General features: G+C 35.1%; 34 protein-coding genes, 1 pseudogene and 2 riboswitches (1 of these 37 only partly in view). Of the genes and pseudogenes, 6 read left to right on the forward strand and 29 right to left on the reverse strand.

The genetic code is table 11. The features are described 5' to 3' along the window. The 10 genes from CWS01_RS14980 to CWS01_RS15025 form a co-directional block, all read right to left on the reverse strand. A protein-coding gene (locus tag CWS01_RS14980) for a hypothetical protein (RefSeq protein ID WP_101177993.1) crosses the window boundary here: on the reverse strand, positions 1–982 show its 5' portion. It extends 32 nt beyond the left edge of the window; the window shows 982 of its 1,014 coding nt (coding positions 1–982); the start codon lies at positions 980–982; its stop codon lies beyond the left edge, outside the window. Continuing rightward, entirely contained in the window at positions 969–1,316 is a 348-nt protein-coding gene (locus CWS01_RS14985) for a PadR family transcriptional regulator (RefSeq protein WP_101177994.1), read from the reverse strand. Before CWS01_RS14985 ends, CWS01_RS14980 begins: the two co-directional genes overlap by 14 nt. 196 nt (positions 1,317–1,512) lie before the next feature. After that, entirely contained in the window at positions 1,513–1,944 is a 432-nt protein-coding gene (locus CWS01_RS14990; protein ID WP_101177995.1) for a YfmQ family protein, read from the reverse strand. A gap of 372 nt (positions 1,945–2,316) precedes the next feature. Further along, complete coding sequence (locus tag CWS01_RS14995) at positions 2,317–3,045, reverse strand: HAD family hydrolase (protein WP_101177996.1); 729 nt, start codon at positions 3,043–3,045, stop codon at positions 2,317–2,319. 142 nt (positions 3,046–3,187) lie between these two features. Continuing rightward, positions 3,188–5,185 (reverse strand): transketolase, encoded by a 1,998-nt coding sequence (gene tkt / locus CWS01_RS15000; protein ID WP_101177997.1) that lies wholly within the window; start codon positions 5,183–5,185, stop codon positions 3,188–3,190. Positions 5,186–5,278: 93 nt separating this feature from the next. Beyond that, positions 5,279–6,568 (reverse strand): class II D-tagatose-bisphosphate aldolase non-catalytic subunit, encoded by a 1,290-nt coding sequence (locus CWS01_RS15005; protein WP_101177998.1) that lies wholly within the window; start codon positions 6,566–6,568, stop codon positions 5,279–5,281. 19 nt (positions 6,569–6,587) lie between these two features. Continuing rightward, a complete protein-coding gene (locus tag CWS01_RS15010) occupies positions 6,588–6,896 on the reverse strand; it encodes a PTS fructose-like transporter subunit IIB (RefSeq protein WP_101177999.1) in 309 nt (102 codons plus the stop codon). Positions 6,897–6,915: 19 nt separating this feature from the next. Further along, positions 6,916–7,980, reverse strand: a complete 1,065-nt coding sequence (locus tag CWS01_RS15015; RefSeq protein WP_101178000.1) for a PTS fructose transporter subunit EIIC — start codon at positions 7,978–7,980, stop codon at positions 6,916–6,918. Position 7,981: 1 nt separating this feature from the next. Beyond that, complete coding sequence (locus CWS01_RS15020) at positions 7,982–8,437, reverse strand: PTS sugar transporter subunit IIA (RefSeq protein WP_101178001.1); 456 nt, start codon at positions 8,435–8,437, stop codon at positions 7,982–7,984. Between the two features lie 778 nt (positions 8,438–9,215). Further along, the gene (locus CWS01_RS15025) at positions 9,216–11,246 is read right to left on the reverse strand and encodes a BglG family transcription antiterminator (RefSeq protein ID WP_101178002.1); all 2,031 of its coding nucleotides are present in this window, start codon (positions 11,244–11,246) and stop codon (positions 9,216–9,218) included. Positions 11,247–11,541: 295 nt separating this feature from the next. Here CWS01_RS15025 and CWS01_RS15030 point away from each other — a divergent pair, with 295 nt between their 5' ends. After that, positions 11,542–12,489, forward strand: coding sequence for an ATP-dependent 6-phosphofructokinase (locus CWS01_RS15030; RefSeq protein ID WP_101178003.1), 948 nt, complete (start codon positions 11,542–11,544; stop codon positions 12,487–12,489). A gap of 376 nt (positions 12,490–12,865) precedes the next feature. On the opposite strand, the gene pdxR is transcribed toward CWS01_RS15030, so the two are convergent. The 10 genes from pdxR to CWS01_RS15085 form a co-directional block, all read right to left on the reverse strand. Continuing rightward, positions 12,866–14,305 carry a MocR-like pyridoxine biosynthesis transcription factor PdxR gene (gene pdxR / locus CWS01_RS15035; RefSeq protein WP_101178004.1) on the reverse strand — a complete coding sequence of 480 codons (1,440 nt, stop codon included), beginning with the start codon at positions 14,303–14,305 and terminating at the stop codon, positions 12,866–12,868. A 384-nt stretch (positions 14,306–14,689) separates the two neighbouring features. Beyond that, complete coding sequence (locus CWS01_RS15040; RefSeq protein ID WP_101178005.1) at positions 14,690–15,517, reverse strand: carbohydrate ABC transporter permease; 828 nt, start codon at positions 15,515–15,517, stop codon at positions 14,690–14,692. A 16-nt stretch (positions 15,518–15,533) separates the two neighbouring features. Then, positions 15,534–16,829, reverse strand: a complete 1,296-nt coding sequence (locus tag CWS01_RS15045; protein WP_101178037.1) for a carbohydrate ABC transporter permease — start codon at positions 16,827–16,829, stop codon at positions 15,534–15,536. Positions 16,830–17,069: 240 nt separating this feature from the next. After that, positions 17,070–18,371, reverse strand: coding sequence for an ABC transporter substrate-binding protein (locus CWS01_RS15050; protein WP_101178006.1), 1,302 nt, complete (start codon positions 18,369–18,371; stop codon positions 17,070–17,072). 67 nt (positions 18,372–18,438) lie between these two features. Then, positions 18,439–19,440, reverse strand: a complete 1,002-nt coding sequence (locus CWS01_RS15055; protein ID WP_101178007.1) for a LacI family DNA-binding transcriptional regulator — start codon at positions 19,438–19,440, stop codon at positions 18,439–18,441. Positions 19,441–20,345: 905 nt separating this feature from the next. Then, positions 20,346–21,356 (reverse strand): DUF3231 family protein, encoded by a 1,011-nt coding sequence (locus tag CWS01_RS15065; RefSeq protein WP_101178009.1) that lies wholly within the window; start codon positions 21,354–21,356, stop codon positions 20,346–20,348. 656 nt (positions 21,357–22,012) lie between these two features. Beyond that, on the reverse strand, positions 22,013–23,512 hold the full coding sequence (locus tag CWS01_RS15070) for a DHA2 family efflux MFS transporter permease subunit (protein ID WP_101178010.1): 1,500 nt from the start codon (positions 23,510–23,512) through the stop codon (positions 22,013–22,015). A gap of 426 nt (positions 23,513–23,938) precedes the next feature. Then, complete coding sequence (pseC, locus tag CWS01_RS15075; protein ID WP_101178011.1) at positions 23,939–25,144, reverse strand: UDP-4-amino-4,6-dideoxy-N-acetyl-beta-L-altrosamine transaminase; 1,206 nt, start codon at positions 25,142–25,144, stop codon at positions 23,939–23,941. 141 nt (positions 25,145–25,285) lie between these two features. Continuing rightward, positions 25,286–26,701 carry a CDP-glycerol glycerophosphotransferase family protein gene (locus CWS01_RS15080; protein ID WP_157827667.1) on the reverse strand — a complete coding sequence of 472 codons (1,416 nt, stop codon included), beginning with the start codon at positions 26,699–26,701 and terminating at the stop codon, positions 25,286–25,288. A gap of 26 nt (positions 26,702–26,727) precedes the next feature. Next, on the reverse strand, positions 26,728–27,498 hold the full coding sequence (locus tag CWS01_RS15085; RefSeq protein WP_101178013.1) for a glycosyltransferase family 2 protein: 771 nt from the start codon (positions 27,496–27,498) through the stop codon (positions 26,728–26,730). 314 nt (positions 27,499–27,812) lie between these two features. Between CWS01_RS15085 and CWS01_RS15090 the strand changes: the two genes are divergently transcribed. The 3 genes from CWS01_RS15090 (at position 27,813) to CWS01_RS15100 (ending at position 29,905) form a co-directional block, all read left to right on the forward strand. After that, positions 27,813–28,013: a sporulation protein gene (locus CWS01_RS15090; protein WP_101178014.1), complete on the forward strand. Its 201-nt coding sequence runs from the start codon at positions 27,813–27,815 to the stop codon at positions 28,011–28,013. A 259-nt stretch (positions 28,014–28,272) separates the two neighbouring features. Further along, positions 28,273–29,187: a DMT family transporter gene (locus CWS01_RS15095; RefSeq protein WP_101178015.1), complete on the forward strand. Its 915-nt coding sequence runs from the start codon at positions 28,273–28,275 to the stop codon at positions 29,185–29,187. Between the two features lie 499 nt (positions 29,188–29,686). Further along, entirely contained in the window at positions 29,687–29,905 is a 219-nt protein-coding gene (locus CWS01_RS15100) for a hypothetical protein (protein WP_101178016.1), read from the forward strand. 80 nt (positions 29,906–29,985) lie between these two features. On the opposite strand, the gene CWS01_RS15105 is transcribed toward CWS01_RS15100, so the two are convergent. From CWS01_RS15105 to thiW, 5 genes are read right to left on the reverse strand one after another with little or no spacing between them, the layout of a single operon-like run. Then, positions 29,986–30,750, reverse strand: a complete 765-nt coding sequence (locus tag CWS01_RS15105) for a 3-oxoacyl-ACP reductase (protein WP_205161154.1) — start codon at positions 30,748–30,750, stop codon at positions 29,986–29,988. 17 nt (positions 30,751–30,767) lie between these two features. Continuing rightward, positions 30,768–32,228 (reverse strand): acyl-CoA reductase, encoded by a 1,461-nt coding sequence (locus CWS01_RS15110; protein ID WP_101178018.1) that lies wholly within the window; start codon positions 32,226–32,228, stop codon positions 30,768–30,770. Further along, positions 32,228–33,364 (reverse strand): LuxE/PaaK family acyltransferase, encoded by a 1,137-nt coding sequence (locus tag CWS01_RS15115; protein WP_101178019.1) that lies wholly within the window; start codon positions 33,362–33,364, stop codon positions 32,228–32,230. The genes CWS01_RS15110 and CWS01_RS15115 overlap by 1 nt, the downstream gene beginning before the upstream one ends. Continuing rightward, positions 33,361–34,689 carry a solute carrier family 23 protein gene (locus tag CWS01_RS15120; RefSeq protein ID WP_101178020.1) on the reverse strand — a complete coding sequence of 443 codons (1,329 nt, stop codon included), beginning with the start codon at positions 34,687–34,689 and terminating at the stop codon, positions 33,361–33,363. Before CWS01_RS15120 ends, CWS01_RS15115 begins: the two co-directional genes overlap by 4 nt. Before the next feature lie 24 nt (positions 34,690–34,713). Beyond that, a complete protein-coding gene (gene thiW, locus CWS01_RS15125; RefSeq protein ID WP_101178021.1) occupies positions 34,714–35,238 on the reverse strand; it encodes an energy coupling factor transporter S component ThiW in 525 nt (174 codons plus the stop codon). A gap of 84 nt (positions 35,239–35,322) precedes the next feature. Continuing rightward, positions 35,323–35,432: riboswitch (TPP riboswitch) on the reverse strand. Between the two features lie 213 nt (positions 35,433–35,645). Continuing rightward, positions 35,646–35,750: riboswitch (TPP riboswitch) on the reverse strand. 256 nt (positions 35,751–36,006) lie between these two features. Here thiW and CWS01_RS15130 point away from each other — a divergent pair. Further along, positions 36,007–36,201 carry a hypothetical protein gene (locus CWS01_RS15130; RefSeq protein WP_101178022.1) on the forward strand — a complete coding sequence of 65 codons (195 nt, stop codon included), beginning with the start codon at positions 36,007–36,009 and terminating at the stop codon, positions 36,199–36,201. A gap of 138 nt (positions 36,202–36,339) precedes the next feature. On the opposite strand, the gene CWS01_RS15135 is transcribed toward CWS01_RS15130, so the two are convergent. Beyond that, entirely contained in the window at positions 36,340–36,762 is a 423-nt protein-coding gene (locus CWS01_RS15135; protein ID WP_101178023.1) for a CBS domain-containing protein, read from the reverse strand. A 307-nt stretch (positions 36,763–37,069) separates the two neighbouring features. On the opposite strand from CWS01_RS15135, the gene CWS01_RS15140 reads away from it, so the two are divergent. After that, entirely contained in the window at positions 37,070–37,279 is a 210-nt protein-coding gene (locus tag CWS01_RS15140; RefSeq protein WP_101178024.1) for a hypothetical protein, read from the forward strand. A gap of 192 nt (positions 37,280–37,471) precedes the next feature. On the opposite strand, the gene CWS01_RS15145 is transcribed toward CWS01_RS15140, so the two are convergent. The 3 genes and pseudogenes from CWS01_RS15145 to CWS01_RS15155 form a co-directional block, all read right to left on the reverse strand. Continuing rightward, on the reverse strand, positions 37,472–37,810 hold the full coding sequence (locus tag CWS01_RS15145; RefSeq protein WP_235852082.1) for a CPBP family intramembrane glutamic endopeptidase: 339 nt from the start codon (positions 37,808–37,810) through the stop codon (positions 37,472–37,474). A gap of 196 nt (positions 37,811–38,006) precedes the next feature. Continuing rightward, entirely contained in the window at positions 38,007–39,452 is a 1,446-nt protein-coding gene (locus CWS01_RS15150; protein WP_101178025.1) for a DEAD/DEAH box helicase, read from the reverse strand. Positions 39,453–39,733: 281 nt separating this feature from the next. Next, positions 39,734–40,409: pseudogene (locus CWS01_RS15155) on the reverse strand (transposase). Positions 40,410–40,677 lie beyond the last annotated feature (268 nt).

The raw sequence follows: 40,677 nt of genomic DNA on the forward strand, positions 1-40,677 counted from the left end.
TTCTAAAGCCATCAAATATATGAATAACAGCAAATACAATACAAATTGAAATGATTCCACCGGTTATCCACACTTTTAGCTGCAGAGCTGTGATAGAAAATAAGTCGGTCATATAAAGGATAAATTCTTTATTTAACAAATCTGGATGGCTGAAAACAACAATAAACACAACGGTTGCTAAAATTTCGATAATGCTATTTATGATTGCCATATTTTTGGTCCATTGACCTTTTATTAATTGATAAAGGGCAAAGGTAATTTCCGCTCCAATTATAACTACAACGATTGGCCAATACTTTAGCAAAATATCCTGATTCATCGCTGATGTAATAAACTCAAGCCTATTTCCGCCCCCTTGATATACTCCAAGAAGATGATTGGCATAAAAATAAAGTGTTGCCCATATAGCTGTCCATAGGAGGCTTCCAAATACCTCACACTTTGTGATAGCCTTTTTCTTTGGGATATAAGAAATATTCTTTAAATCATCAGGTGTCCATAGCTGAAAACTTGTGGTTAAAGGTTTCGTGTCTTTGACTTTGTCTATTCGCTCTAAAATAGCAAAAGCGATAGTTAACCAGAAGAATACTTGGAGACTTGTTTCGAGAACTCTCCAAATTCCTATTCCGATCATGTCTAATACAAGATTCATGACTGCTTCTTCCCCGTTAAAACCAATGATATGCTCTGTAATCATGGAAAGTAGGGAAATAACAGCAGCAATAGGCAAAATCATTTTTAATAAAGATAGATATAGATCAAAGTAACGTGGTCCAATTAAATGCATGGGCTGATCCCGATAGCGGCTCGCTAAAGTAGCTGGATTGCCTAGTTTCTCAAGCGCTAATTTCATATCGTCTTCTGTATAATCATCTGGAAGCATATCCTTAATAGTGGATCTTAATTCCATTCCGATATCTTCACGGTTTTTTTCAGGCAGCCTTCGAATAACTTCTTCTATATAAATCTCAATCAGATCCATCGTCTTCCTCTCCTTTTAATAATCCATATAGTTCTTTTGAATTTTTTAACCATTCCTTTTTCAGCTGCAAAAAGATATCCATTCCATATTCGCTTAAAACATAATACTTGCGGGGCCTGCTTTCTGTAGTATCCCAAATGCTGGTCACTAGTTCTTGTTTTTCTAAACGACGTAACAATGGATATAACGTACTTTGATCAATCGCTATTCCTGAATTCTCCAGTAATTGAACCAAAAAATAGCCATATTGAGGTGTTTGCAATTGACTTAATACAGCTAATGTCAATGTTCCCCTTCTTAGTTCCGTCGTTAATGAATTTAATAATGTACCCATTCACCCACCTCGTTTATTAAATACTATATGTTATACACTATATGGTTTATCCTATGTAACATACACTATTGTTGTTACTCAAATAATTGAAATAAATGAATGTAAGTGAAAAGAATAATAATAAATAAGCCATTACTCACCGATTAAAAATCAGGAAGCAATGGCTAAATACTTTTTTAAACGAAATCTACTGTTTTTAACATAAAACGTTTTGAAGGTTATCGGATCGCAAGCTGTAAGCGACTATTTTCTTTTTATACTGCTTTACAACATCCACATGATCGTCATAACTGTAGACAGATATCTTAATATTTTTTCTGCCTTGCTTAGCATTAATGACTATTGGAGTACCACCGTTCTCTGGATGTAGATATAAATGCTCGTTATATCCCGAAAATATTTGATATTTTTCGAGAACAGTAGCTTCGTTAAAATAATGAATAAATTGGATTTTTTCTTCGCCTTTCATATTTTTTCCGTTGACGGTTATCGTAGCATTTTCATCATTTAGTTTTGAATGCATTTCATACTTTCTTATAAGCCAGTTCACCACACCGGTTGGAAGACAAGTCATTAATACTTTAATCATACATACTACAAGTGTCGTAATTATAACAGCCCATGTCATCTATCATCATCTCCGTTACTTTCTTTTTCAACATTTTGTTTTCATTCTATTATCATAATAAAAACTGGAGAAATTAAACCATCCAATTCCCTTGAAAAATAATCATCCACTTTAAAAAAGACCATTTCCACCTAGAAATAAACAATAAAAAATTCCTTTCCGTTAGTATCTCAGGAGAGGAATTTTTTATGAAGTATATGTATTGAAAAAGAAGTAATGGAAAAAAAATCCGTTATTCGTTTTTTATAGCGCAAGAAAAAGTTTAATAAAGGAAAATATAAAAAAACTTTTTCTCCTTTATTAAAGCAGAGCACTCTTAAATATCGTAAATAACTGATTAAAAAGTTATGAAGTTAGAAAACAATATTCTTATTATAACTTTATGCTATTTTTAATCAAAATTTTTTTCAGAATAGAAGTAGGACTGTTAAAAGCATCCATAATATAGTCTGGATTGTATTCCATTTCATTGGAGATTGGATGATTTCTTCTATTGACCCATATAGATTTCCAGCCTGCTTTCTTAGCTCCTACTACATCGTTCATATAAGAGTCTCCTATATAATAGGAGTTTTCTGGGATTATTCCCATTTTCTCTTGAACATAAGAAAATATTTTTTGACTAGGCTTTGAAATTCCTACTTTACCAGATATAAAGATATTTTCTTCTTTAATCCAGTTAGTGAGAAGTAGTTGTGCTATTTTGCTTTCTTGATGACTCGTTGGTCCATTTGTTATGACTCCCATATTGATTCCTAGGCATTTTGCAAAATGAAGCACTTCTTTCATTTCTGGATGGAGTACTATTTTCTTTTGGTTCGATTCATAAATGGATTGAAATAAAAAGGCATCTTCCCGCTTTATTTGGATTCCAAGTGATTCAAAAGCTTTGCTGATTCTGTATATATGCATATCTGTTTTGGTCATTTTCCCTGCATTCACCAGTTCAAATACTTCATCACTATAATATCTGCTTTTTACAAAAAGCAATTCTATGGAGCAATTATACTGATACTGATCAAATACTTCATGATAAGCATCTTTAAAGGGGATTAGTTGGTCGTATAATGTATCGTCCACATCAAATAATATGTTTATCATTAGCTCCTCCTTAACAATCCGATTATACTAGTTCTAGTTTTGAATATTTTATAGGAAAACTTGCATGTTTCATCTATTCCTTTTTAAAACTCTCCAAGAAGGAAAAGGTTTAAGACTTTTTGCCTTAAACCTTTTCCTTCTTCTAAATAGAATGATAGGTGTTTACGATATTTTCTACTGTAAATCCGAACTCTCTTAAAATTTTATCTGCAGGAGCACTTGCTCCAAAATGATCAATAGTGACTGTTTTCCCGTTTATGCCCACATAGCGGTCCCATCCGAAACTCGCTCCCATTTCAACTGCTACACGTTTCGTTATACATTTAGGAAGAACACTCTCCTTATATTTAGCATCTTGTTTTTCAAAAACTTCCATACAAGGCATCGAAACGACTGCTATATCTTCCCCTTGTTGCGCCAGCAATAATTTTTGTGCTTCCATAGCAAGGTAAACCTCGGATCCTGAAGCAATGATAATGCCATCTGGTGTATCTTTTTTTGAGGAAGATAAAACATATGCTCCTTTAGAAACCAGATGAGCTTTTTCTTTTGTTCCTTCTAATACAGGTAGATTTTGTCTCGTCAACGCTAATACAGTTGGCGTTTCTTTAGAAGTTATGGCTACTTTCCATGCTGCAACTACTTCGTTACCGTCAGCAGGTCTAAACGTTTGTACATTTGGAATAGACCGTAAGCTGGAAAGCTGCTCAATTGGTTCATGTGTTGGACCGTCTTCGCCTACAGCTATTGAATCATGTGTTAAAACTAATGTAATTGGGTTTTTCTGAATAGCAGCTAAACGTAAAGCAGCACGAAGATAATCGACGAATACAAAAAACGTTCCGCCATATACTTTTGTTCCTCCATGTAAAATAATGCCGTTTAAAGCACAGGTCATTGCAAACTCTCTGACACCAAACCAAATATTTTTTCCTTCATAATGGTTATATTCAAAATCTTTTTCTCCCATAACCATTGTATTATTCGATGCTGATAAATCAGCAGATCCTCCCCAAAAGTTAGGCAATGCTTTGGATAATGCATGGATTGTTTCTTTACTCGTCATACGACTCGCCGAACTTTGGCCAACTTCATATACGGGTAACTCATTGTCCCAACCTTTTGGCATTTCATCTGCAAAGGCAGACTCGAATTGAGAGGCTAATTCTGGATATTGTTTTTTGTAGGATGAAAAAAGATGGTTCCATTTATCTTCCTCTAACACACCTTTTGAGGTGATAGTTTCTATAAATCTTGCTCTAACATCCTCTGCTACTGTAAATGATTCATTTTTGTTAAATCCATAGAATTCTTTTACGTTTTTTGCTTCTTCTTCGCCTATTGGTGATCCATGTACTGCTGAGGTGCCTTGATTACTTGCACCATAACCAATAATAGTTTTTACCTCAATTAAAGTTGGTTTTTCTTTTTCCTTTTTCGCTTCTTCAATAGCGCTTGAGATGGATATTAGATCAGTTCCATCTTCCACTAAAATATATTGCCAACCATTTGCTTCATATCTTTGGCCAACATTTTCAGTAAAGGACTTGGATGTCGGACCATCTAAAGATATATCGTTAGAATCGTATAGTACAATCAGTTTGCCCAGTTTCATATGTCCTGCCATGGAGCTTGCCTCTTGTGAAACTCCTTCCATCAAATCGCCGTCTCCGCATAAAACATAAGTATAATGGTCAACAATAGGATAATTTGGTTTATTATAAATGGCGGCAAGATGAGCTTCAGACATGGCCATGCCAACTGCCATAGCAATTCCCTGTCCTAATGGACCAGTGGTTGCTTCCACTCCATCGACATGATGTACTTCAGGATGTCCTGGTGTATTACTATTCCATTGCCTAAATTGTTTTAGATCCTCTATGCTCACTTTATAGCCAGCCAAATGCAATAAACTATATAGCATAGCAGACCCATGACCTGCAGAAAGAATAAACCTGTCTCTATCCACCCAGTTTCTTGATGTTAATGGGTTTATTTTCAAATGTTTAGTCCATAGCACATAGGCCATGGGAGCAGCGCCCATCGGCAATCCAGGATGTCCAGAGTTTGCCTTATTTATCGCATCAATACTTAGTGTACGAATAGTATTGATGGCTTTACTATCTATAATATCAAACATTGTACTTTCTCCCTTACAACAGAATAGCTAATCTTCGTTTGATTAGCTATTCATTAAAGTGATAAATTATTGCCTAGAATAACGATGTATCAGTTAGTACAGTACAGTTTCTTTATTATTAATAATATTTTTAATTCTTGTAGTAACACCTTTTAAATTGTAGCATTCTGCATAATCCCTAATTGGACGTTTGATGTGATCAATTACATATCGCTTTCCATCTACGTTAAATTTGCGCAAGTTTGCATACATTTTTTCAATTTCATCTTTAACTGCGTCATCATTAAATGTATAATGGCCAGCTATATCAAGAATCTCTGCAGACAGCTGTGCATCTTGCATGATTTCATTGACAGTAAGATTTTTTTGTTCCCCAATCATCCATTTTCTCCAGCGTTCACTTAAGATAGCATGTTTTAATAGTACTTCTCTTGTATTAGATTTATCTGTAATTAAACCATTTTGAACTAATTTTTCTTCAAGCGCTGCAAGATTTAAATAAGCTCTTGTTTCTTCTGTACCATATTGAGGTGCTACATTAGTTGCAGTGATTTGTGAAGGAATATGTTCAAGTAAAGTAACATCATCCAAATAGTCTCCATTGTGCTCTTTAAGGCCAACACCATATTGTTTTGCCATCTGAGCTAAATCGTAAGCATTTTTGAAATTAAAAGTACCAACTTGTTCTGTTTTGCGAGTTAAAGTGCCGGTTTGGCCTACTATGAAAGTTGGCATTGGCAAATTACGTTTTCCTAGTTCCTCTTTTAAACGGTTAATAAATGTTTCATAGGTTTCTGTTGAAGTTAAACCACCATTTGTTTCTTCTGTACCTACTTCATAGCCAATCTCAGGAAAATTGCGGGCTTTTCTTTCATTCTCACAAAATTCAATTAGGTCAACCGTTCTTTCTAATACTGCATCAAGAGGCATAACCTTTCCTACTTCAAAAGGATCTTTCGTTGGATCAATCATTAATAAATCGAATCCTGATTCAATATCTGCTATATAGGATTGCTTACCTTTTTCCATTGCTTCTTCTAATGGCAAATGATCATTTCTTTCTTGATCACGCTGCCATGGACCTCCATGGTCACGGCAGATATAATATAATCCCTTGTAGTCAATTTTTTCAGCCACTTCTTTTACAGCCTCTACAAAAGTGAATTGATTCCATCCATTTACATATCCCCCTCCAAGTTCGTCTGCATCCACTTGGTTTCGGCTAGCAATAAACATGACAGGATAATCATCATCATGGGAAAGTTCTAAAGTTGCTTGCAGACAGTTTTTAGACATAGGCCCAATTCCTAAAATAGTGGCACTTTCTCCTGTTTTTTGCAATTCCAATAGTCCTTCTACAACTTTTTTAATTGGTAATTTCATTTTTTATTCCTCCTTATTATTATTGAAAAGTATCTTTTAATTTTTTGATTAAAGCATCTGATTTTTTTATCACGTCTGATACACTCATTTTCACCACTTTTTTCCCTTTGAATCTTTCAATCTCACGGATTTCTACATCATTTGTAAGAATGACACAGCTTGCATCTTTAATCTCATTCGCATTTAATTTATTTTCTATGCCTGAAGATCCTTGGGTTTCCACCTTAATGTTTACCCCAAATTTCTTAGCCGAAAGTTCTAAAGATTCTGCGCTCATATACGTATGAGCTACACCACTAGGACATGAAGTTACTGCAACTATTTTCATATTAATACTCCCTCTCTGTTTATAATTGATCAAATGTTATATCTAAATCTTCCAAGTCATCCTTTTTGTTTGTTTCTATCAATTCTTCTTTTGAAGCGTCCTTTTTTAATACTCTTAAAGCAACTGCTGTGACTACAGCACCTAATAAGACGGAGATGACATATCCAAACCTATTTTCAACTACTGGCAATACAATTAATCCTCCCCAAGGTGCATGATTTAATGTGCCAAATAGGAATGCTGAAATATTTCCTGCTATAGAACCTAACATGATCGATGGGATAACTTTTAAAGGATCTGCTGTTGCAAAAGGAATTGCTCCTTCTGTTATTCCTACTCCCCCCATTAATAGGGCAGCAATACCTGAGTCTTTCTCCTCTTTTGTAAACTTTTTAGGGAATAGTAGCGTTGCTAATCCGATTCCAATCGGTGGAACACAGATGGCTACCCCTACTCCCCCCATCAAATAAGGAAGTGTATCCACTTGAGTTTGAGCAAAAGTTGCCGCCACTTTATTAATAGGTCCTCCCATATCTGACGCAATCATAGCTCCTAAAATTCCACCCAGCGGAACCTTTGCCGCACCTGACAAACCATTAAGTGCTGCTGTCATCCAATCCATAAAAATGGCAATTGGCTCTCCTATTAAGAAGACCATTATTACACCAACGATAATGGTTCCCCCTAATGGGTAAAGAAAAATAGAGCCTAATGTTCTAAAGGTAGTCGATAATTTGATTTTCTTTAATTGCTGTACAACAATACCGGCTAAAAAACCAGCGACAATGCCACCAATAAACCCAGCCCCTATTTCACTAGCTAAATAGGCTCCGATCATTCCAGGTGCTAAACCTGGTTTATCTGCTATACTAAATGCAATATAACCGCCTAATATGGGAATAAATAATGCTAAACCGGCTGCACCAATTTGATTTAATTTCGCTAGCCATCCAGCTTCAGGAACAGCAGCTTGACCGCTTAACATAACAGAAAGAGCGAATAAAATACCACCAGCTACTACAAAAGGAATCATATAAGAGGTTGCTGTCATTAAATGTTTTTGTAAGTATTTTAATGTTTTCATGTTAAGCTCCCCTTAACTTTTGGTTTAGTATTTCCACTAGATTCTCTTCATCGATATTTCGAATTTCACTTCTAAAACTTTCATGCATCAATAATCTTGCTAGTTTAGAAAGAATTTTCAAATGTAAACTGTCTTCATTTTTCTTTGGAACCGATATAAGAAAAGTTGTATTTACTTCATCTCCTTCATCCGTCCACTTTACTGGCTGGGCCAAGCGTCCAACTGTAACGGTAGGTGTTTTTACGCCTTCACTCTGGCTATGAGGCAATCCAATTTCATGCCCTATATAGGTGGATAAAGTATTTTCCCTCTCTAGGACATCATTTAGAAAAACCGCTTTGCTGTACAAATAATTTTTTTCCTCTAAATTTGCAACTAATGCTTTAATTACTTCTTCTTTACTAGAAGCAGCAATATTAGAAACAACTAAAAAGTCTACTAAGCTATTGTTATCCATAGCATCTCCTCCTTCTTATTCTGCTTAGACTAATAAATAACATGACTCTATTAATCTGATGAAAATGAATATTATTTGTTTCAATGCTCATATACTCATATTTGTATATAATCCAAATATGCACCTAGACTTAGACTATTAAAAAAACTAGTTTGAGTACTCATCATTTCATGTCTCTGTCTATGTATTTAGAATAATGCAAAGAAAGCACTTTCACAATTTAAAGAATTTGTAATTTTTTTTTACAAAATATAATGATGTAAACATATTTAGCGTGTCGAAAAAGTTTTGAAGCAAAAATCCAGGCTGAACGAAAGCGTTTGATTATCGAGAAATCTCCCTTTGACTCCCCCTTTTTGAGAAGCGGATTTACCTTTTTTGGTAATGAGCACCGCAGAAAAGGAGAATGACGAAAAGAGCAAGCATTTTTCAGGCAGCCTGCATCTTATTCCTGTTTTTCTTGCATATATACAGTAAATGTTTATACAACGGGCTGGATTAAACTATTGTTTCACACACCTATACAAATAAAAAAAGCGCCTCAAAAAAGACGGACTTTTTTTGAAGCACTCTCTTATCGCAATTATTATAAACATATTTATTGTCTATTTGGTAAGAAAAAAATAGCATAATGGCAATTACTGTTACGGATATATGATGACTTGGCGTGATGAATAAGGAAGTATGCATTCCCTTGTTGATTCGTATATAGATTTTTTATTTGCTAATTCTCCATCATCTAAAATGTGTAAGACTATTTTCTTATTTCCATCCACACTTATTGAATTCTTTTTTCATACTCTCGTATAATTTGATCTGCTTCAAGAGGGCTTTCTGCTTTTTCTAATTGTGTAATAAAATCTGTGTGGTAAGTCATTTTTGTTAGTCCTATAACTGCAGGTATTTGTTCCTTTTTATCCTTGCTCGCTAACATAAAAATAATTTTCACGCCTTTTTCTCCAAAAGAAATGGTTTTTTTGCATATTAATAAACTTACACTACTTATCTTTACTAAATTACTATTATTGCCATGCAAGAGTGCAAATTCTTGATCTTTCACCGAATAAAACCCTAATTTTTCTTGAATAGCTATTATACTTTCTGTGTACTCTTTATCAATAGATCCAGTATCTGATAGTATTTTCCCACTTATGTTAACCGCTTCTTTCCAATCAATGGATGTATCTATTATTTTAATAGCATCAATGCCAATTAAATCACTTAAATTCAATTTTCTCTCCGGGATTCGAACTTCCAAATAACCAAGTTCTTCTTTAATAACATCCATAACCTTCTTTTTAGTATTCCCATCAAGAAAATCTAATCTTCTATTAATAGTTAGATAATTTGTCAGGATATTCTTTTTTTGCAGGCCTGCATTTTCTAATTTAAGGAAATCTGCTTCATCCATGACTGGATTAATTTGAACAATCGGTTTTTCTGTATTCATCTTTAGTTTCGCAGTTGTAATGATTAAATCCACATTATCCCAATTATTAAATTCTTTTACTATATAACGGGGAATCGTGTCTACGTAATTAATTTGATAAGTACTATTTAACTTGTCTTTGATCATGGCAATCGCTCCATAGCCTAAACCACAAACAAGTAAAACATTTTTGTACTGGACCGTGCTGTTTCGCTGCATACTTGCTAAAAAATAGATGGTTAATAACGTAATTTCATTTTCATTATCAATCTCTCTCAGCAGCTCAATCTCTTTTATAGACATTTCGAGCTCTTCTTTAAGATAACCATATTCTCTCGGAAGTATATTAAAACTATTATCGTATATTTGAACATTACTTCGAATTCTCTGAAGCAATGGTGCAACATGGTTCAATAAGCCTTTATATAATATAGAGTCTTGATTAAAAGGAACATTTAAACGTACAGCCATAGTGTCTATAAGCATATCTACCGTCTTTTCGGTAGTTAATAAATCGAGTTCTTCATTTAAGCTAGCATATTTACTTGTATAGAAGATAAAACTAATTAAAATATCTATTTCTTTCCTATTAAGCTTATAATCAATTATTTCTTCTAATTCAGCAATTATCTTTCTGTCAAATGTAGACATCATATAGTTTGCATCATGTAATGGACTATCTAAATTATTTTTAATATACCAAGTAAAAACTAAAATATTCGCTAAATACCAATGATAAGAATCATCGTTGAGTACCCATCCCATTTGATTCAGTAAATCTTTTGTCCACCTTTTAATCTTATGTACATTAATATCTTTTAACGATGTTTTTATTTCTTTTAAGATAAACTGGTGATAATTATCCACATTTTCTTCTTCGGAGTCCATATAATCGATATAGTCTCTAAAAAGGTTTACCCTTTCATTAAGCAAATTTTTCTCATTGCCAATAATAGAGAATCCACGTTTGTATTCTAAAACAAACTTTTTATCTTTTAAATCACATTCAATGATAGACAAATCATTCTTTAAGGTCGTTCGAGAGACCATAAAAATCTCGCTTAATTTTTCTAGGTTCAGGTTTTTTATGTTGAAAAAAATAAAAAAAGTAAGGATATTTATTCTTTCAGATGGAGTAAAAAAGTAATCCTCTTCTTCATTTAAATCTAAATAGGTTAATGCAGGGGGGACCAGCAATTTCCCTTTACTTTTTTTACTAATAACATCTAGATTTTTCCATTTTAAATGAGCATTTATGTTGTCAATATCATACCTTATTTTTCGCTCACTGATATCTAGTTCTTGACTTAATTCACGATAACTAGACTCCTCTTTCCCTTCCAAGTATTTCATTATCTGAATCATTCTTCCGCTAATCATTTACGATATCACTCCAACATTATAATAATGAGTACCTAATGCTTTTTGCAATCCTTAATATGGATTTCCAAACCTTATCATTCCAATCCCCCCTATTAGATGTATATCAACCCATTTTCTTTTGATAAGTATGATATGTGGAAGAATTTTTTACAAAATATTTACCCACAAGGTCTTAGAAAACGGTTGCATTTCATCTATTAGTATTTTATACTTTTAAACAATAAAATACATCAAAATATGTCATTTTAATAACTCTTATATTTAAACTATTAACAAGGAAGAAGAGAACATTATGCAAAAAATAGCTGTCTTAACAAGCGGCGGTGACTCACCAGGAATGAACGCTGCACTATATGGAATAATAAAAGAAGCGGAACAAAAAAACATTACAGTTGTAGGTTGTTTGGATGGATTTATTGGCATTATAAAAGAGAATTTTATCGAACTGAAAGAAAAAGAACTCTCGAAGTATATAAATATAGGTGGAACCCTGCTAGGTTCAAAGAGATTTCCAGACTTTTCTAAACTCGACATTCAAACTAAAGCCCATTCCATCTTAACACAACATGGTATTGAAGGATTAATTGTTATTGGAGGAGATGGAAGCTACCATGGTGCGTTGGCTCTAGCAAATTTACATTTTCCTGTCATTGCTATACCAGGAACAATTGATAATGACATTCCATTAACTGATTTAACACTTGGTTTTCATACCGCTATCGAAAATGCAGTAGATGCTATCGATAAAATTAGTACATCTGCTTATAGTCATGGCCATATATTTGGAGTAGAAGTGATGGGCCGAGAAGCAGGTGATATTGCTATCTGGTCCGGTTTCGCTACAAATGCTGATGCTATTATAGCGAAAAAAAGTGATTGGGACTTATTTAACGTTATTCAGAATATAGAAAACTCCTTTGAGGCAGGCAAAAGAACACAAATGTATATTTTGGCAGAAGGAGCTATTTCTGCAGAAGAATTTAAAAGACAAGTGGAAAAACACTCCAGTTTTAAAGTCCGGACTTTAATGTTAGGACATATTCAGCGTGGTGGTACGCCATCCGTTACAGACAGGATCTTAGGAATAAAATTTGGTCAACAAAGTGTAAGAAGTCTTATTAATGGGGCACAAGGAAAGTGTTTATCCGTGAATAATAATACTATAGAGGAATTAGATATATCTCAAGTGTTAAAAGCGGATAAAGGAAAGCCATTTATTCCATATGGACTGGATTATTAATCTATCTCTTTCCACATACTAGCAGTGGCAGCAAAAACCATGGACGTGGTTTATACTGCCACTGCTGTCTATTTGTTTACCAGATTTCACTTGCTACTAGTGAATGGTATATGTATAGGTTGCTTAACAGAAAGCCTCTGCACAGATGAATAGCGATAAAAAAAATATTTCCCTTACTGAAATTCCCGTTCTGATGAAATAAAATACTTGTTCAAGAGTATCCTCCAGCTAATTTCCTTCTAGGAGTTTTTATTCACAACCAATTTTTTCCAACTCATTCCTTCTACCTGCCATCTATAGAAAAAAGGATGACAACATTTGTTTAAGAGCTTTTTTCCTATTCGTATTCATCCTCTCGATAGACATTCCCATCAAATTACATATTGCTGCTTTTTCGTATTGCAGTCGCAAGTCGCTTGACTCCTGTACGGATTTGATTAGCATTCACTCGTCCATATGTCAGCCTCATATATCCTTTTTTCGTGCCAAGGGTTAAACCTGGTGCATAGATGACTCCTTCTTTAATCGCTTGTTCAAGCAGCTTAAAATCATCTATTTCTCTCTTTACATGACACCATAAATGAATGCCTCCTTTAGGAAGAGAATAGTCCACCTCTTCCCTTAAATATTCTCGAAAGCTATCGGCCATGACATCTCTTTGTTTTTTTAATTCCGACTTCAGCCTCTGTATATGTTCATCAAAATAACTCGAACGCAAAAATTCGTTGCCTAGCCACTGGGAAATAGTAGAATGTCCAAAATCAAACTGTTGTTTCGCATCCGCAAGTCTTTCAATAACAGGGGTAGGTCCTATAATCCACCCTATTCTAAATCCAGAAGCAGCAATCTTGGTTAACGAACTGACATACAAAACATTTCCATTATGATCTAAGGATTTTAAGGTAGATACATCATCTTCTGTAAACGAAAGGAGACTATATGGATCATCCTCTATAATTGGTATGCCAAATTCGGAAGAAATGTCTAATATCTTTTTCCGCTGATAGTGGGACAATAACGTTCCCGTTGGATTTTGAAAAATAGGATTAAGAAAAATCATTTTAATTTGGTGCTTTTTATGCAAATCAATAAGATCTTCTGGATTAATCCCGTTTTTGCCAACAGAAAGACGAAAAACCTGAATTCCTGCTGATTTAAATATAGGCAAACTATAGCTATAGGATGGATCTTCTATCACTACAGCATCACCTGGCTTAAGTAAGCATTCGATGATAAGGTGAATGGCTTGTTGTGCCCCTGAAGTAATTAAAATCGAATTAGGCTGAGACATAATCCCTTTATATTTTTTTACATGCTCCACAATTGTTGTACGTAGATCTATATTTCCTTGTGGGTGATCATATCCTAAGTTACCTGTAAATTCTCTTGTACTAATAACCTTCCGAATATATTCATCTGGCATTAATTCCTTAGAAAGCTCTCCGCTGGCAAAATTAATAAAGTGTTCTTCTTCCGATTCCTTTCGTATTCGCTGCACAACAGGCATATTCGGTTGGAAAGATCCTCTTTCAATGTATCGATTCCAGCTTGGAATTCTCTTTTTGGTAAGCCCCCAAATATCTTTGCTGATCGTCGTCCCGCTGCCTTTTTTTCTTTCTACTAACCCATTAGCCTCTAGTTCCCCGTAAGCCGCAACAATTGTACTGCGATTTAATCTATATTTCTCCGCCAGTTTTCTTTCAGAAGGCAGCGGTTTGTCAATGGGAAAAGTGCCATCTGCAATCCCTTGTTCTATATACTCTGCAATCTGTTTATAAACAGCTTTTTTGCTTTTTTTATCCGGCTTCCATTCCATGAACCAATTCCATCCTTTTTATGTATTCGTTTTACAGAACCTATAAACAGTTTTTTTATCTCACATTATTTATCGTTATATTAGTTGATATAATATACAACTAATATAACACTTAATTGACTGTTGAACATAAAGTGAAACTTCAATCAGGCTTTTATGGGCAGTTATCCCCCATCTAGATTTCTCGTTTTCTCTTACCATCCTTTAGATGGGGGTCAAAAGCCCGTTAATGCGTGATAAAAAGGGCCATCCAATAGCCGGAAAATCGACTTCTTGAACAGTCCCCTTGTTTTCATTCTTTATCCATACTTATAGCATTCTCTAATATAACACTTCTTTTAACAGACGATGGTTTCTTGAATTTTTTATGTCTTTAATGAAAATCTATTCTTTCACAGAACCGCTTGTTAAACCTGATACAATCCGTCGTTGGAAAGCAAGCACCAAAATAACAAGTGGAATGGTCACTACAATGGTCGCTGCAGCAATTTCTCCCCAAGGAATGGTAAATTGTCCTTGGAACATGGCAATTCCAACCGGAACTGTTTTAAACTTTTCTTCGGTATTAATCGTTAAGGCAAATAGGAATTCATTCCACGCGGAGATAAAAACAAGAATGGAGGTGGTAAAAATCCCTGGTGCTGCAAGTGGAAAAATGACTTTCCAATAAGTCTGTAGCATGGAAGCGCCATCTATATGTGCTGCTTCTTCTAGATCAAATGGAATCTTTCTAAAGAAAGTAACGAGAATCCAGATGGATAAAGGCAAGGTAATGGTTGTATAGGGAATGATTAAACCTAAATAAGAATTCGTTAAACCAAGATTTTTCAAAAAAATGTAGATGGGTGAAATCGTTGCGATTTGTGGAAACATGGAAACGGATAACACAAGGCCCAAAATAAAGGTTTTGCCTTTAAATTGCAGGCGTGCAATGGCATAAGCTGCAAAGGAAGCAATAAAGACCGTATAAATGGTAGTAATGGATGAAACGACAAAACTGTTCCAAAGATACCGAAGAAATGGATAATTCACAAACACGGATACAAAGTTTTGAAAGGTTGGGTGTTTCGTATATGGTGTAAAGGATTTATCTCCAAATAATTCGGTCATCGGCTTAATGGAGGTAATCAGCATCCACAAAAATGGAAACATCACCACAAAAACAAATAAAAATAAACCTACATAAAATAAGATTCCAGCCTTTTTGTGCATTCCTTTCTCCCCCCTTTTATTTTTTTGAATGATCCCCTAACAAATCTCTTCCTAGGAATTTAATATAAATCATGGAAATAATGGCAACACAGATAAACACAATAACAGAAAGAGCTGAGCCATCCCCAAAGTTTGTTTGATTAAACATGGATTTATAAGCCATGATGGAAATCGTTTCTGTCGAGTTTGCTGGTCCTCCTCCTGTTAAAACAAAAATTAAATCGAAAACACGGAAGGCATCAAGTGTCCGGAATAATAATGCCACAAGCAAACTCGATTTAATTAATGGCATGGTGATGGATGTGAATTGCTTCCATTTTGTTGCTCCATCGATGGAAGCAGCTTCGTACAAAGCACCCGGAATGGTTTGCAATCCAGCAAGCAAAAGCAACGACATATACGGCGTTGTTTTCCAAACATCCGCAAAAATAACCGAAAACATCGCACCACTTTGTGTTGTCAATAAATTAGACATACTGTCCACCAATCCGAATTTTTCAAAAAGCATGGCGACAATTCCGTTTTGTCCATCATATAGATATTTCCACATTAAAGCAGAAACCGCTGTTGGAATGGCCCATGGAATCAAAATCGTTGCCCGAATCAGTCCACGTCCAATAAACGCTTTGTTGATTAATAAGGCGATAGCTAGTCCGAGAACAAGCTCAAGGGATACGGAAATGATGGTAAAGGTCATCGTATTTCCTAGTGCGCGCCACATTCTTTTATCTGTGAGGTTTTCCTTGTAATGCTCTAAGCCGATAAAAGTTGGCTCAACAACCACTTGATTCATTGCAGAGGATAAGCCAACCACTTTTTTCTCTTGTGCAAGTTTTGTGTTCTTGCTGATTGCCTTGAGTTCCTCATGAATTTTTTTTGTCGATTTTTGGATATCTTTTGCTGTTTTTTTATCAATCTTTACAATAGCTTGTTCTGGATTGATTTCTTCCATATTCGTCAGCTTATCGTTTACTATGTCATAGTTTTTATGAATGCTTGATTTCTTTTGGAGTTTTGTGTCTAATGCTTGAAGCTTCGATTTTATTTCTGTGAGCTCGTCTGCTGCATTTCCATTCCTTATTTCATTATCAATCCCACCCACTAGAAATGGATAATTATCTAAGTATCGTTCTAAGTCAAAACTATAGGATAAATGGGTTTCTGATTTTGTTGGACTATTTAACTTTAAGTCAAACAAACTAAAATAAAATGATTGCAGCACTGGCCAAACAGAGATTACTAAGATTAAAAGGAGAGCTGGTGCAATTAACATATAGGCCATTTTTTTTTCTGATGCTTTCTTTTTTGCCATTCCATTTGTTAAATGATCATTGTGGGCTTTTTTCATTTTTTCACTCCCAATCTTAAAAAGCGTAAAGCGCCTGGTTTTTAACGTATAAATTTACTGAACTTTGACTTATCCGTGAGAGAAGGAATCCAATTCATTAATCGATAGGCGTTACATATACGAATATTTTCACCTCTTTTGTCCTTTAGAAAAATATGTATTAGCCTTCATAGGAAGACTAATACATACCCTGTTTCTTTATACTTATTTGACTAATTTTTCATTCATTTCTTTTTCCATGTTTTTCACCGCATCTTCCACTGTTTCTTCCCCAGCGATTGCTTTTGATACATGAATTTGAATAATTTCAGAGATTTCTTGATAGTTTGCTGCAACAGGACGTGGAACAGCTGCATTTAAACCTTCTTGGAAGTTTTTATCAGCAAAAGATGGGTTAGCATCAAGCACTTCTTGGTCTTCAAATAATTTTGTAAGAGTAGGTGCGTGACCACCATAGATAGCATCGATTTTTTGCCCTTCCGCACCAGCCATGAATTTTAAGAATTCCCATGCTTCTTTTGGATGCTTAGAGTATTTATTAATACCAGCCATCCAGCCGCCAAGTGCTGCTGCGCTTCCTGCATCCCCTTTTGGAAGTGGAGCGATTGCCACTTTCCCTACCACTTTGGACTTGTCTTTATCGTTAGCGCTCGCATATTCATATGGCCAGTTACGTAAGAATGGCGTTTGGCCTTCCACAAACGCTTGATCCGATTCTACCTCCGTAAAGGTTGTTACGTTTCCAGGTACAAAATCAGAAGTTGCTACTTCCACTAGCTTTTTCAGACCTTTGATTGCTTCTGGGCTGTTAATTACCACTTCATTTTTCTCATTAATAAATTTACCGCCATATGCAGCAACAAATTCAATAGCATTACATACTAACCCTTCATATTGCTTCGCTTGCATAACATAACCAAATTTTGTACCGCCTTCCCCTTTTTTCGCTTTCGCTGCTGCAATTAGTTCATCCCATGTTTTTGGAACTTCCTCTTCTTTTACTAAATCAGTCCGATAGTAAAGAAGGCCAGCATCAATAAATTTAGGCAATGCCCATTGCTTTCCATTAAATTGTGCTGCTGCAAGAGCACCTTGGTTGTATTCATTTAAGTCAATGCCATCTTGTTGAATAAAACGATCAAGTGGCATAACATAGTCTGCTTGCGCGAATTCAGCTGGCCACACAACGTCCATATCGAATACATCAATTTCATCGGACTTTGCATTTAATGATGTAATATAAGCATCATGCTGTTGTCCGGAATCGTTCGGCATTTCTTTAAATTCAACATCAATATTAGGATGTGATTTTTCAAAAGCTTCGACCATTTTTTCTGTACCCTTCGTTTGATCTTTCCCACGAGAATAAACAATCGTTACTTTTTCATCTTTTCCAGTGCTACTGCTTGTTGTACTAGTTTCTGAATCCTTGCTTGAACATGCACCTAAAGCTAGAGTTAATGACATGGCGACCGCTAAGTATTTCATTGGCTTTACTTTTTTCATACTTCTCCCCCTCTTTTAGGTGTAACTTGTAAATTATTTATGTAATTGAAAAAAACAGTAATCATCGTCAAGTGGAAGCCCTCTCAATCAAATGTAAAGAAAGAAGAATATCCTCCACATCCTTCTGATCTTTTTTTTCAATAACATCCATTAAAAGCTTTCCAGCCTGTTGCCCGATTTCTTGCATTGGTTGCATGATGGTGGTGATTGGTGGAACCGTTATTTCTGCAATCGGCTGATTATCAAATCCAATAACTGCAATATCTTCCGGAACACGCAATCCACATGTAGCTGCTTCATTAATGATTCCGGCAGCAACCTGGTCACTTCCAGTAAAAACAGCGGTTGGTGGATCTTTTAGCAAAAGTATTTTTCTTAGTACTTGTCTTCCGCTTTCCACATCAGAAACATTTTCAAAAACCCATTCCTTCCGGTTTTTTAATCCAAACTCCGAAAGAGCCCTCTTATAGCCTACTTCCCGTTCAGCGGATATTCTACTGACAAATTGATCTCGACAAAACCCACGGCAATAGGCTATTTTCGTGTATCCTTTTTCGATGAAATGCCGGGTGCCGATATATCCTCCGTATTCTTGATCTAATCGTACAGATGGAATCTTTGCCTGGTCATCATATTCGTTGCAGAGGATAATTGGGCCACATTCCGTGAAGTTCTTGATTTTTTCCCAGTTATTTTCAATAGAGGTTAAAATGATTCCATCGACTTGCTTTGTTTTTAAAAGACGTAAAAAATTTAATTCTTTCTCCTTATCATACCGTGTTTGACAAACGAGCAGCTGATATCCATAATCATGGGCTACTGTGTCAATCCCTTCCAGTAGATAAGCAAAAAATGGATTCGTTAACAAAGGAACAAATACAGCAATTGTTTCCGTTTTTTGACTTCTGAGCTTTTGTGCAGAAGAGTTAGGATAAAAGTTTAAAGCATCCATCGCTTCCCTTACTAATTTCTTTTTCTCTTCCGATACATATGGATGATTGTTAATCACTCTTGAAACCGTTGCACGTGACAAGCCAGCTAGTTTCGCAACATCTGCTATTGTTGGCATATATTCCCCCCTATCCACTCCCTCCTGCTTTGTTTAAAAAAGAAAGATTCAAAAATACCGAATGAAAACGTTATCATGAAATCGTTTTCAAAAATTATTGTAATAAATATACGCTGAAATTACAATGATTATTTTCTTATTTTTTACATTTATAACAATATAATCAAATTACGATGAATTATGATAAATTACGACATTACTATGAATGCTTTCTTATTATTTGAAAGAACAAAACCTTAAAAATCTTACCAAACATACTATCTAGCTATTTCGAAAAGAAAAAAGGAAAAGTAATAATAAGAGAATAGATTTAAAGAGTTTAATCAGATATGCCAAGCAATTACATGCCCAGTATGTGATAGATGAAGAAATGATTATAAAGAAGAAAGATTCTTTAATGGGTGTTCGTTCTAAACAGAAGCATCCATATTTTATAAAGAGCACGTATTAGCATGAAAATATAAAGGATAAGGAGATAAAAAACAGGATTATCATTCAGTTTTTTGAAAATAAATTAGTAGTGTTAAGTCAGCTGCTCAGGAATATTTCATCTGTTGACAATGATATAAAAATTAAAGGACGCCAAGGAAAAGGAATCAGTGTGACAGAGATGCATGAAGATTTATATCATATACAGGTCCATGTTGAAAAAGTGGTAAAAAAACAACTATTAGTAAATGACATGAAAAGAAAAAGAAGGTAAATGCCTTAAACACTCCCCTTTTTATTAGTAAAAAAATGTAGTCCATTCTGTCTTCGGAAGATTTAATCCTTCTTTTCCTTTCCCCTCTCTTCTTTCCTCTTCTGTGTTAATACTAAATAAAACCACTGTCCACTATTTCAGCATAAAAAACAGGATGCTCATACTAGAGCTCCTGTCTACTAAGTCAATTTCTGTAAGCAGGCTATCCTTTCATTCCCTTCGTCAACTGTCTCCGGTCACTCGCCATTGGCGGTTCTTCCAGCCAGCCCTCATCAATCATTATATTCGCTCCATCTTCTGCATACTTTGCAAGCTCCGCAGTAAGCGTGGCATATTTTAATGCCAAATCTCTTCTCGCATTTACACTAAATGCGGTCCCATAAAAAGCAATCGCAATTTGTGTCGACAATTGCACCTGATACATCATTAATTTCTCCGAAAAGGGGGATGTGGTGGAATCTGTAACAAAAGATTGCAAGGATATTGGGGAATTTAAATTTTCTTCCCGAAAAATGGCATTAAATATTTCTATATGCTTATTGGAAATATTCATGCCTCTTAAGAAGTACTTGCCCAATTTTTTTTCCTTCGTCACTTGGCTGAACGCAAGCTTTAAGACAACATGTAAATTCATTTTGTTCATATTAAATGTAATATCACCGATCTCCATTGCAGTCAGTGGACGTCTTTCTCCAAACCAGCCTGTTAAAAAACGATCATGTTTGACAAAGTTAATGGAATTTGGCGGCGTAAGTACGGGCGGTCTTGTATAAAGTCCTTTATTTAACATGGTATCAAGTATCTTTTCAAAAAGCACCATGGTTTCTGTATTACAAGCTATAAAGTATTTCCTAATGTCCTTTCGAATGGAAGTGCTAACGGAAAGAGCATAGCCTGTTAGCCCTTGTAGAGACATTATATACATATAATGGAGATAAAAGGGCTCTTGAAATAACCTCGGTGCATGAATGTTCACGTCTTTCTCCGTAAATCCTAATGGAATAGGACGGTTTTCCCCCTTGAAAAATTTTTCCAGCTTGATAATATGGTTCTCTGCTAAATGTAAAGCCGATTGATAAATGGATTGTATTTCTTTGTCTTCTATATGTTCTAAGGCATATTTCGAAAAACATATGGACATGGAATCAAACATGTACTGTGTCCATAAACTGGCTATCTCTGAAGTGGTAAGTGGTATATTTTCTGATTTCAAAATCGCAACTCTCCTTTATAGATAGTTATAGAATGTATAAATTGCAATAAATTATTCCTTTTACTATAATTTCTGCGAATATACAAGTTTTTTGATAGTTCTTCCCCTGTTTCTTATGTTAAAGAAATCAAAATACCCAAAACCTCTATATTCTCAAATTTATTTCGTGTTATGGTATAGAGATCAATAGGACATTATCAAAGCTGGCTATCAGCTATTCACCACCTATATTATTTGCCGGAATCAAAATTTTTTTAGGTGGAGTTCATTTCCTTTTGTTTGCTCTTCCAACGTATAAAACCTTCATTTTAAAGAAACTTGGCATTATTATTTGCTTTCTGCTTTTTCTTCCTATTATTTTCTGCCATTGTTTTTATGGAACCCATTTTACTTGGGATAGTTTGTTGACTATGGCTGGAAGAGTAGATGGATGACTTAAAGATCTTTGAACTAATTTTTGGTTTCATAGGGGGAGTGATACTAAGTACAAGCAGATTTACAGGAAGCTGGAAGCCAAAAAGAACACCACATAAATTCTATGAAATGCCGTTTCTGGCTGTTTCTATCTGGCACAGATGTTAATAAAACAGTTAATAATCAGAAAACCATACTAGCATAAAAAAAGCTTGCAAATTTTTGCAAACTTTTTTTATTAATCATTGAGGTTCTGGTTTTAATTCTTTTTTCGATGCTGGAGCATCCTCTTCTTTAGAAGGACTTTTTCCTTGAATAAAAAAAGAAAGAAGAAAAGCTGCTACTGTTAGGTATGTTGCAATCATAAAAGCATCATTAATTCCCATAACTGTTCCTTCATTTATCGCCAATGCCATATGTGCTTTATCGGTTGGCAAAATATGACTTTGACTGATAATCGTTTTAGCATAGCTTTCCCCTTGATTCGTCATAATGGAAACAAAAAATGCCATTCCAACTGCACCGGCAACCATTCTGAATGTATTTACCATAGCGGTTCCATATTTATTTAAGCGAAGCCCCAAATCATTCAGTCCAGCAGTAAAAATTGGCATCATAATGATGGACATTCCAAACATTCTGATTGTATAGACCCACAAAACATAAGAATAAGAGGTATTTGTATGAAGTTTTGTCAGTGCATAAGTGGTCACAATCATAATTGCCAAGCCGGTAATGGCTAACCATTTTGCGCCATATTTATCGAAAAGTTTACCAGTGATCGGCGACATGATTCCCATTACAATTCCCCCAGGCAGCAACATAAAACCTGCTTCGAGTGGACTGAATCCATGAATATTTTGCATATAGATTGGCATTAGAATCATTCCTGAAAACATGGCCATTGTGACAATTACATTGATGATAGTTGTTAGTGTGAACAGGCGATATTTAAAAATCCGAAATTCCAGTATAGGATGGTTAACAGTCAGCTGACGCCAAACAAACAGAATTAGGCTAACACCGCCTATAATAAACAGGGCAATAACCTCAGGATGTCCCCATCCCTTTGAACCGCCTGTAGAAAAACTGTAAAGAATTCCGCCAAATCCAATGGTCGATAAAATAACACCAAGAACATCGAGCTTAGGACGGCTTGTTTCTGTCACATTTTTCACAAGAAATATCGCAATAACAAAATCTAAAAGAGCAACAGGAGTAAGAATATAAAAAATAACACGCCATGAATGGCTTTCAATAATCCAGCCTGCCCATGTAGGACCGATTGCTGGAGCGAAGTTCATCGCAACCCCAAAAATCCCCATGGCAAATCCCCGTCTGTTAAGAGGAAAAATAGTAAAAATAACATTTGTGATTAATGGAAAAAGAATGCCTGCACCTATTGCCTGCACCACACGCCCAGCCAGCATAATGGGAAATGTGGCTGCGATAGCACATATAAACGTTCCAATTGCAAATACTCCCATGGAAAATAAAAATAATTGCCTTGTTGTATATCTTTCCATTAAAAAAGCAGTAATGGGAATAACAATTCCGTTTGTTAATAAGAAAATGGTGCTTAGCCAATTTGCTGTAACAGCAGATATTTGAAAATGATCCATAATTTGCGGCAACGCAATATTAATGACCGTTTGATTTAAAAAGGCAACAAAAGCCCCTGCAAGCAAGACGACAAATATTGGTGTCGTTCGAAAAGCTTTACTTTCTATTTTGGTATCCAAGTAACTATTCCCCCTAGGTTGTTTAAAAATACTTCTATTTTGTTTTGTTATTATGTGAAAAAGATGAAATCTTTACCCACTTAATTATGTACATTTCCCCCATATTTTTTCAGTAAATCCAAACATAGTAATTGGTAAATGCATTTGCCAAAATTTCATTCAATCGAGAAAAAATGTTGGCGATTCCTTCACAGCTTCGGAAAGTAATTAACATTTTCTGCTTTTCTTTGATGCTTCTCCTTTCTTATGCACGTATAGAATTTTACTCCTTTCAAACAACTTGTCCAGAAAAATGCATACTATTTTTTGTAAATAAACAGAATGGGGCTGTCTAATACATCCTAAAATAAAATCAGGTAAAGAAAAACAATTTGTTTTTCTTTACCTGATTTTTGATTTCTATTCATTTTTCCTGAGGGAATGACGCTATTGTTTTTTGGAATAAAACGCTAATACTTTATTGATTGCATTTACCACATCTATCGCATCACGCTCATTCATTCCTGCAAATAAAGGAATGGTTATAAATTCTTCGTAACAGCTTTCAGCAATTGGGCAAATCCCTTTTTTATAGCCCAAATTTTGATAATATGGATGAAGATATACAGGAAGATAATGCACATTTACACCAATATTTTCTTTTTGTAATGCTTGATATATTTCTTTTCTACTAGCAGTTAGTTTTGTAAGATCCATTTTCAATATATATATATGCCAACTAGATGTACAATCTAGAAGTTGATATGGAGTACTTACTGCATCTAGCATCTCCAATTGTTTAGTATAAAATTCAGCAATTTGTCTCCGTTTATCTATAAAACTACTGATCTTTTTTAATTGAGAAATTCCAAGTGCTGCTTGGATATCTGTAATACGGTAATTATATCCTAAAAATTGCATTTCATAATACCATGGACCATGATTTTCCGTTAACAACTGCTTATTTCTAGTAATTCCATGCGTTCTAAATTGCAATAATTTTTCATAATATTGTTTTTGATTTGTCGTAATAATGCCACCTTCTCCTGTCGTGATATGTTTGACAGGATGAAAACTAAACATTGTCATATCACCAATCGAACCAATGCTATTGTTTTTATATTTAGCTCCTAATGCATGAGCTGCATCTTCAATTACTACTAAATTGTTTTCATGCGCTATTTTCATTATTTCATCCAGTTCTGCAGGTTGACCTGTAAAATGGACAGGAATAATTGCTTTTGTTTTTTTAGTTATTTTCTCTTTAATTAGCTTAGGATCGATATTATATGTTGCAGGGTTAATATCAACAAATATAGGTTTTCCACCTTGATATAATACACAATTTGCAGAAGCCGCGAATGTCAGTGGTGTGGTAATTACTTCATCTCCTGCTCCAATGCCAGCAGCAAAACAAGCTGCATGTAATGCTGCTGTTCCATTAGAAAAAGCAACAGCATACTTTGCGCCTGTATATGCAGCAATTTCTTGTTCAAATTGCGTAATAATTGGACCAGTTGTCAAAAAGTCACTTCTTAAAACATCCACAACTGATTGAATATCTTGCTCATCTACTACTTGTTTTCCATATGGAAGATAAGTTTGACGTACTGGATTTCCTCCATGTAAGGCTAATTTAGCTTCATTATGCAATTATATACACCTCATTTTTAAAAATATGACTTGGAGACTTAAACACCCAAGATTTATGAATTAGATAGAATCGGCCGAAATAAATAGTATGTTTTTGGGACTTTTTCTATCCAATCTAAAATGCTTCCGATATTTTGGGGGTTAATTCATTTTTACATTAGTCAATTGGTATAAGAACTCAATAAGTTCCTTGCTGGCGTTTCGGGGTTTATATGAATCTTGCAAAAAGCTTTTTTTGATGTTCGTATAGGCATTTCTTATTTTTTGATTGTTAAAATAAAGAGATATCATCTGTACTAACTTAGCAGGATCACTTTGCATATGTTGTTCAAGTCGATCAAAGTAGTCATAATATCGATTGCTTTGTAGAAAATAATATACAAATACAGGTTTATTAAGCAGACAGCTTTCTAGCGCAGTGGTTGATAATGAAGTAATTACTGCATCTGCATGGCAAATTAAATCAAGTATATTTGCCTTTTTATCATTAATTACTTGAACAGAAGGATTTTTTTGAGTGAGTTTCAAATATAATGCTATTTTATTTTTAGCTAGTTCCCATGGATGTGGCTTTATTAAAAATTGATACTGGTCATTTTTTAATAGTCTATTCATCATGTCATTAAACTTAAGTTCGTCTATATGTGGTCCGGTTGCAATTACTATTGTTTTTTTTGTTGGATTTAAATTGTATTTCTTTAAATAGTCCGTTTTGTTGCCAGATGGATGTTCAAAGATTGCGTCATATCGAGGATGTCCAATACCTGCTATTCGCTTTTCTTCCATTCCTCTTTTTATATACCATCTCTTTTCATAATCACCATAAACTGCTATATGACTTGAAAATACAGGAATAAATGCCTCTTCACCCATAAGAATACCATGTTGTAAGCAAATGCTTGGAATGCCTTTCATGGACCCAATAATGGCAAGTGCCCTGCTGACAACATCTTCTGTTGTACCTACTAATACGCCACTGCAGGGAGTTTGTTCGTAAAGTTTGAAAACAGCTTCTAAAGTATCTACAATAATAGGAATTCTCTGTATAAAAGTATTCATGAAAAAAGAATTACTAAAAGCAGGATGATGAGTATATTGAGAAAATATGGCTTGTGCCCTATTTATCAGCTCTTGAGATGTGTTTTTGGTATCACTAGTAAATTTTCCTAAGTATGCATTAGGAAATCCAAGATAATGGCTCAATCTTGATCTAGATAAAATGATTGTTTTATCTAGAGAAAAATACTGAACAAGTTTATTTCCTGGAATTCGAATATAATCAAGATTAATGAGGATTTTTCCTGCTTGTTTTTTTTCTAGTGGTTTTTTCAAAGGCTGGAGATGATGCTCAAAAAATGGCTGAATTTGATGCATGTCCTTTATCTTGGCATTGCTCAAGTGGGAAGAAAAATTATCTTGTTCCATTAAACGGTTTAGTTTATCGTCAATTTGTTGATAGAAATTAGTCATCAGACAAATAGGAATATTCCGATAACGTAAATGTTGGAAAGTATATATGAATTCACTATATAGAGACCAATAATTGGATAAATACATTGTTATCTTTCTCTCCTTTAAAAGTTTCATTTATTTTTCATTTTTTTTAAACTCTCCCGAAGCTCTTTGCAAGTTCTTTGAGGTGGAAGCATGTTGATAAATTCATTTTTCTTTTCCTTAGCCAGTTGATGATGGATGGATATTTCCGTTATAAAATTATCATCTAAAACTTCTGGTATAGGGTAAAAATCCCAAAACTGATTTACTCTCCAAAAGAATCTAGCGTCACCAATTCGATAAAATTCTGGATTCACATCCCAGAAAGAACCAAATTTATTATAAATAGTAGTTAGAATAGATTTCCTATGCATAACTGAGCAGTGATCAATTTGACATGGGGCAACGGATACAATTGTTTTAGCCGGTCTTAATTGAGTCTTCGTAATTTTTCCGTTATCATCCATATAATTTACTAAGGAAGCAGAATAAACAATCATTACATTCCGATGCATATCTAAGTAATTTACCATTTTTTCTAACCTATCTTTTCTATAGCAGTTATCATCTGTAGCGTAAGAGATATATTCCCCTTTCGCCATTAGTAATGCTTGATTAATCAAATCTGCATATCTAACTTTTTTCACTCTTTCTTTCATGCTTTTAATATTACTTCTAAAAAAACGAATTCTTTTGTCTTTTAAAAATGGTTTTATGACATTAATTGTTTCTTCGTTGGAGTTATCGTCCATTAAAATCAGTTCAAAATCAGAATAAGTTTGATTTAAAATGGAGGTTATTGATTTAGCAATATAGGAGGCTTTATTGTAGCTGGTCATTATAATCGAAACTTTTGTCATACGTAATACTCCTGTCCTTTTATTTATATACAGTGTATGTCCAACTTGGTAAATGGTGAAAACGATACAAAAAAATAGATAAATATAATTGATGTAATAGACTGGCTTTTTGTTAAAAATAAAAGTTCTGTTATAGGAACAGAATGGAAAAGAGGAGTCGATTGACTAATTGATAAAAATATGAAATGGATGGAAACTTTAACATGTAAACATATATTTCTAACCAAATCTATTTCTATTGGCGTATTGGCATAAAATAATAGCTTAAAAGCAATTATTGCAAAATCTAAAAATAAGTAACTAGGAGATACGATATGAATGAATCATTGAGATATATAAGAGAAATACTATCCTTATATACAGATCGTTCCGATATAGGAAAAACGATTCCCTCTAAAGCTGAAAATGGTTCGTATAAAACAGAAGAAAATTTTGTTCGAGATTTATCTCCGAAAGAAATTGATTTTTTAAATAACATTTCGAAGGAAGAAAGCCAATATGCAAAAAAAGAATAAGATGAAAAAAGAGCTGCTTATAGTGTAGATAAAACAAAATAGAAAATTCAAGGTAATATGTACTGGTTTCTAAATTTCCTGTTTGGCAATAAAAAAAGGTTATTGAGCAGCATTCCTTTATTATCTCAATCTTAATATAGTAAATATTACCCCACTATACAGATGCTTTATTCTTATTAATAGGGAGACATGGTTTTTTTCTAGAATATGCAGGAATAAAGGCGTATTATTAGTCATGGATAGAAAAGGGGGAATTATATTGAAACAACTTTCACGTAAAAAGACAATCTTATTACTTACCTTCCTTGTAATGGTATGGGGGGTTAATTGGCCGTTGTCGAAGATGGCTCTAAGCTATTCACCACCAATATTATTCGCCGGAATTAGAACTGTTTTGGGCGGACTTATTTTACTTCTATTTGCAATTCCTAGGTATAAAAAACTTCATTTTAAAGAAACTTGGCATTATTATCTACTTTCTGCTTTTCTTAACATTATTCTTTTTTATGGATTGCAGACAATTGGACTTGGCTATGCACCAGCAGGTTTGTTCTCTGCCATTGTTTTTATTGAACCAGTCTTACTTGGGATATTTTGTTGGTTGTGGCTGGGAGAGCAAATGTATGGATTAAAGATCTTTGGGCTGATCCTTGGTTTTATAGGAATATTGATCATAAGTGCAGGTGGGTTTACAGGAGATATTTCTCCTATTGGGATTTTTCTTGCTTTAGGGTCGGCACTCGCATGGGGGTTAGGAACGGTTTTTATTAAGAAAATAGGGAATCGTGTTGATTCCATTTGGATGGTTACCGTACAGCTAATTATGGGCGGCTTTTTTTTGATGCTTGGTGGTTCTAGTCTGGAGAACTGGTCTGTTATTAAATGGGAAGTTCCATTTATTATGAATTTGCTTTTTATCTCTACCTTTGTGATTGCATTTGGATGGCTTGCGTTTTTTATTCTTGTCGGATCTGGCGAAGCGAGTAAAGTAGGATCGTTCACATTCCTGATCCCATTAATTGCTATTATGTTCAGTTCCTTTTTGTTAAAGGAACCTATAACTTTAAATTTGATAATTGGGTTACTTTTTGTTGTAACAAGTATTTTATTTGTGAATATTAAGCGGAAATCAAATAAGAATCACACCTTAAAATCTGTAAAAAACGATTTTTAAGTTGGAAAAGATGCTTTTGCATCAGTAGATAAAAGGATTCAAGAAACATTTTTTCCAGTTTCCTCTTCTAAAAACTAGATGGTTTTTATTATATTATGTACAAAAAGCACACGCTTAAATTTATGTGTGCTTTTTGTATTTCAATTTATAATACTATTTATGCACAATTTTTACTTTTAGCTTTTTCCCTTTGATTGTCTCTGCATTTCCTAGTTAGAAATTGACTCTTTTTCCTATAAGTAAATGATTTTTAGGTTCAGAGATGCTGATATATCAGTTTCTCTCCTTAGATCTAATCAAATCTGTAGGCATTTCTTTATAAACTAGTCATTAATTTCCTGGAAGTCTATTAATTATTATAGAATGTTTACAGATTTCTACAATAAAAAAAAGAATAAACAAAAACATTTAGCCATTCGTTCTAAAAAGAAGGTTCCATCCATATTTTATAAAAAACAGATTTAAGTATATAAAATTGAAATCACAAGGAGAGACCACTATGGTTGTTATTCAATATTTTGAAAATCGAGCATTAGTAACAAGTAAACTGGTCAGAAGCATTCCTGCAGTGAATGAGGATATCAAATTAAAAGGGCGTAAAGGGAAAGTGTTAAGTGTGAAGGAAATTCATGAAAAGCTATATCATATACATATTGTTTTCGAAAAAGTAGTAAAAAATCAGCCTTTGTTGAAAGATACAAAAAAGAAAAGAAGATAATCGGATGTTTGCTTAAAATTGTATAAAAAAACAGCTTCACTAGCAGTCTAGTAAGGCTGTTTTTATTTATGTTTCCTACTTTATTTCATCACCAGACCGCCATCGACATAAAGACATTGCCCTGTAATAAAGGAAGCTAAATCAGATGCAAGAAATAAAGCACTGCCAGCAATATCTTCAGGCACTGCTAAGCGCTTCATAGGAGTCATTTCCATGATTTTTTCCCTTACATCTTCCTTTGTTTCTATACTAGAGTCTGTTGGATAGGTTAAGCCTGGCGCGATGGCGTTAACCGTAATTCCGAAGGCTCCCAATTCCTTTGCGAGGTTTCTGGTAAATCCTAAAAGGGCCATTTTCGATGTCGTATAATCATGATAAGGAATAACCGGAAAATCAATTAAGTTGCTTACAATATTAATGATCCTCCCTCCCATTTGATCCTTCATATATGGCAAAACTGCTTGACAGATATTAAATGCACCGTGAACATTGCCCTCCCATTGGTTTTGATAGTCTTGCCAATCAATATCCCATGCTGTTTTTCTTGTTTTTGGATTAAATGTATAATGACTTAATGCATTGTTTATGACAATATCAATCGCACCAAAGGAATCGATAATTTGGGCAACCATCAGGCCAACCTGTTCAGCATTTTGTACATCTGCTTGTAAGGCAGCCCCTTGTCCTCCTTGACTTTCTATTTCTTTTACAACTTTTTCAGCAAGCTCTTTATTTTTTAAATAATTAACCACAACAAACGCACCTTCACTTGCCAATTTTTTGGCGATTGCGGCACCAATTCCCCTGCTTGCGCCGGTAATTAAAGCGACTTTATTATTTATCATCACTACTACCCTTCTTTCTATTCCACATCAGGATCAAAGCGCTCTATATAGTCTTCTACATTCCGCTCTATATCTACCATTCTTACTAAATCAAGAAGGTTAAACCCGCCATCATGATGCCAGCCTGGTTTCGCTCGGTTCATCTCGCCAATCGCACAAATACGATTGGCTCCAATCTTCCCTAATAGATCAGCAAGCATAAACAGACGCTTTGGAGCAACTGCAAGACCACAAGATTGCAAATATTGCTGATAAGGAGCAATATATTCCGCTGTATCTTCTAGATTTTCACAAGAAAATACATGTATCGTCCGATTTAATGGCGATCCTGCAAATCCCGGCTTTTTATGAAAAATAACGGTCCAAGCAGTGTCGGAATGGCTTTCATATATGCTGGTTTCATCGTTTCTTAATGCTTCTAATTGATGGAAGTTTCTTATTTTTTGTATAGACATCGCTTCTTCATCAGACAATTTGGCTCTAGGTCTTTTTTTATGATAATTTGCCAGTTCTGCCCCAAGCATTTGGGCGAAACCTTTTGCAGTAATAGCGCCCCCCTCTTCAACAAAAATAGTTTGAGGTGCTAAACAGCTTTGCTGGTCATATATAGATGCATCTTCCGCCAGTTTATGGGCAGTTTCTGCATAATAGTCGGAAGTTAAAGCTTCTTTCCCAATCATCGCAAAACTTATTTTATGTCCATAATGGAGAAACTTTTTTTCAGTGGGCACTTTTTTTCTTAGTGCTTCCACCGTTTGATTAGAACCATATACAATAATTGCTTCTGCCTTTTCAATTGCCGCTTCTCCCAAAGACGAAGCTCCTCCAATCCATGGAAGGATAGCAATTGCTTCTGCCAATTGATTATCCACTTCTGCTAACGATTGAACAAATAAAGCAGGAAGCAATGGTTCTGAAAAAGACGTTTTGCCAAGACATGCTGATTTTAATAGAAGCCCCATAATTATGCTCCAAATTTGCACACCAGGCACATTGCCTGAGAAAACATGAAAAATAACAGCGGGTCCAAAGGCACGACTCATTCCTCCAGATTTCCGTGGGCGAAATTCGTCCAATAAAGCTCCTTGATCGAACTCTTCGTCTAAAAAACGAAGAAGTTCTTTTTTTCGGAAGGTTCTCATATATCTTTTTAATTCCAGGCGAACCATTTCTTTGTCATAGCCAGTGATTTCTGGCAGAAGCTTTTCCGCCAGCTGACGAAGGGGATAAGCTGGATTCAGCCATTTTTGGATAGCTTGATCGATTTTTTCGATTATTTGCTGTACAGATAACAAAGCAAGATAGTCATTTCTATTGGCTCGAACAGCTTCTCCTATATGCTTGATTTGTTTGCTTGTCAGGACAGGATACTTCAAAATAAACGTAGTATCTGTTGTTTCTATTCTCTTTTCCTGAAAAGTTTTCCATTCAATAGATGCTGGCACATGATAAATTGGTATTTCTTTTATGGTTTCCACTAGCGAATGGCACCACCTGTATTTGCTTGCAGCAATTCATCCACTGCGATGGAACAGCCTCTTGCCTCAGAACCTTGTATTCTTCCAAGTAATATAAATCCGTTCTCTGTTAGGCAGCCTAAATCCTCTGTTAAAATAGCGAGACAAGCATTCCAATTGGCTAAATCATAATGAGCTATCACACCTTGTTCTCCCTTGGCTGCGGGTTCTAAGGTATCAGTATTCAAAACAACAGTTTTAATCCATGCAGGACCTTTTTTATCCTGTATAGTCGACATAGTTACATAATGGGACCGAATTGTTTGATCGTAAATTTGCGAACTTAATTCCGTCATTCCATACATATTAATGCAATGATTTCTTTCTATCTTAAAAAAGTCATAAAAACTTTGATACATTTCCTCCATCTCCACTTCACGAGACTTCCCTTTAAAACCGCCTGTATCAAAGATTCGGCTTCCTTCTGCCAATTGAAAAGAAAGTTGATGTTTCTCTAAATAATCCCTTAGATGAACATAGGAAAATGTTGCTCCTATAAGAAGAACAGGATCTTTCCTTTGTTCGCATTCTTTTAATGCTTGTGCTAGTTCAGCCATTTTTAAACCTGTTTCATCAAAGAAAAAACGACTGTTTTCCGTTCCAAAAAAAGACACAGCATTGCTTAAATAACGAGCAAGGGAAGAGTTTTTATTTAAATCTTCTGCTGGAGAAAGAACAAAAATCGTCATCCTTTCTCGGTCTGGAAGGACATATGTTTGAAAAGGCGTTTTCATGGATGCATCCCATACAGCAAGTGTCGGATGATAATTTTTTCCTTTAGAAGCAGGATTAGTTGTCCCGCTCGTCATAAATACTGCCTCTGCTTCTTCTATCGGTGTAGTGGATAGTGTCAATTCTTTAAATCCTTGAATGGGCATTGGAGGAATATCAGACCAATGCTTCACCAACAAAGGTGTCTTTTTTTTGCTCTGGCAATACTTTTTATAGGCTTGATTGTGCTGAAATTGATAAGAGAAAATGGTCAGTGCCAACTCATTAAATTCTTGCTCATATAATGAACTATCGATGCTTTCTTCCCCATATGTTTTCATAAACTGAAGTATTTTAGTTTGCATATCCTGTCCTGAATATTTCATGATGCTCTCCCCCTTTTCATCCAACTTGGTAGATTGATAAGCAATAATTGCAGCACGATTGATGTAAAAGCACCAATTAAAATACTATTAGAAAGAAATGTTCCGATGGTGCCTGTCCAGCCTGCTGCAAAGCTTGGCAACGAAATAGCCAGCAGCATCGATAAGCCAATAATCATATAATTCTTGTCTGTTTGCTCTACTTTAGAAAGCAAAGAAATGCCTGTAAATACTAAAGTTGCTGCAGCAGGCAAAAAGATACCGCCCACCACACTCGCAGGCGTTAGCGCAAGCAGAGCTCCTGCTTTTGGAACGAAACCTAATACAAGAAAAATAATACCAGCAATCATTACTGGATAGCGTGATCCTACTCCTGTCAATTTCAATAACCCAACATTTTGGGCATAGGCAGTTGTTGGAAAACCTCCAATTAAAGCAGACAAAAAGGAGCCTGCTGATTCACCTGCAAATCCATTGCGAATTCGTTTATCATCGAGCTTTATGTTTAAAATCGTGGAAGATGCTTGATAAACACCCATTGCTTCAATAACTGCAACCATATAAGCAATAAAAAACGTCAAAAACGTGCTCCATTCAAATTCCATTCCTCCGTATGGAAGAAACTGCGGCAAACCAAACCAGGCTTTATCCTGCAGCAAGGAAAAATCTGTTTGTCCCAATATAACAGCTAACAGATTTCCAGCTACTAAAGCAAGCAGAAAAGAAAAGGATTTCCAGTAGCCTTTTCCAAATAAAGATAAAACCAACACAATCAAAGCAGTAGGAATCGATAACATCAGTGTTTCTGGACTTGCAAATCCTTTATCACCTGGATACCCTCCTAAAAATTCAGATAAGGTAAAACCTGCAAGGGAAATGCCGACTAAAAAGATTACCGTTCCAGAAATAGCTGGTGTAAATAAACCTTTTAACTTAGTAATGGCACCTGTAATCGATAAAATAAATACAATGATGGCACTTAATAAAATCGCTCCACTTGCCGCAGCAAGCCCATTTGTTTTTCCCGCTGCAATCATAATGGCATCAAATGCCGCAGACGGTCCTTGCACGATTGGCAATTTGACTAGTTTAGTAGCTTGTATCAAAGTAACAAGCCCTGCTGCGATAAAAATTGCATTAACAAGATTGGCTGATAACGCAAATGGCAACCCAATCATTGCCGCAACAAAGATAGGATCCAGCCACACATTGGAAACAAATACATGCTGCAATCCATACAATAAGTTTTTCCCAAGGGTTCCTTTTTCTTCGATTCCTATGTTTACCGTTTGTTTTCTACTATTTTTCTCTCGTTGTACTTCTTTCATTCTTTTCTCCCTCTTTCCTCTTGTTTACACATGTTTGCTCAGATGATTGCTATTTTTTGCAGGAGGCAAAATAACGGCACGTTTTTGAATAAAAATAGAAAGCATAACAGCCGCAAGCAGCGCCCCAACAATCGAGCTAAAAATAAACAATGGAATAAATCCAAATAAAGTAGCTTTTTGGCCAAGAAATAAGCTGGCAATCGGATAAGAAAGCATGGCGCCCAAAATGCCTGTCCCAATGATTTCTCCCGCAACCGCCATATAAATTTTTCTTGTTTTCAGAAATAATAATGATGCAAGCAATGCCCCAACCATGCTTCCAGGGAAAGCAAAAATAGATCCTGTTCCCATCATATTTCTTAATAAGGAAATGCATAGTGCTTGTGCAACAGCATAATAAGGCCCTAACAGAACAGCGGATAATACATTGATCAGATGCTGAACAGGAAATACTTTCGTAAAGCCAATCGGAATATAAAATAAATTGCTCGAAAGTGTGCCGATTGCGATCATCATTGCGGTGATCGTCAGTTTTTGTGTTTTTCGCATAAAAAAAATCCCTCCAGTGTGAAATGAAAAATGGCACTGAGGGATTTAATATAGGAAAATGGAGATCGTTTCGCTTGAACGAATACTCGTTTTTCTACACTTCCCTACGCTGGTATAATCCAGATCAGGTAAAAAAGGGTTAAGAACTTGCCGTTCTAATCTCAGCCAATTTTTTGGCCCCCCCAGTGCACATATAGATTTTTACGGTGATTTCTTGCAAAAATAATGGCAGGTCAATAACGTTATTCTCGATTGTATATATATGTACTAAAAAAATCTTTGTTTTCCCCTCTTTCCCCCCTCTCTATCTAGTAAGCTATAAAACTCTTTTTTTTAATCTCTTCACCTAATAAAAAAGCCAGGTCTCTTAAATAGACCTGGCTTTAATAGTTAGCGAAAAAAGAACCTTCATCACTTGACTACTTTCCTACGCTGGCATGATCCAGATCAGGTCCAAGGGTTAAAAAAATTTTTTCTCTCAGTCCTATACTCGGACACCCCTAGTAGTTTTACGTTTTTAAATTATGTTAATCATATACCTTTGTTTTTTATATGTAAAGAGAAGAAGAAAAAGATTTTCTAATAGAAGATAGTATCTTCTTTCACAGAAGGAAAGCAAGTCTTGCAAGAAAGAAGCAATCATACAAGCAAAATAAACGCAGACATTTTCCTTACAAAACGCTCCCTCTTTCTATCCCTTTATAAATATTCTTTAAGAATGGATTTTCCCTCCTTTTTTAAGCATTCTAATGAAAGGAGGTGAATGGTATGACAAGAGACCAAGTTCATCTGGAAACAGATCCTAACTTTGATGGAGGAAGAGAAGGCATTATTGCGGACCCAGACGGTGATCAAATGGGGATAAGCAGAGATACAAGCTCTGAATATCCTTTTCATGTAAAATCATTAAAAAAAGACCCTGATATGAAAAAATTTAGTCAACTATTTGATGGGAAAAAGTAGCATCCATAAAAAATGTCTGCCCCTTAAGCTGCATGTCTTTAAGGGAGCAGACATTTTTTGTTTATCCACCTATTATCATTTATCTAAACGTCTAGAAGGGCTTCCTAAGGTTTATTTTATGAGCATCTTCTACTTAGCTTATTGAAGAGTTTCCGAAATATGACTTAACGCTTCTCCTGCTTCATTTGCAAAAATGTTTACCTTTGCCAAATCCCCAATTGCACAAATCCCTACCATTTCTCCGTTTTCTACAACAGGAATGCGTCTGATTTGATTTTCAGACATAATATGGGAACATTCATGTACATCAGTATCTGGTGAACATGTAATGATATCACTTGACATGCTGTCATGGCAATGAACAGAATTGCAGTCTTTCCCTTCTGCCACGCAATGGATAACAATATCGCGGTCTGTTATCATTCCAACCACTTTTTTTCCTTCACATACAGGGACAGATCCACAATTAATATCACGCATAATTTTAGCAGCAGATGCAACCGCATCATGTGGGGCACAAACTTTCACATCTTTTATCATAATATCACGAACAGTAGTCATTATTTTTCCTCCAGATTAAAAATTTAACCTTTATAGTATCACTGCTTTCTTTTCATAAAATACGGAGATAATGGCTTTTGTTTATGTAAAAAATTTCCAATTTTTATTTTCCCGCTTAAACATGCATAAGAAAACTTAAAAGAGAGCCATTTATTAAAAATGCTTTGGTATCCAATGGAATTGATTCTAGATAAAGGAAAATATAGCAATAGCCAAATGAATCAAAAAAATGCTCTTTAACCATAATAAGGAGGAATACAGATAAAAAAGAAACACCACTAATCATCTATCGAGAGAAGGGATTTTAATGGATGCACAAACACCAAAGTTCCATAAAGAACCGATAAGCAGTTCAAGTAATAATGAACCAGCATTCCAAGTTTTTTTAAATGAAAATTTAGTGGCGGAAGTGCGGGGGACAGATACGGAACATCAAACGGTGATTCCAATGAGAGAATTAACGGATTATGAAGAAAGCAAACTTTATGAATATATCAGCTCCTTCCAATCAAAGTAAAAGAAGATGCAAACAAGGGCATTATACTGCCTGTGTTATCCTCTCTTGATAGGATAACCTTTTATTTGAAAGCTATATTCTAAAGGATTGTTGCTAATGAATCAAAAAGATAAAGGAACCCAAAATTTGAGCTCCTTTATCTGGTTGTATTCTTCTGCTAACCACCCATTAAATGTCAATATAGTTCTTTTGCTAAACAAATCTTATTAAAACCGCAAGTGTATTTATTGTTATATGAACAACAATAGGAACAATTAATCTATTGGTTTTTACATATAAAAAGGCAAACACCAATCCTCCTAATGTATAGGGGATAACACTTGCTAACTCCATATGAAGCAATGCAAATATTAGAGAAGTAATTAAACAAACGATATAGGCGTTTGTTCGTCTACGTAACATATCAAGAATGATTTTTTTTATTAAAATTTCCTCCATTATAGGTCCAAAAATTGCAATATTCACTATTGTAAGTGGAAAAGAGATAACTTTGGTTTTTATCATTTCTGAGTGTTCTGAATTAGGCTGCATATTAAATACCTCAGTAGCTATTAATCCATAAACAAATTGAACTAAAAAATAAAGAAGAATACCGTATATGCACCATAAATATAGTTTTTTTTAGCGAATAAGCATCAGAAGAACCTTTTTTAATGGAGAGTCAACAAAATAATTTTGTAACAAAAAACACACACTTTTCCTGAAAAAAGTGTGTGTTTCTGTTGCTCTATTTCTGTGCAATGCTTACCTTTATTTTTTTCCCTTTAATCGTTGTATGTTCCATCGCTTGCAATACAAGCGATCCTTTGCCATTTAAAATATCGATATAGGTTAATTGATCTTTGATGGTGATAATGCCGATATCTTCTGCGGTTAATCCTGGCAGATTGGCAATGGTGCCGACAAAATCAACAGCGCGAAGTTTTTTCTTTTTGCCGCCACTAAAATGAAGCTTCGTAATATCTTGATTAATGCGTGCTGTTCGATTATTTCGGACAACGCGGCGGCCATTGATTTTTTCTTCGAATGCCTCTTTTCCTTGTGCAACTTCTTCTTGTTTAGGTGCGTCCATTCTTGTTATTTCAAAGCCAATATAACGCTCAATAGAGTTGATAAATTTGGTTTCATAAGGTGTTGCTAGTGTTATTGCTTTTCCCGTGTTGCCAGCTCTTCCTGTTCTTCCAGTACGATGCACATAGCTTTCTTTTTCCATGGGCACATCATAGTTGATCACAAGTGTGACATTATCAATATCAATTCCCCGTGCTGCCACATCAGTTGCAATTAAATAGCGGAAATTGCCCATTTTAAAGCCATTCATCACAGCGAATCGATCTTCCTGTTCTAAGCCCCCGTGCAATTTTTCGCAACTATAGCCTGCATCATCTAACTGTTCGAAAACAAAATCAACATGTTCCTTTGTACGGCAGAAAATAATGCTGCTGTCCGGATTTTCCACAACTAATACATCTTTCAGCAAACTGATTTTTTCTTCTTCTTTGCATTCTATTATACGGTGTTCAATCTGTTTTGCTGTTTTTTGCTCTGCCTCTATCTCGATATGAACAGGCTCTTTCATGTATTGATGGCATAACTTCTCGACATCTGTTGGCAATGTAGCAGAAAAAACCATTGTTATCCGATCTGCTGGAAGACTTTCGATGATTGTTTCCACATCGTCAATAAAACCCATATTCAGCATTTCATCTGCTTCATCAATAATTAAATAGTTGATCCGTTCTAAAGAAAGAGTTTCTCTTTCTATATGATCTAATACACGTCCTGGTGTACCAACCACCACATGTGTTTTTTGTTTTAGCTCTTCTTTTTGAATGGAAAAAGGCTGTTTTCCATATACAGCAGCCGCTTTTATTCGTTTAAATCGGCCAATATTAGTGATGTCTTCTCGTACTTGTGCTGCAAGTTCTCGAGTTGGTGTTAGAATTAACGCTTGGGGCTTTTTCTCTTCCCATTCGATCATCTCGCAAATAGGAATACCGTAAGCGGCTGTTTTTCCGCTTCCTGTTTGTGATTTTACCACAAGATCTTTGTTTAAAAACGCTTTGGGCAGTACTTCACACTGTACTTTTGTAGGTGTTTCATATTTCAGCACCGATAAGGCCCTTTTGATTTCATCGCTTAATGAAAACAGATCAAAATTACGTTCTGTCATGATTTCCCTCATTTATCTAGTATTTATTCAACTTCCATATAGGATTCTCCAGTAAGAATAACTTATACTTAATCTGAATATATTTATTATACATGAATTTGAAGGAATAAAGAGTTTTCTTACAATTAACCAAGGACAAGGCTATTTTAGCCATTGTCCTTTCAGTTTGTCGACAAAAGAGGTTCAGATTGCTCTCAATCTGAACCCCTTTTAAGATTAAGTTTGATTTCGTTGCTATTTTTTCAAAATTCCGAAGTATTAGCCCTTAATTATTCTTTCTTTTAGGCTATTTTAGGACTCACCCAGGTCCAGTTTGCCATCTTCTTCAAGTTCATGGCAGCGAAAGTAAGCATCGCTTGCATCGACAATTTTTTAAGTCCCCTTAAAGTTGTCCAACGCATACCATGCTTTTCTTTTGCATCTGCGAAAACTCGTTCAATCATTTCTTTTCGCTTAGCATATATTTGTTTTACATCATGTTGATGACGAAGGTGAGCTGCTTCTTCTACATACTCTTCCCACACATGTCTTCACATGAGTAGAATCAACAAAAACATGTTCTACACTAATCAAATTCTTATCCGCAGCTGCTTTTAAAATACGGTAGAATATCTGTTCAAATAGATCAGAATCTTTAAATCGGCGTTCATAGTTTTTGCTGAATGTAGAGAAATGTGGTGCTTTATCCTGAAATCCATACCCTAAAAACCACCGATAAGCCATATTAGTCTCTATTTCCTCTATTGTTTTCCGCATAGAGAGAATAACAAAGGTATATTGGATAAAGGTCCATTTAACAAATATAGCTGGATCAATACTTGGTCGAGCTATATCAGAGTACATATCTTTCACCAAATCATAAATAAACAAGAAATCAAGGACCGCTTCTATTTTGCGAACTAAATGATTGGCTGGAACTAATGGATCTCTTTGAATAGAAGAATGTTTGGAAAGCATGATGTCCCCTCTGTTATCTATATCCTTATATTAAAGCTAATTTATTTAAAATTCTATACGAAATAGATTGAAAACAGGTTGCTTGGAGCGGAAGGGGTGAGACTCCTACGGGATTAGCGAGACAGTCCGAGACCCTGCAGAAGCGAAGCAACGAAGCGGCTCGGCGATCGCCCCGTGGAAAGCGAACCCCTGAAGTGGAAATCAACATTCCCCTTTCTAAGAAAATAATAAAAAAACTGTAAACAAAAATGAACTGCCCCTAAATTGT

It is taken from the genome of Niallia nealsonii, from assembly GCF_002835805.1.
In the GTDB taxonomy this organism is placed as follows: domain Bacteria; phylum Bacillota; class Bacilli; order Bacillales; family Cytobacillaceae; genus Niallia; species Niallia nealsonii.

Bases quoted from the DNA above. Each gene is read 5' to 3' on its own strand.
- CWS01_RS14985 (WP_101177994.1), bottom strand. From the start codon at position 1,316: ATGGGTACATTATTAAATTCATTAACGACGGAACTAAGAAGGGGAACA.
- CWS01_RS14990 (WP_101177995.1), bottom strand. From the start codon at position 1,944: ATGACATGGGCTGTTATAATTACGACACTTGTAGTATGTATGATTAAA.
- CWS01_RS14995 (WP_101177996.1), bottom strand. From the start codon at position 3,045: ATGATAAACATATTATTTGATGTGGACGATACATTATACGACCAACTA.
- tkt (WP_101177997.1), bottom strand. From the start codon at position 5,185: ATGTTTGATATTATAGATAGTAAAGCCATCAATACTATTCGTACACTA.
- CWS01_RS15005 (WP_101177998.1), bottom strand. From the start codon at position 6,568: ATGAAATTACCAATTAAAAAAGTTGTAGAAGGACTATTGGAATTGCAA.
- CWS01_RS15010 (WP_101177999.1), bottom strand. From the start codon at position 6,896: ATGAAAATAGTTGCAGTAACTTCATGTCCTAGTGGTGTAGCTCATACG.
- CWS01_RS15015 (WP_101178000.1), bottom strand. From the start codon at position 7,980: ATGAAAACATTAAAATACTTACAAAAACATTTAATGACAGCAACCTCT.
- CWS01_RS15020 (WP_101178001.1), bottom strand. From the start codon at position 8,437: ATGGATAACAATAGCTTAGTAGACTTTTTAGTTGTTTCTAATATTGCT.
- CWS01_RS15025 (WP_101178002.1), bottom strand. From the start codon at position 11,246: ATGATTAGCGGAAGAATGATTCAGATAATGAAATACTTGGAAGGGAAA.
- CWS01_RS15030 (WP_101178003.1), top strand. From the start codon at position 11,542: ATGCAAAAAATAGCTGTCTTAACAAGCGGCGGTGACTCACCAGGAATG.
- pdxR (WP_101178004.1), bottom strand. From the start codon at position 14,305: ATGGAATGGAAGCCGGATAAAAAAAGCAAAAAAGCTGTTTATAAACAG.
- CWS01_RS15040 (WP_101178005.1), bottom strand. From the start codon at position 15,517: ATGCACAAAAAGGCTGGAATCTTATTTTATGTAGGTTTATTTTTATTT.
- CWS01_RS15045 (WP_101178037.1), bottom strand. From the start codon at position 16,829: ATGGCAAAAAAGAAAGCATCAGAAAAAAAAATGGCCTATATGTTAATT.
- CWS01_RS15050 (WP_101178006.1), bottom strand. From the start codon at position 18,371: ATGAAAAAAGTAAAGCCAATGAAATACTTAGCGGTCGCCATGTCATTA.
- CWS01_RS15055 (WP_101178007.1), bottom strand. From the start codon at position 19,440: ATGCCAACAATAGCAGATGTTGCGAAACTAGCTGGCTTGTCACGTGCA.
- CWS01_RS15080 (WP_157827667.1), bottom strand. From the start codon at position 26,701: ATGTATTTATCCAATTATTGGTCTCTATATAGTGAATTCATATATACT.
- CWS01_RS15085 (WP_101178013.1), bottom strand. From the start codon at position 27,498: ATGACAAAAGTTTCGATTATAATGACCAGCTACAATAAAGCCTCCTAT.
- CWS01_RS15090 (WP_101178014.1), top strand. From the start codon at position 27,813: ATGAATGAATCATTGAGATATATAAGAGAAATACTATCCTTATATACA.
- CWS01_RS15100 (WP_101178016.1), top strand. From the start codon at position 29,687: ATGGTTGTTATTCAATATTTTGAAAATCGAGCATTAGTAACAAGTAAA.
- CWS01_RS15105 (WP_205161154.1), bottom strand. From the start codon at position 30,750: ATGATAAATAATAAAGTCGCTTTAATTACCGGCGCAAGCAGGGGAATT.
- CWS01_RS15115 (WP_101178019.1), bottom strand. From the start codon at position 33,364: ATGAAATATTCAGGACAGGATATGCAAACTAAAATACTTCAGTTTATG.
- CWS01_RS15120 (WP_101178020.1), bottom strand. From the start codon at position 34,689: ATGAAAGAAGTACAACGAGAGAAAAATAGTAGAAAACAAACGGTAAAC.
- thiW (WP_101178021.1), bottom strand. From the start codon at position 35,238: ATGCGAAAAACACAAAAACTGACGATCACCGCAATGATGATCGCAATC.
- CWS01_RS15130 (WP_101178022.1), top strand. From the start codon at position 36,007: ATGACAAGAGACCAAGTTCATCTGGAAACAGATCCTAACTTTGATGGA.
- CWS01_RS15135 (WP_101178023.1), bottom strand. From the start codon at position 36,762: ATGACTACTGTTCGTGATATTATGATAAAAGATGTGAAAGTTTGTGCC.
- CWS01_RS15140 (WP_101178024.1), top strand. From the start codon at position 37,070: ATGGATGCACAAACACCAAAGTTCCATAAAGAACCGATAAGCAGTTCA.
- CWS01_RS15145 (WP_235852082.1), bottom strand. From the start codon at position 37,810: ATGCAGCCTAATTCAGAACACTCAGAAATGATAAAAACCAAAGTTATC.
- CWS01_RS15150 (WP_101178025.1), bottom strand. From the start codon at position 39,452: ATGACAGAACGTAATTTTGATCTGTTTTCATTAAGCGATGAAATCAAA.